General features: G+C 66.1%; 55 protein-coding genes and 1 pseudogene (2 of these 56 cut by a window edge). 22 read left to right on the plus strand and 34 right to left on the minus strand.

From position 1 onward, the window contains the following. A protein-coding gene (gene glpD / locus J5M67_RS10365; protein WP_207885215.1) for a glycerol-3-phosphate dehydrogenase crosses the window boundary here: on the plus strand, positions 1 to 218 show its final stretch. Its footprint begins 1,324 nt before the window's first position; the window shows 218 of its 1,542 coding nt (coding positions 1,325-1,542); its start codon lies off the left edge, out of view; the stop codon is at positions 216 to 218. Positions 219 to 230: 12 nt separating this feature from the next. Here the strand turns inward: glpD and J5M67_RS10370 are convergent, their stop codons facing one another. From J5M67_RS10370 to glnH, 5 genes are read right to left on the minus strand one after another with little or no spacing between them, the layout of a single operon-like run. Next, positions 231 to 1,133, minus strand: coding sequence for a MurR/RpiR family transcriptional regulator (locus J5M67_RS10370; RefSeq protein ID WP_207885216.1), 903 nt, complete (start codon positions 1,131 to 1,133; stop codon positions 231 to 233). After that, complete coding sequence (locus tag J5M67_RS10375; RefSeq protein ID WP_207885217.1) at positions 1,130 to 2,188, minus strand: C45 family peptidase; 1,059 nt, start codon at positions 2,186 to 2,188, stop codon at positions 1,130 to 1,132. Before J5M67_RS10375 ends, J5M67_RS10370 begins: the two co-directional genes overlap by 4 nt. A gap of 9 nt (positions 2,189 to 2,197) precedes the next feature. Further along, the gene (glnQ, locus tag J5M67_RS10380; protein WP_207885218.1) at positions 2,198 to 2,920 is read right to left on the minus strand and encodes a glutamine ABC transporter ATP-binding protein GlnQ; all 723 of its coding nucleotides are present in this window, start codon (positions 2,918 to 2,920) and stop codon (positions 2,198 to 2,200) included. Next, positions 2,917 to 3,573 (minus strand): glutamine ABC transporter permease GlnP, encoded by a 657-nt coding sequence (glnP, locus tag J5M67_RS10385; protein WP_207885219.1) that lies wholly within the window; start codon positions 3,571 to 3,573, stop codon positions 2,917 to 2,919. Before glnP ends, glnQ begins: the two co-directional genes overlap by 4 nt. A gap of 16 nt (positions 3,574 to 3,589) precedes the next feature. Beyond that, positions 3,590 to 4,333: a glutamine ABC transporter substrate-binding protein GlnH gene (glnH, locus tag J5M67_RS10390; RefSeq protein ID WP_207885220.1), complete on the minus strand. Its 744-nt coding sequence runs from the start codon at positions 4,331 to 4,333 to the stop codon at positions 3,590 to 3,592. Positions 4,334 to 4,688: 355 nt separating this feature from the next. Here glnH and J5M67_RS10395 point away from each other — a divergent pair, with 355 nt between their 5' ends. Together J5M67_RS10395 and J5M67_RS10400 are read left to right on the plus strand one after the other, a co-directional pair. Then, positions 4,689 to 6,017 (plus strand): aspartate aminotransferase family protein, encoded by a 1,329-nt coding sequence (locus J5M67_RS10395; protein WP_207885221.1) that lies wholly within the window; start codon positions 4,689 to 4,691, stop codon positions 6,015 to 6,017. Positions 6,018 to 6,027: 10 nt separating this feature from the next. Further along, positions 6,028 to 6,591, plus strand: a complete 564-nt coding sequence (locus J5M67_RS10400; protein ID WP_207885222.1) for a carboxymuconolactone decarboxylase family protein — start codon at positions 6,028 to 6,030, stop codon at positions 6,589 to 6,591. A 6-nt stretch (positions 6,592 to 6,597) separates the two neighbouring features. Here the strand turns inward: J5M67_RS10400 and J5M67_RS10405 are convergent, their stop codons facing one another. The 6 genes from J5M67_RS10405 to J5M67_RS10430 all read right to left on the minus strand — a co-directional run bounded on the left by J5M67_RS10405 (position 6,598) and on the right by J5M67_RS10430 (position 14,787). Beyond that, complete coding sequence (locus J5M67_RS10405; protein ID WP_207885223.1) at positions 6,598 to 7,683, minus strand: helix-turn-helix transcriptional regulator; 1,086 nt, start codon at positions 7,681 to 7,683, stop codon at positions 6,598 to 6,600. Between the two features lie 382 nt (positions 7,684 to 8,065). Then, positions 8,066 to 9,025: a PDR/VanB family oxidoreductase gene (locus J5M67_RS10410; protein WP_207885224.1), complete on the minus strand. Its 960-nt coding sequence runs from the start codon at positions 9,023 to 9,025 to the stop codon at positions 8,066 to 8,068. Positions 9,026 to 9,087: 62 nt separating this feature from the next. Then, on the minus strand, positions 9,088 to 10,536 hold the full coding sequence (gene gabD, locus J5M67_RS10415) for an NADP-dependent succinate-semialdehyde dehydrogenase (RefSeq protein ID WP_368735926.1): 1,449 nt from the start codon (positions 10,534 to 10,536) through the stop codon (positions 9,088 to 9,090). Positions 10,537 to 10,588: 52 nt separating this feature from the next. After that, positions 10,589 to 11,710 (minus strand): aromatic ring-hydroxylating dioxygenase subunit alpha, encoded by a 1,122-nt coding sequence (locus J5M67_RS10420; protein ID WP_207885225.1) that lies wholly within the window; start codon positions 11,708 to 11,710, stop codon positions 10,589 to 10,591. A gap of 140 nt (positions 11,711 to 11,850) precedes the next feature. After that, positions 11,851 to 13,470: a BCCT family transporter gene (locus tag J5M67_RS10425; RefSeq protein ID WP_207885226.1), complete on the minus strand. Its 1,620-nt coding sequence runs from the start codon at positions 13,468 to 13,470 to the stop codon at positions 11,851 to 11,853. 231 nt (positions 13,471 to 13,701) lie between these two features. Further along, positions 13,702 to 14,787 (minus strand): tartrate dehydrogenase, encoded by a 1,086-nt coding sequence (locus J5M67_RS10430; protein WP_207885227.1) that lies wholly within the window; start codon positions 14,785 to 14,787, stop codon positions 13,702 to 13,704. Between the two features lie 102 nt (positions 14,788 to 14,889). Here J5M67_RS10430 and J5M67_RS10435 point away from each other — a divergent pair, with 102 nt between their 5' ends. Then, positions 14,890 to 15,804: a LysR substrate-binding domain-containing protein gene (locus tag J5M67_RS10435; RefSeq protein WP_207885228.1), complete on the plus strand. Its 915-nt coding sequence runs from the start codon at positions 14,890 to 14,892 to the stop codon at positions 15,802 to 15,804. 151 nt (positions 15,805 to 15,955) lie between these two features. On the opposite strand, the gene J5M67_RS10440 is transcribed toward J5M67_RS10435, so the two are convergent. Then, entirely contained in the window at positions 15,956 to 16,951 is a 996-nt protein-coding gene (locus J5M67_RS10440; RefSeq protein ID WP_207885229.1) for an alpha/beta fold hydrolase, read from the minus strand. 201 nt (positions 16,952 to 17,152) lie between these two features. Here J5M67_RS10440 and J5M67_RS10445 point away from each other — a divergent pair, with 201 nt between their 5' ends. Then, the gene (locus J5M67_RS10445) at positions 17,153 to 17,590 is read left to right on the plus strand and encodes a CopD family copper resistance protein (RefSeq protein WP_207885230.1); all 438 of its coding nucleotides are present in this window, start codon (positions 17,153 to 17,155) and stop codon (positions 17,588 to 17,590) included. A 39-nt stretch (positions 17,591 to 17,629) separates the two neighbouring features. Here the strand turns inward: J5M67_RS10445 and J5M67_RS10450 are convergent. Continuing rightward, positions 17,630 to 18,697 (minus strand): annotated as a pseudogene (locus J5M67_RS10450) (5-methyltetrahydropteroyltriglutamate--homocysteine S-methyltransferase); the annotation flags it as partial. Positions 18,698 to 18,821: 124 nt separating this feature from the next. On the opposite strand from J5M67_RS10450, the gene metR reads away from it, so the two are divergent. After that, positions 18,822 to 19,742: a transcriptional regulator MetR gene (gene metR, locus J5M67_RS10455; RefSeq protein WP_207885231.1), complete on the plus strand. Its 921-nt coding sequence runs from the start codon at positions 18,822 to 18,824 to the stop codon at positions 19,740 to 19,742. A 329-nt stretch (positions 19,743 to 20,071) separates the two neighbouring features. Here the strand turns inward: metR and J5M67_RS10460 are convergent, their stop codons facing one another. From J5M67_RS10460 to J5M67_RS10470, 3 genes are all read right to left on the minus strand, one after another. Continuing rightward, the gene (locus tag J5M67_RS10460; protein ID WP_207885232.1) at positions 20,072 to 20,716 is read right to left on the minus strand and encodes a glutathione S-transferase family protein; all 645 of its coding nucleotides are present in this window, start codon (positions 20,714 to 20,716) and stop codon (positions 20,072 to 20,074) included. Positions 20,717 to 20,775: 59 nt separating this feature from the next. After that, complete coding sequence (locus tag J5M67_RS10465) at positions 20,776 to 22,098, minus strand: APC family permease (protein WP_207885233.1); 1,323 nt, start codon at positions 22,096 to 22,098, stop codon at positions 20,776 to 20,778. A gap of 163 nt (positions 22,099 to 22,261) precedes the next feature. Beyond that, the gene (locus J5M67_RS10470) at positions 22,262 to 23,083 is read right to left on the minus strand and encodes a carbon-nitrogen hydrolase family protein (RefSeq protein WP_207885234.1); all 822 of its coding nucleotides are present in this window, start codon (positions 23,081 to 23,083) and stop codon (positions 22,262 to 22,264) included. A 149-nt stretch (positions 23,084 to 23,232) separates the two neighbouring features. Here J5M67_RS10470 and J5M67_RS10475 point away from each other — a divergent pair, with 149 nt between their 5' ends. The 5 genes from J5M67_RS10475 to J5M67_RS10495 all read left to right on the plus strand — a co-directional run bounded on the left by J5M67_RS10475 (position 23,233) and on the right by J5M67_RS10495 (position 29,665). Next, the gene (locus tag J5M67_RS10475) at positions 23,233 to 24,012 is read left to right on the plus strand and encodes a helix-turn-helix transcriptional regulator (protein ID WP_207885235.1); all 780 of its coding nucleotides are present in this window, start codon (positions 23,233 to 23,235) and stop codon (positions 24,010 to 24,012) included. Positions 24,013 to 24,764: 752 nt separating this feature from the next. Continuing rightward, positions 24,765 to 26,144 carry an L-serine ammonia-lyase gene (locus J5M67_RS10480; RefSeq protein ID WP_207885236.1) on the plus strand — a complete coding sequence of 460 codons (1,380 nt, stop codon included), beginning with the start codon at positions 24,765 to 24,767 and terminating at the stop codon, positions 26,142 to 26,144. 309 nt (positions 26,145 to 26,453) lie between these two features. Continuing rightward, a complete protein-coding gene (locus tag J5M67_RS10485; RefSeq protein ID WP_207885237.1) occupies positions 26,454 to 28,058 on the plus strand; it encodes an FMN-binding glutamate synthase family protein in 1,605 nt (534 codons plus the stop codon). Positions 28,059 to 28,166: 108 nt separating this feature from the next. Further along, the gene (locus J5M67_RS10490; protein ID WP_207885238.1) at positions 28,167 to 29,003 is read left to right on the plus strand and encodes an AraC family transcriptional regulator; all 837 of its coding nucleotides are present in this window, start codon (positions 28,167 to 28,169) and stop codon (positions 29,001 to 29,003) included. Between the two features lie 53 nt (positions 29,004 to 29,056). Next, positions 29,057 to 29,665, plus strand: a complete 609-nt coding sequence (locus J5M67_RS10495) for a LysE family translocator (RefSeq protein WP_207885239.1) — start codon at positions 29,057 to 29,059, stop codon at positions 29,663 to 29,665. 5 nt (positions 29,666 to 29,670) lie between these two features. Here J5M67_RS10495 and J5M67_RS10500 read toward each other — a convergent pair whose 3' ends face one another. Next, on the minus strand, positions 29,671 to 30,579 hold the full coding sequence (locus tag J5M67_RS10500; RefSeq protein ID WP_207885240.1) for a LysR substrate-binding domain-containing protein: 909 nt from the start codon (positions 30,577 to 30,579) through the stop codon (positions 29,671 to 29,673). 114 nt (positions 30,580 to 30,693) lie between these two features. Between J5M67_RS10500 and J5M67_RS10505 the strand changes: the two genes are divergently transcribed. Both J5M67_RS10505 and J5M67_RS10510 read left to right on the plus strand, forming a co-directional pair. Beyond that, positions 30,694 to 32,451, plus strand: a complete 1,758-nt coding sequence (locus tag J5M67_RS10505) for an amidohydrolase (protein ID WP_207885241.1) — start codon at positions 30,694 to 30,696, stop codon at positions 32,449 to 32,451. Positions 32,452 to 32,606: 155 nt separating this feature from the next. Further along, on the plus strand, positions 32,607 to 33,350 hold the full coding sequence (locus J5M67_RS10510; RefSeq protein WP_207885242.1) for a TorF family putative porin: 744 nt from the start codon (positions 32,607 to 32,609) through the stop codon (positions 33,348 to 33,350). Here the strand turns inward: J5M67_RS10510 and J5M67_RS10515 are convergent. From J5M67_RS10515 to J5M67_RS10550, 8 genes are all read right to left on the minus strand, one after another. Next, complete coding sequence (locus tag J5M67_RS10515) at positions 33,347 to 33,739, minus strand: DoxX-like family protein (protein WP_207885243.1); 393 nt, start codon at positions 33,737 to 33,739, stop codon at positions 33,347 to 33,349. The genes J5M67_RS10510 and J5M67_RS10515 overlap by 4 nt on opposite strands. Continuing rightward, positions 33,732 to 34,160, minus strand: a complete 429-nt coding sequence (locus tag J5M67_RS10520) for a thiol-disulfide oxidoreductase DCC family protein (protein WP_207885244.1) — start codon at positions 34,158 to 34,160, stop codon at positions 33,732 to 33,734. The genes J5M67_RS10515 and J5M67_RS10520 overlap by 8 nt, the downstream gene beginning before the upstream one ends. Positions 34,161 to 34,229: 69 nt before the next feature. Continuing rightward, positions 34,230 to 34,685 carry a DUF3237 domain-containing protein gene (locus J5M67_RS10525; RefSeq protein WP_207885245.1) on the minus strand — a complete coding sequence of 152 codons (456 nt, stop codon included), beginning with the start codon at positions 34,683 to 34,685 and terminating at the stop codon, positions 34,230 to 34,232. 79 nt (positions 34,686 to 34,764) lie between these two features. Further along, a complete protein-coding gene (locus J5M67_RS10530; protein WP_207885246.1) occupies positions 34,765 to 35,577 on the minus strand; it encodes a class I SAM-dependent methyltransferase in 813 nt (270 codons plus the stop codon). A 1-nt stretch (position 35,578) separates the two neighbouring features. Next, positions 35,579 to 35,950, minus strand: coding sequence for a nuclear transport factor 2 family protein (locus J5M67_RS10535; RefSeq protein WP_207885247.1), 372 nt, complete (start codon positions 35,948 to 35,950; stop codon positions 35,579 to 35,581). A 92-nt stretch (positions 35,951 to 36,042) separates the two neighbouring features. After that, a complete protein-coding gene (locus J5M67_RS10540; RefSeq protein ID WP_207885248.1) occupies positions 36,043 to 36,516 on the minus strand; it encodes an SRPBCC family protein in 474 nt (157 codons plus the stop codon). Positions 36,517 to 36,520: 4 nt separating this feature from the next. After that, the gene (locus J5M67_RS10545; protein ID WP_207885249.1) at positions 36,521 to 37,345 is read right to left on the minus strand and encodes an aldo/keto reductase; all 825 of its coding nucleotides are present in this window, start codon (positions 37,343 to 37,345) and stop codon (positions 36,521 to 36,523) included. A gap of 301 nt (positions 37,346 to 37,646) precedes the next feature. Next, a complete protein-coding gene (locus tag J5M67_RS10550) occupies positions 37,647 to 38,075 on the minus strand; it encodes a VOC family protein (RefSeq protein ID WP_207885250.1) in 429 nt (142 codons plus the stop codon). A gap of 180 nt (positions 38,076 to 38,255) precedes the next feature. Between J5M67_RS10550 and J5M67_RS10555 the strand changes: the two genes are divergently transcribed. Continuing rightward, on the plus strand, positions 38,256 to 38,624 hold the full coding sequence (locus J5M67_RS10555; RefSeq protein WP_207885251.1) for a cupin domain-containing protein: 369 nt from the start codon (positions 38,256 to 38,258) through the stop codon (positions 38,622 to 38,624). Between the two features lie 11 nt (positions 38,625 to 38,635). Here the strand turns inward: J5M67_RS10555 and J5M67_RS10560 are convergent, their stop codons facing one another. Both J5M67_RS10560 and J5M67_RS10565 read right to left on the minus strand, forming a co-directional pair. Beyond that, positions 38,636 to 38,962 carry a helix-turn-helix domain-containing protein gene (locus tag J5M67_RS10560; RefSeq protein ID WP_207885252.1) on the minus strand — a complete coding sequence of 109 codons (327 nt, stop codon included), beginning with the start codon at positions 38,960 to 38,962 and terminating at the stop codon, positions 38,636 to 38,638. Next, positions 38,946 to 39,200: a type II toxin-antitoxin system RelE/ParE family toxin gene (locus tag J5M67_RS10565; protein WP_207885253.1), complete on the minus strand. Its 255-nt coding sequence runs from the start codon at positions 39,198 to 39,200 to the stop codon at positions 38,946 to 38,948. The genes J5M67_RS10560 and J5M67_RS10565 overlap by 17 nt, the downstream gene beginning before the upstream one ends. 270 nt (positions 39,201 to 39,470) lie before the next feature. Here J5M67_RS10565 and J5M67_RS10570 point away from each other — a divergent pair, with 270 nt between their 5' ends. Continuing rightward, entirely contained in the window at positions 39,471 to 39,767 is a 297-nt protein-coding gene (locus tag J5M67_RS10570; protein WP_207885254.1) for a DUF3303 domain-containing protein, read from the plus strand. On the opposite strand, the gene J5M67_RS10575 is transcribed toward J5M67_RS10570, so the two are convergent. Beyond that, positions 39,757 to 40,755, minus strand: coding sequence for a GlxA family transcriptional regulator (locus J5M67_RS10575; protein WP_207885255.1), 999 nt, complete (start codon positions 40,753 to 40,755; stop codon positions 39,757 to 39,759). The genes J5M67_RS10570 and J5M67_RS10575 overlap by 11 nt on opposite strands. Before the next feature lie 102 nt (positions 40,756 to 40,857). Between J5M67_RS10575 and J5M67_RS10580 the strand changes: the two genes are divergently transcribed. From J5M67_RS10580 to J5M67_RS10595, 4 genes are all read left to right on the plus strand, one after another. Continuing rightward, positions 40,858 to 41,406: a cysteine hydrolase family protein gene (locus tag J5M67_RS10580; RefSeq protein ID WP_207885256.1), complete on the plus strand. Its 549-nt coding sequence runs from the start codon at positions 40,858 to 40,860 to the stop codon at positions 41,404 to 41,406. A 340-nt stretch (positions 41,407 to 41,746) separates the two neighbouring features. Then, positions 41,747 to 42,343, plus strand: coding sequence for a LemA family protein (locus J5M67_RS10585; protein WP_207885257.1), 597 nt, complete (start codon positions 41,747 to 41,749; stop codon positions 42,341 to 42,343). Between the two features lie 21 nt (positions 42,344 to 42,364). Continuing rightward, positions 42,365 to 44,275: a M48 family metallopeptidase gene (locus tag J5M67_RS10590; protein WP_207885258.1), complete on the plus strand. Its 1,911-nt coding sequence runs from the start codon at positions 42,365 to 42,367 to the stop codon at positions 44,273 to 44,275. A 640-nt stretch (positions 44,276 to 44,915) separates the two neighbouring features. Beyond that, positions 44,916 to 45,290 (plus strand): 5-carboxymethyl-2-hydroxymuconate Delta-isomerase, encoded by a 375-nt coding sequence (locus J5M67_RS10595; RefSeq protein ID WP_207885259.1) that lies wholly within the window; start codon positions 44,916 to 44,918, stop codon positions 45,288 to 45,290. A gap of 69 nt (positions 45,291 to 45,359) precedes the next feature. Here J5M67_RS10595 and J5M67_RS10600 read toward each other — a convergent pair whose 3' ends face one another. From J5M67_RS10600 to J5M67_RS10610, 3 genes are all read right to left on the minus strand, one after another. Continuing rightward, entirely contained in the window at positions 45,360 to 46,742 is a 1,383-nt protein-coding gene (locus tag J5M67_RS10600) for an amino acid permease (protein ID WP_207885260.1), read from the minus strand. Positions 46,743 to 47,055: 313 nt separating this feature from the next. After that, complete coding sequence (locus tag J5M67_RS10605) at positions 47,056 to 47,733, minus strand: class I SAM-dependent methyltransferase (protein WP_207885261.1); 678 nt, start codon at positions 47,731 to 47,733, stop codon at positions 47,056 to 47,058. A 131-nt stretch (positions 47,734 to 47,864) separates the two neighbouring features. Beyond that, on the minus strand, positions 47,865 to 48,110 hold the full coding sequence (locus tag J5M67_RS10610; protein ID WP_207885262.1) for a hypothetical protein: 246 nt from the start codon (positions 48,108 to 48,110) through the stop codon (positions 47,865 to 47,867). A 377-nt stretch (positions 48,111 to 48,487) separates the two neighbouring features. Here J5M67_RS10610 and J5M67_RS10615 point away from each other — a divergent pair, with 377 nt between their 5' ends. Beyond that, positions 48,488 to 51,505 (plus strand): transglycosylase domain-containing protein, encoded by a 3,018-nt coding sequence (locus tag J5M67_RS10615; protein ID WP_243434619.1) that lies wholly within the window; start codon positions 48,488 to 48,490, stop codon positions 51,503 to 51,505. Between the two features lie 315 nt (positions 51,506 to 51,820). On the opposite strand, the gene J5M67_RS10620 is transcribed toward J5M67_RS10615, so the two are convergent. From J5M67_RS10620 to J5M67_RS10630, 3 genes are read right to left on the minus strand one after another with little or no spacing between them, the layout of a single operon-like run. Further along, positions 51,821 to 52,042: a VF530 family DNA-binding protein gene (locus J5M67_RS10620; protein ID WP_207885264.1), complete on the minus strand. Its 222-nt coding sequence runs from the start codon at positions 52,040 to 52,042 to the stop codon at positions 51,821 to 51,823. Positions 52,043 to 52,089: 47 nt separating this feature from the next. Then, on the minus strand, positions 52,090 to 52,398 hold the full coding sequence (locus tag J5M67_RS10625; protein ID WP_207885265.1) for a multidrug efflux SMR transporter: 309 nt from the start codon (positions 52,396 to 52,398) through the stop codon (positions 52,090 to 52,092). Next, positions 52,398 to 53,036 (minus strand): FMN-dependent NADH-azoreductase, encoded by a 639-nt coding sequence (locus J5M67_RS10630; protein WP_207885266.1) that lies wholly within the window; start codon positions 53,034 to 53,036, stop codon positions 52,398 to 52,400. Before J5M67_RS10630 ends, J5M67_RS10625 begins: the two co-directional genes overlap by 1 nt. A gap of 140 nt (positions 53,037 to 53,176) precedes the next feature. Between J5M67_RS10630 and J5M67_RS10635 the strand changes: the two genes are divergently transcribed. Then, positions 53,177 to 54,091 carry a LysR substrate-binding domain-containing protein gene (locus J5M67_RS10635; RefSeq protein WP_207885267.1) on the plus strand — a complete coding sequence of 305 codons (915 nt, stop codon included), beginning with the start codon at positions 53,177 to 53,179 and terminating at the stop codon, positions 54,089 to 54,091. Positions 54,092 to 54,297: 206 nt separating this feature from the next. Further along, positions 54,298 to 54,844, plus strand: partial view of a sugar transporter gene (locus J5M67_RS10640; RefSeq protein WP_207885268.1) — the start only. It continues 650 nt past the right edge of the window; 547 of the gene's 1,197 nt are visible here — the first part of the coding sequence; its start codon is at positions 54,298 to 54,300; its stop codon lies beyond the right edge, outside the window.

Consider the following 54,844-nt stretch of genomic DNA (forward strand, 5'->3'; position numbering starts at 1 on the left):
GCGCCGCCAACCTCAGCGAACTGGGCGAACACCTGGGCGGCGGGCTCTACGCCCGCGAAGTGGAATACCTGTGCCGCGAAGAGTGGGCGCGCGACGCCGAAGACATCCTCTGGCGGCGCACCAAGCTCGGCCTGTTCCTCACGGCCCGGCAGCAGGAGCGGCTGGAGCAGTTCCTGCACAGCGAAAGCCCGCTGGAACCGAGCACGCAGGTGGCCTGATAGCCCGTCGCCTCAGAGCGACGCGTTCAGCTCGCTGATCAGCTCTTCGCGCTGGCGCAGCGACTCCAGCGCGCTTTCCCCCAACCGCCCCGCCACTTCGCTGAGCAGCCCCTGCGCCAGCAGCATGAAGGCGCACATGCTGTTGCTGTAGAACAGGCTGTGGTTCGGCACGTAGAAACTATGGCGCGCCACCTTCGCCAGCGGTGAGCTGGACGAATCGGTCAGGGCCACCACTTCGATGCCATGGCGCGCGGCGACTTCCGCCGTGGCCAGCACACTGGGCGTATAGGGGAAGCAACTGGCGACCACCAGCACATCGCCGGCATCCAGTTGCGCCAGGGCATCGGCCACACCCTGGCGACTTGCGTCCAGCGCGGCCACGTCCTGGCGCAACATGCCCAGGCCGTAGGACATGAACAGCGCCAGCGAGGTGAACTGGCGCATGCCGTGGATGCGAACGCGGCGGGCGCTGGCCAGCAGTTCCACCACGCGGGCGAAGACTTCCGGCTCGACCTGCTCGATCATCCCGGCGATGTTGGTGCTTTCCTGCCGGCCCAGGCGGGTCAGGCGCGACAGCGTGGTGTCCGCCGGGGTCAGCAGCAGGCGCGAAGCCTGGTCGCTGTAGAAGCTCTTGCCTTCGGTCAGCTCGCGGCGGAACACGTCCTGGAACTTGCTGAAGCCGCCGTAGCCCAGGCGCTGGGCCAGGCGCGACAGCGTCGAGGCATTCACCCCGAGCTGTTCGGCCAGTTCGCTGATGGAGGACACCGCGGTACGCTGCGGCGCCTCGATCAGCGCCGCCAGCACCCGCCGCGAGCTGCCGCCCAGGGAGATGTCCGTCTCGCCTCGCTCGATAGCCTCCAGCAGCTGCTTGAGGGCTCCCAGGTTATCGGGCAGTGCGGCGGGCGCTTGGGTCATCGGGCAGGTCCGTTGGCGGATGAAGGGCGGATACTGCCGGCGGCCTCGACGTGCTGGACGTCCGGCTGGCAGTAGACGCGCCATTCTACCGAGTTCGCCCCGATGCGAAATACGGCGGTGGCCAGGGTATTTTCCTCGTCCGGATCGTCCGCCGCGCGACGGTAGATCGGCAGCTCGGCATCGGCACCGTCGCGCAAGATCGACAGCGCACGCGCCTCGTCGAGCGTCCCGCCCGCATCGCCGAGCAACACATCGACGCGTCGCTGGCGACTGTCGGAGCTGCCGGTGATGCGCTGGCCGAAGGCGTCCAGGCCGGCATCCAGCAGATGGTTGGAGTGCCCGCTGGGGCGCCTGACCTTGCGCACCATGACGCCGGATGAACAGGCTTCGACGCTCAGCAGATGACCTGAGCCGACCTGCCCGAGGGCATGGTGGAAGGCTCCGGCGCGACCTGCGCGGGACAACACTTCGACGGCCTCGTCCAGGCTGGCGCAATCCAGCACCGCACGGGCCAGCACCTGACGCGGCAGGCCGGTCGGGATGCTGCTCGGGCGGATATTGTTCACCGTGCTGACCAGCCCGGCGGCATTCACCGCGAAGGTGTGGCCGGGAATGGAGCCCGGATAGACGAAGCTGGTGAAGGCCATGCCCTGCTCGGGCGTTGCCTGCAGCACGCCACAGGCGCCATCGAGGGACGGCAGGCCGTCCTCGTTGTGGGCGATCAGCCAGCCGTCGGCGGTAGGACCGAACACCGTGGTGCAGCCATCCACGCTTTGCGGGCGGACGAAATCGCCCCGGCAGTTCCACAGGAAGACTTCCTCGACCGGCAATTCCAGGCCGTCGGCCAGACCACGGATTTCCTCCCAGATGCGCGGGAAGTCCGCCTCAACCTGCGCCTGCATGGCCTGCGCCACATCGGAGCCGGCCAGGGCCGCCAGGCTCTGCCACAAGGGCAGCGGGCGCAGGCGCTGCTGCACCGCGTCGCGGCCGAAGCGGCCCAGGCCCAGGCCGATGTCGTAGGGGCTGCCGCCCAGATTCAGGGGTTGAAGGATCATCGGCGCACCTCAGGCGACATGTTGCAGGAACTCGCGCAGGCGCGGGCTGGTGGGATTGCCGATCAGGCTGGCGGGGTCGCCGTCCTCGGTGATCCGCCCCTTGTCGATGAAGATCAGCCGCGAGGCGACCTTGCGGGCGAAGTCGATCTCGTGGGTGACGATGACCATGGTCATGCCCTCCTCCGCCAAGTCCTTCATCACCTGCAGCACTTCGTGGCGCAGCTCCGGATCGAGCGCCGAGGTGGGCTCGTCGAACAGCATCAGCTTGGGCTTTACCGCCAGGGCGCGGGCAATGGCCACGCGCTGCTGCTGACCGCCGGAGAGCTCCGACGGGTAATGCCCGGCGCGCTCCGACAGGCCGACCTTGGCCAGCAGCGTGCGCGCCAGCGCCTCGGCGTCGGCCTTCTTCGCCCCGCGTACGCGGACCGGCCCGAAGGCAACGTTTTCCAGCGCGGTCATCTGCGGGAACAGGTGGAACTGCTGGAACACCATCCCCGCCTCCTGGCGGATCAGGCGTTCGTCCACCTTCGGATCATTGACCTCCATGCCGTCGACGAACAGTTCGCCGCCGGTGATCACTTCCAGCTTGTTGATGCAGCGCAGCAAGGTGGACTTGCCGGACCCGGACGGACCGATGATGACCACCACTTCGCCGCTGCCGATCTTCAGGTTGATGTCGTGGAGCACTTCGGTCTGGCCGAAATGCTTGGAGACCTGCTTGAACTCGATCATAGGATCTTCAGCCTCGATTCCATGCGCCGCAGCACGTAGCTCAATACCAGGGTGATGATCAGGTAGATCACCGCCACCGCCGACCAGATTTCCATCGCGCGGAAGTTGCCGGCGATCACCTCCTGGCCCTGGCGGGTCAGTTCGGCGACGCCGATGACGATGAACAGCGAGGTGTCCTTGATGCTGACGATCCACTGGTTGCCCAGCGCCGGAATCATCCGACGGAAGGCCAGCGGCGCGATCACGTAGCGCAGCGTGTCGCGCCCGGACAGCCCCAGCGCCAGCCCCGCCTCGCGGAAGCCCTTGTTCACCGAGAGCAGCGCGCCGCGGGTGATCTCGGCGATGTAGGCCCCGGAGTTGATCATGATGGTGACCACCGCCGCACTGAACGGATCGATGCGCACCGGGATCATCAGCGGCAAGGCGAAGTAGATGAACATCACCTGGACCATGATCGGCGTGCCACGGATCAGCTCGACGAACAGCAGCGCCAGGCGGCTGCCGATGAAGCCGCCGTAGGCGCGGCCGACACCGGCCACCAGGCCGATCACCGCGCCGCCGATCAGGCCGAGGATGGATATCCACAGGGTCAGCCGGGCGCCCTCGAGCAGCACCGGCAACGCGTCCCAGATGGCGGACCATTGGAAATGCATGGATGCCTACCTCGTCTTATTTCGGGTCGGTGCCGAACCACTTGCGGTAGATCTGCGCATAGGTGCCGTTCTCGCGCAGCTTCTTCAGCGCGGCGTTCACCGGCTCACGCAGTTCGCTGCCCTTGGGGAAACCGATGCCGTACTGCTGGGCCATCATCTGCTCGCCCACGGCCTTCACCTGGCCGTCGCCGGCGGTCTTGATGTAGTAGAGGACGTTGGGGGTGTCGTGCATGGCGGCATCGACGCGGCCGGTGCGCAGCTCCAGGTAGGCGTTGTCGACGTTGGGGAACTGGCGCAGGTCGCCGGCCTTCAGATTGGCCTTGGCGTAGTCCGCCGCCGAGGTGCCGCTCTTCACCGCCAGGCTCTTGCCGGCGATGTCCGCGGAGCTCTTGATGCTGTCGTTGTCGGCCTTGACCATCAGCAGGAAGCCGCTGTCGTAGTAGCCGTCGGAGAAATCGATGACCTGCTTGCGGTCTTCCTTGATGGTGATGCCGGCCAGGGCGGCATCGACGTTGCGGGTCTGCAGCGCGGGGATGATGCCGTTGAAGTCCATCGGCTTGAGCTGGTAGGTCACGCCCATTTCCTTGGCGATGGCTTCCCAGAGGTCGATGTCGAAGCCGACGTACTTGTCGCCCTGCTTGAACTCGAAGGGAACGAAGGCGGTGTCGGTGGCGATCAGCAGTTCCTTGTCGGCGGCCATCGAATGAGTGGCGGCGAGCAGGGACAGCGCGGCGAACGAGGCTTGAAGCAGCTTTTTCATGCAGGACTTCCTCTTGCGGGACGGCGGGATGCGCCAGCCCTGAGGCCGGCGCGCATTAGCGGCAGTTCGATGCAACGGGCCAGGGCCCGGACTTTATTGTTTTAAGCGGCTAACCCAGATTCGGGGCTGCATGCACTTGAGTGCTTTCGTGCAAAATAAACATGCAAATAAAATCATTGCAAGCATTTTTCGCTGACGTGCAAATCCGCCGAAACGACTTCAACTGCCCATTTCATGCGGATTAACGCTGAAACAGCGGGCCCCAGCGAACCAACCCCACCTTCCAGGTGCGCAAGAAAAATTTGCCAAGCGCAAAAATGCATTTAATATTTGCGCAAACTCCCTGGAGGTCACCATGAGCCACGTCCTGCACCGCAGCCTCACCCAGTCCTACCCCACGGCCGTTCGCGGCGATGGCGCCTACCTGATCGACAGCGAGGGCCGCCGCTACCTCGACGCCAGCGGTGGCGCGGCGGTGTCCTGCCTGGGGCACAGCGATGCCGAGGTGATCGAGGCGGTGCGCCGGCAGATCGGCACCCTGGCCTATGCCCACACCTCCTTCTTCACCAGCCAGCCGATGGAAGAGCTGGCCGACTTCCTGATCGCCCGCGCCCCCGCCGGGATGCGCTCGGTGTACTTCGTCTCCGGTGGTTCGGAAGCGGTGGAGGCAGCACTCAAGCTGGCCCGCCAGTACTTCGTGGAGATCGGCCAGCCGCAGCGCACGCACCTGATCGCACGGCGCCAGAGCTACCACGGCAACACCCTCGGCGCCCTGGCCACCGGCGGCAACGCCTGGCGGCGCCAGCAGTTCCAGCCGCTGTTGATCGACGTCAGCCACGTCAGCCCCTGCTACGCCTATCGCGGCCAGGCCGAGGGCGAAACACCGGAAGCCTACGGCGAACGCCTGGCCCGTGAACTGGAGACGGAAATCCTCAACCTGGGCGCGGACAAGGTCATGGCCTTCGTCGCCGAACCGGTGGTGGGCGCCACCCTCGGCGCGGTGACCGCCGTGCCGGGCTACTTCAAGCGCGTGCGGGAAATCTGCGACCGCTACGGCGTGCTGCTGATCCTCGATGAAGTGATGTGCGGGATGGGCCGCACCGGCACGCTGTTCGCCGCCGAACAGGAAGGTATCAGCGCCGACCTCATCACCATCGCCAAGGGCCTGGGCGCCGGCTACCAGCCGATTGGCGCGACCCTGGTCAGCCAGCGTATCCACGACGCCATTGCCCAAGGCTCGGGCTTCTTCCAGCACGGCCACACCTACATCGGCCATGCCACGGCCTGCGCGGCCGCCCTGGCGGTGCAGAAGACCATCGAACAACGCGACCTCCTGCCGCGTGTGCGCGATCTCGGCGAGAAACTGCAGCAACGCTTGCGCAGCGTGCTGGGCGAGCATCCGAACATCGGCGATATCCGTGGTCGTGGGTTGTTCCAGGGCCTGGAGCTGGTGGCCGACCGCGCCAGCAAAGCCCCCTTCCCCGCCGAGGCGAAACTGCACGCGCGGATCAAGAAGGCCGCCATGCAGGAGGGTTTGATGTGCTACCCCATGGGCGGCACCCTGGATGGCCGCAGCGGCGACCATATCCTCCTGGCCCCGCCCTTCATCCTCGAAGAGGCGCAGCTGGACGAACTGGTCGAGAAGCTGCAGCGCGCCATCGTAAAAGCCGTCGGCAGCCTCTGAGGGACTGAACATGAAGATCGATTCGCGCCTCACCCCGCTCACCGACGCGAACATGGACGATGAACAACGCCGCGTGCTCCAGGACATTCTCAGCGGCCCACGCGGCAACCTCGACGGCCCGTTCCTGGCCTGGGTGCACAGCCCCGGCCTTGCGGACAACGCGCAGAAACTCGGCGCCTTCTGTCGCTACGGCACACGCCTGGAGCTACGCCTGAGCGAACTGGCGATCCTGGTCACCGCCGCCTGGTGGCAATCCCAGGCGGAATGGCAGATCCACGAACCCATCGCGCGCCAGGCGGGCATCAGCGACGAGGTGATCGAAGCCCTGCGCACCAACCGGACGCCGGATTTCGAACGGGACGACGAACGCCTGATCCATCGCCTGGGCCGCTCGCTGTACGAGACTCGACGTATCGACCCAAGCTTGTACGAGGAGGCGACGGCCTGCTTCGGCGAGGCAGGCCTGGTGGAGCTGGTGGGGATTTTCGGCTACTACGCGCTGGTCGCCATGACGCTCAATGCTTTTGCCGTACGGCGCGGCACCGAGACACCGCTGCCATTCAGCGAGCCCTGAGGTTCTTCAGGCACGTTCGGCCAGAAGGGCCTCCAGCTCCGCGATGCGCGCCTGCAGGCGCTCGCGTTCGGCGCGCTCGGCGCTGATGTCTTCGAACACGCTGATCAGGTGGTCGGGCATGCCGTCCTGGCGGCGGCGTTGCAGCGAGGTGCGCACGCGCACCCAGACGTACTCGCCGTCGCGCCGACGCACACGTTTTTCCACCACGTAGCGGTCGAAACGGCCGGCCAGCAACTGGCGCAGCAGTTCGAGATTCTTGCCCAGGTCATCCGGGTGGGTGAGCTCCTGGAAGGTCATGGCGTACAGCTCCAGCGGGCTGTAGCCGAGCAGTTCGCAGAGGCTGCCGTTGACCCGCTGCCAGCCGCCGTCCAGGCCGATGTAGGCCAGCGCACCCCAGGTCAGTTCGAAGATCGCGCGGAAGCGTTCCTCGCTGTTGCGCAGCGCTTCCTCGGTGATCATCCGCGCGGTGTTGTCCATGCTGATGCCGACCATCTTCACCGGCCGCCCCACGGCGTCCTGCACCACGGTGGCGCGGGAGGCGATCCAGCGCAGCGAGCCGTCGGGCTGGAAGATGCGGAAGTCGCACTCGCAGGTGCCGCCCTCGGCGATGCCGCGGTCGTACATGGCCTGCATCGCAGCGACGTCCTCCGGCGGCAGGTGGCGCCAGAAGTCCTTGTTGGAGGTGACCGGCCAGCCGTAGACCGCCTCGACGTTCGGCGAGTAGGTCACTTCGTCGGTGATCAGGTTCCATTCCCAGGTGACGATGCGCGCCCCTTCCTGGGCCAGCTTCATGCGCGCTTCGCTTTCCATGATCTCGGCGGTGTAGCGGCGGCGCAGGTCGGTCATCGGCAGTTCGATGGGCTCGGCCTGCTGCACGTCGCGCAGGGCTTCCTCGCCGTAGCGCAGCCAGATCCAGTTGACCTTGAGGAAGTCCGCCAGCTTGCGCAGGTTGTCGTAATCGATCTCGCCGCCCTTGGTCCACTTGTGCACCGCGGTACGCGAGATGCCCAGGGCCGTGCCCACTGCCTGCAGGGTCAGCTTGTGGAGTTCGAGCAATTCCTTGAGACGGAAGGCGAAGCTGTTTTCCTGCATGGAAGGCGTGGTCCCTGAAGGTCGTCGAGGACCGCAGTATACACAGCTGTAAACTGATGGATAACAGAGGCGTGATGGTTGCGGATGGATAGGGCGTAGCCCGGTCGGGCGCTCTTTCTCAGCACCGTGCCGGAGCATCCCCCTCTCCCCCAGCCCTATCCCTCCGGGAGAGGGTTAGGGTGAGGGGCTCTCGTAGGAGCGGACTCCGTCCGCGATCAGCCGGCAAGGCCAGTGTTGGGCGGGTTCGCGAGCAAGCTCGCTCCTACAGGTCTACGCCAGCGCTCTTCGTAGGAGCGAGCTTGCTCGCGAACCGCACGGCACGAGGCCAATCGGGGACAAGGAACAAGGGCGTATGACGCTCGAGGTCATACGCCCTCACAGGTCAGAGATCGATCACCAGGCGCTCGCCACGCGCCCGCGAGACGCACAGCATCATGGTCTGCTGCGAGGCCTTTTCGTCGTCGGAGAGGTACTGGTCGAAGTGCTCGACCTCACCTTCGAGGATGGCCGTTTCGCAGGTGCCGCAAACGCCTTCGCGGCACAGGCATTCCACCTTGGCGGCCTTCACGTTCTCGATGGCCTGGATGATGCTCATGCCCTCTTCCACCCGCAGCTCGCGGCCGGAGCGGCCCAGCACCAGGGTGAAGGCACCACCGCTGGCCGGAGCCGCGGCGAACTGTTCGAAGTGCACGCGGGACTCGGCGATGCCGGCCTTTTTCGCACCCTCGATCACCGCGTCGATCAGCGGCTTGGGACCGCAGACGTAGACGTGGGCATCGTCGGCCAGCGAGGCGAACAGCCCGGCGAGGTCCAGGCGGCGCTCCAGGCTGTCGATGTAGAAGCGCACATTTTCAGCATGCGGACCGTCGGCCAGCTCGCCCTGGAAGGCGCCGTGTTCCGGGCTGCGGAAGGCGTAGTGCAGTTCATAGGGCACCGCGCCGCCTTCCAGCTCATGCAACTGGGAGAGGAACGGGGTGATGCCGATGCCGCCGGCGATCAGCACATGGCGTCCGGCCTTGGGGTCCAGGCCGAACAGGTTGTTCGGGGTGGAAATGGTCAGCTCGCTGCCGACTTCCACCTGCTGGTGCATGAAGGCCGAGCCACCCTTGGACTGTTCTTCCAGGCGCACGCCGATCTGGTAGTGGCTCAGGTCGCGCGGGTCGCTCATCAGCGAGTAGGCGTTGCTCAGGCCGTCGGTCATTTTCACGATCACGTGGCTGCCGCCGGTGAAGGCCGGCATCGGCTGGCCATCGGCGCGCGCCAGGGTGAAGCGCTTGATCTGCGGGGTCGCCTGTTCCACCGCGGTCACCCGCACGCTGAACATCTCGTATGTGTTGGCCATCATTCACCTCAATTGCGACACGGGGCGGCGGCCTCGCCGCCCCGGCTATTCCTCGGCCCGGCTCACACCGCCAGGCAGAGGTACTTGATTTCCAGGTAGTCCTCGATGCCGTACTTGGAGCCTTCGCGCCCCAGGCCGGACTGCTTCACCCCACCGAACGGCGCGACCTCGTTGGAGATCAGCCCGGTGTTGACCCCGACCATGCCGTACTCCAGGCGCTCGGCGACCCTGAACACGCGGGCCAGGTCGCGGCTGTAGAAGTACGCGGCCAGGCCGTAGAGGGTGTCGTTGGCCAGCTCGATCACTTCGGCGTCGGAGGAGAAGCGCACCAGCGCCGCCACCGGGCCGAAGATTTCGTCCTGCAGCAGGTCCATGCCAGGGCGGATGCCACCGAGCACGGTGGGCTCGAAGAAGTTGCCGCCGCGCGCATGGGGCTTGCCGCCCAGCACCAGCTTGGCGCCCTTGGCGGTGGCGTCGTCGACCAGGCTCTGCACCTTGGCCACGGCCTTGTCGGTGATCAGCGGACCGATCTGGGTGCCCGGCTCGGCGCCATGGCCGACCGCCAGTTCGCGCACGCGCTCGACGAAGCGTGCGGAGAAGCGCTCGTACACCGCGTCATGCACGTAGAAGCGGTTGACGCACACGCAGGTCTGCCCGGCGTTGCGGTACTTGGCGATCAGCGCGCCCTCCACCGCCGCCTCGATGTCGGCGTCCTCGAAGACGATGAACGGCGCGTTGCCACCCAGCTCCAGGGAGACTTTCTTGATGGTCTCGGCGCACTGCCCCATGAGCAGACGGCCGACCGGGGTGGAGCCGGTGAAGCTGAGCTTGCGCACCAGCGGATGGCCGGTGAGCTGGGCACCGATGGCCGGCGCATCGCCGGTGACTACGCTGAGCACGCCCGCCGGGATGCCGGCGCGTTCGGCCAGTTCCACCAGCGCCAGCGCGGAGAACGGGGTTTCGTTGGCTGGCTTGATCACCATGGTGCAGCCGGCGGCCAGGGCCGGCGCGGCCTTGCGGGTGATCATCGCCGCCGGGAAGTTCCACGGGGTGATGGCCGCGCAGACGCCGATGCCCTGCTTGATCACCAGCAGGCGCTTGTCCGCCGCCGGGCTGGGAATCACGTCGCCGTAGATGCGCTTGCCTTCTTCGGCGAACCACTCGATGAAGGACGCCGCGTAGCGGATTTCGCCAAGAGCTTCGTGCAGCGGCTTGCCCTGCTCGAAGGTCATCAGCCGGGCCAGGTCCTCTTCGTGTTCGAGCAGCAGTTCGAACCAGCGGCGCAGGATCTGCGCGCGCTCCTTGGCGGTCTTCGCCCGCCAGCCCTCCAGCGCGGCGTTGGCGGCTTCGATGGCGCGCACGGCTTCGGCGCCGCCCATCAGCGGCACGCTGCCCAGGCGCTCGCCGGTGGCCGGGTCATGCACGTCCAGGCTGCGGCCGTCGTCGGCGTCGCACCAGCGCCCATCGACGTAGGCTTGCTGGCGGAACAGGTTGGAATCGTTGAGTTTCACGCAAGGTACTCCGCGAGAGGCCGCCGGCCGTGAGGGCCGGCGGCGAGCTGGATCAGTCGAGGTGGGCGACGGCGATCAGGTTGTGGAAGTGGGCGATGCCGTGCTCGCTGATGCCGGAGCGCTCCTTGTCCACCATGATCCGGCCCTGGCCGCGGTAGCCACGGGACTTCAGGCCCTTCTGCACGCTCTCGACCAGGCGCAGGTCTTCCGGACGGAAGACTTCGCGGTACCAGTCGATCAGCTTCTGCTGCTCTTCGGTGATGTCCTTGTTGAGGAAGTAGATGTCGTAGTGCTGCAGGGTGGTTTCGGCGTCGACCGGGAACTCGTAGATCACGGTCATGAAGTTGGCGCCCGGCGGCACGTTGAACATGGTGCACGGCCAGGCCCAGAAGCCGGCGAAGGACGGATCGGAAACGCCCTCGTCGACCTTGAACGACTGCTCGGAGGACTTGGCGATGCCGTACTGCAGCGACCAGTTGCCGTGCAGGGTGTGGGTGTACTGGCCGACGTCCACGGAGTCGGCGAAGCTCGGGTGGGCCGGGCCGCAGTGGTAGCACTCCATGTAGTTGTCGACGATGGACTTCCAGTTGGCCGGGGTGTTGCTGACGAAGCGGGCGGCCAGGTGCAGGTCGTCGATCACGCCGCACGCCTGGCGCATACGCGCTTCCAGGCCCGGCAGCTGCTCTTCGACGCTGCCGGCATCGAGGTCCATGTTGATGAAGATGAAGCCTGCGTACTCTTCGACCTTCACCGGCACCAGGCTGTAGTCGCCCTTGTCGAAGGCTTCCACCTGGTCGCAGTTGCGCACGTGGGTCAGTTCGCCATCGAGCTTGAAGGTCCAGGCGTGGTACGGGCAGGCGATGACGTTCTTGGCGATGCCGCCGGTGCCTTCCAGCAACTGGTGGCCACGGTGCGGGCAGACGTTGTAGAAGGCGCGCAGCACGTCGTCGCGGCCACGGACGACGATGATGCTCTCGCCGATCACTTCACGGACGATGTAGGCGTTCTTCTGCGCCACTTCGCTGCGGTGACCCATGCAGATCCAGCTGTGGGCGAAGATCTTTTCCTTCTCGTGCTCGAAGACGGCATCGCTGGTGTAGAACTTCGCCGGGATGGTGTAGGCGTGGTTCGGGTTGTTGCAGAAATCGGCGGGCAGGCGTTCGAAATCGGTCATCTTGCTATCTCCAGGCTTCATCGACTCGCGGCGAGGCGGTCGATTTACTTATTGGTTAACTGCAACCTATTGGTTAACAAAACAGGCAAAAAAAAGCCTGCGGGTGGCGCCGCCCATAGGCGGACGGCGCCACGCAGGAGTTACTGGGCCATTGCCTCGGCCAGCGGCTTGCGCACCGGCGCGGGCCCGATGCTTTCCGGCAGCGCCTCATCGGCCATGGCGGCGGCCTCTTCCTCGATGCGGTAGGCCGGCACCTTGGAATAGTCCTCCAGCATCCACTTGAGGAAGCCGTACACCTTCACCAGCAGGATCAGGGTGAACGGGATCGCGGTGAGCACCACGGCGGTCTTCATGGTCGACAGCGAGGCCTTGGCGAACAGCATGGCCAGCGGCACCAGGGTCAGGGTGACGGCCCAGAACAGACGGTGGGTCGGGGTCGGGTCGTCGCCCTCTTCCAGGTTGCGGGTGCTGGTGGCGGCCACGGCGTAGGCGGCGGCGTCCATGTGCGAGGCGCAGAACACGGCCATGATGAACAGGTACACGGCGAGGAACACCTTGCCCCACGGCAGGCCGATCAGCAGCGCTTCCACCGCGCTCTCGCCACCGTGCTCGGTGAGGATCTTCGGTACGTCGATGGCGCCGGTGATGAACTGGTGCATGCTGTAGCTTTCCAGCGCGCCGAAGAAGAACCAGCAGCCGAAGCTACCGCCCATCAGCAGGGCGAACACCACTTCCTTGATCTGCCGGCCACGGGATACGCGGGTCACGAACATCGCCACGCCCGGTGCGTAGGACACCCACCAGAGCCAGTAGAAGACGGTCCAGTTGCGGGTGAACGCGCCGTCGCCCGCCGGGTCGGTGAACAGGCTCATGTGCACGTAGTTCTGGATCATCAGGCCGATGCCATTGGCGGTGTTGTTGATGGTGAACTGGGTCGGGCCGACCAGCAGCACCACCGCGGCGAACACCAGGGCGCCGTAGCAGACGATCTTGCTCAGCTTCTGCAGACCGCCGTCGATGCCGATGTAGGAACTCAGGGAGAACAGCACGGCGATCATGCCGATCACCATGACCTGCACGGTGAAGGTGTCCGGGGTGCCGACCAGGCCGGACAGGCCGCGGGTCAGGGTCGAGGCAGTGAGCGCCAGGGACACGGTGAGCGCGCCCATCATGGTCAGCAGGAACACCAGGTCGACCAGGCGGCCGACGGGGCCGGTGGCCTTGAAGCCGGTGACGGCCTCGACGATGGAAGCCAGGTTCAGGCCGCTCTTCTTGCGCACGTGGAAGTGGTAGGCCATGGCCAGCGAGGCCAGGGCGTAGATCGACCAGGCGCTGATGCCCCAATGGAAGAAGGAATAGCTGACGCTGTATTCCAGGGCTTCACGGGATTGCGGAACGATGTTCAGGCCGGGCGACTGGTAGTAGTAGGCCCACTCCATCACGCCCCAGTAGAGGGTCGAGGAGCCCATGCCGGCGCAGATGAACATGAATACCCAGGTGGCGGTAGAGTATTCCGGCTTGCCGCTGCCCAGACGGATGTTTCCGTACTTGCTGAAGGCGATGTACAGCACCACCAGCGAACTGCCGAAGATCAGCAGTTGGACCGCGGTACCGAAGGAACGGGTGGAGAACTCGAACAGCTGATTGGCCGCGTGTTCCGCCTCCGCCGGGAAGGCAGCCAGGCCGATCACGGTGAGCAGGACGGCAACCAGGCTCATGGTGATCAGGAATACATCGACCTTTTTATTCTTGTGGGACATCAGGCGTCTCCTGGGACGATTTTTTTATGCTTCACATCCGTCGCAGGCAGGCGGGACATGAAGTGCAGCGCTAGGTCAGGTTGATGTTTCTCCTATCAATCAACCATTGGTTAACACAAATCTATTGGTTAACAGTGTGCGGTGGTTTGTCGCGTAACGCAAGAGCTGTCCATCGCCTCGCGGTGACACCACGCCCCGTCCAGGACGGGCGTCACCGCGAGCCGACCGGGCTTAGCCGGCGACGATTTCGGCAATCGCCTGGCCGACCGCCTGGGTCGACAGCTGACCGCCCATGTCGCGGGTGACCTGGCCGTTGGCGATGACCTGCTCGATGGCGCTGAGGATGTCGTCGTGGGCGGCGCGGTAGCGCGCGTCGTCCTGGCCGAGGAATTCCAGCATCAGCGCGCCGGACCAGATCATGGCGATCGGGTTGGCGATGTTCTTGCCGAAGATGTCCGGCGCCGAACCGTGGACCGGCTCGAACAGCGAGGGGAACTTGCGCTCGGGGTTGAGGTTGGCCGACGGCGCGATGCCGATGGTGCCGGCGCAGGCCGGGCCGAGGTCGGAGAGGATGTCGCCGAACAGGTTGGAAGCCACCACCACGTCGAAGCGCTCCGGCTGCAGCACGAAGCGTGCGCAGAGGATGTCGATGTGCTGCTTGTCCCAGCTGATCTCCGGGTAGTTGGCGGCCATCGCGGCGGTGCGCTCGTCCCAGTAGGGCATGCTCACGGCCATGCCGTTGGACTTGGTCGCCGAGGTGACGTGCTTGCGCTCGCGGGTCTGGGCTACGTCGAAGGCGTACTTGAGGATGCGGTCGACGCCACGACGGGTGAACACCGACTCCTGCAGCACGAACTCGTTCTCGGTGCCTTCGAACATGCGGCCGCCCAAGGACGAGTACTCGCCCTCGGTGTTCTCGCGGATCACCACGAAGTCGATGTCGCCGGGCTTCTTGTTGGCCAGCGGGCACGGCACGCCGGGGAACAGGCGCACCGGGCGGATATTCACGTACTGGTCGAACTCGCGGCGGAACTTCAGCAGCGAGCCCCACAGGGAGATGTGGTCGGGCACCTTGTCCGGCCAGCCGACGGCGCCGAAGTACAGGGCGTCGAACTGCTGCAGCTGCTCGAACCAGTCATCCGGCATCATCTTGCCGTGTTCGAGGTAGTAGTCGCAGCTGGCCCACTCGAAGTGTTCGATCTCCAGATTCAGGCCGTGCTTGCGCGCCGCCGCCTGAACCACGCGCAGGCCCTCGGGAAGGACTTCGTGGCCGATACCGTCACCGGGAATGGCAGCGATTCTGTATGTCTTGCTCATGAGGGCACCCTTGCAGATGGGATGGGGGAGTAGTGCCCCTCATGCTATAAGCCGCAAAATCAAACATAATCACCACTTCTGTGGATTCTTGAATCACGAATCGTGAACAATCTACCCAGCCTCGAAGACCTGCGGGTCTTCATCCAGGTCGCCCGCCGTTCCAGCTTCGCCAGCACCGCCGCCGAGCTGGGCATGTCCACCGCCTTCGTCAGCAAGCGCATCCGCCTGCTGGAGGAGGACCTGGGCGTGCGCCTGCTGCACCGCACCACTCGTCGGGTGTCGGTGAGCGAGGACGGCGAGCGTGTCTACCAGTGGGCGCTGCGCATCCTCGATGCGGTACAGCGCATGGGCGACGACGTCTCCGCCCTGCACCGCGAGCCCAGCGGCCAGCTGCGCATCGCCAGCAGCCTCGGGCTGGGCCGGCGCTTTGTCGCCCCTGCCCTGTCGGAACTGGCGGTGCGCCATCCGCAGCTGGATATCCGCCTGGATGTGCAGGACCACCTGGTGGACCTGATCGACGAAGGCTTCGACCTCGATGTGCGGGTGGGCAACGAGATCGACCCGCACCTGATCGCCAAGCCGCTGGCGCGCAACCGCCGGGTGCTCTGCGCCGCCCCCGCGTACTTGGAACGGCGCGGCACGCCGCGCACCCTGGCGGATCTGGCCGGGCACGACTGCCTGGTGATCAAGGAGCGCGACCACCCCTTCGGTATCTGGCACCTGCAGGGGCCCGGCGGCGAGGAGAACGTGAAGGTGACGGGGCCACTGTCGTCCAACCATGGCGAGGTGGTGCACCAGTGGTGCCTCGACGGACGCGGCATCCTGTTGCGCTCCTGGTGGGACGTGCACGACAGCCTGGCCGACGGGCGACTGGTACGGGTGCTGCCGGAGTACCAGCAGCCGGCGGATATCTGGGCGGTGTACACCGCGCCGCTGGCCAGCTCGGCCAAGGTACGGGTGGCGGTGGAGTTTCTCCGCCAGTACTTCGCCGAGCGCTACAGCTTGCCGGAGACGTAATGGTCGTGGATTCCGCCCTACGCCGCTGGAAACCCGTTGCGCAGAACCCTCTTTTCGTAGGAGCGAGCTTGCTCGCGAACCGCCTGACGCCAGAACTCGCCGGATAATCTGGTTCGCGAGCAAGCTCGCTCCTACCAAGAGCCATGCGGCGCTATAGCTGCGCCACGTGTCCACTGCCCTGATGCGCCCGCAGGTACGGCAGCACCGCACCGAGCAGCGGCTCCTTGAAATCTTCCTGGAAGCGATGCGCCATGCCGGGGATCAGCTTCAGCTCCGAACCCCGGATATGCGCCGCCACATGCACGCCGTGCATCACCGGCAGCAACGGATCGGCGGTGCCATGGACCACCAGGGTCGGCACGTCCAGCCGGTTGAGCAATTCCACCCGGCTCGGCTCGGCGAGGATCGCCAGCAACTGTCGCTGCACGCCCTCGGGATTGAAGGCGCGGTCGTAGGAGCGGGCCGCCTGTTCCAGCAGTTGCTGGCGATCGTCACGCACTTCGGGACTGCCGAGCGCGGCCAGCAGGTCGGCCTGCTGCTCGATGGCCTGCTCGCGGCTCGCCGCCTCGCGCCGGGCGAGCAGACGCAGCAGCGACTCGCTGGGCGCCGGCAGGCCCTCGGCGCCGGAGCTGGTCATCACCAGGGTCAGGCTGATCACCCGGTCCGGGGCAATATCGGCGACATGCTGGGCGATCATTCCGCCCATGCTCGCCCCCAGCACGTGGGCGCGCTGGATGTGCAGGGCATCGAGCAGGCGCAGCGAATCCCCCGCCATGTCGGTCAGGCTGTAGGGCGCGCTCACCGGCAGGCCCAGGCGGTAGCGGATCACTTCGTAGGTCAGGTTGCCGGTGGGCGTGGGAATGCGCCAGGCGGACAGGCCGACGTCGCGGTTGTCGTAGCGGATCACCCGGAAACCCTGCTGGCAGAGCGCCTCGACTACTTCGTCGGGCCAGTGGATCAGCTGGCCACCCAGGCCCATGATCAGCAGCAGCGCCGGGTCCTGCGGACGGCCGATGCTCTGGTAGGCCAGGCGCACGTCGCCGAGGTCGACCATCTCGGTCGGCACCCTGGCATCGCAACGATCGCCGGCAAAAGAAAGAGGGGGCAGTCCGCACAACAGGGCGACCGCCAGCAGCAAAGCACGCATCATGAAAATCCGGAACGCAAAACCCCAGTGGAGCGGGATTCTGATGAATTTCCGTCATTCGCTCTGCCACAGGACCGTGACAGTTTGATGAAAGGCGCTGAGCGGTCATGCGGCTGTCATCAACACGGGCATGACGCGGATCATGGGCGAGCCCTGGGCCACTGGCGAAGATAGCGCTCCCACTCTCCGGAATCCGCCGCCATGGCCTACCCGCTCCTGCTCACCCTGCACCTGCTGGCCGCGATCCTGTTCGTCGGCACGGTGTTCTTCGAAGTGCTGATCCTGGAGGGCGTCCGCCAGCACGTGCCGGCACGGGCCATGCGCGCAGTGGAAGCCGCCGTCGGGCGGCGTGCCCGGCGCCTGATGCCGTGGGCGATTCTCGTCCTGTTCGGCTGCGGCCTGGGCATGTTGTTCCTGCGCTACCTGCCGCTGCTGGCCGATCCGCTGGCATCCACCTTCGCCACCCTGCTCAGCCTCAAGCTGCTGCTGGCCGCCAGCGTGCTCGGGCATTTCGCCTTCGCCATGCACTCCTTCCGCACTGGCCGTATGACCGGCCAGCGCTCGCGGCGCATCCACTACAGCGTGTTCGTACATGTGCTGGCCATCGTGGTGCTGGCCAAGGGCATGTTCTACCTCTGACTCACTCCCTCAGGCACACGCGCGGCGCTCGATCCCGGCCAGCGCGGCGAGCACGTCCGGCGCGTCGGGCTGGTTGATCGCCCGCGCCAACAAGGCCACCTCGACGCACTTCTGCGCGGCGGCGGCCTGGGAACCGTCCGGCGCATCCTCCAAACCCTGCAACGACGAACAGGACGACGCCACCCACAGCCGCTCACCCAAGCGCTCATGGGCATGGCGCAGCACATCCAGCGCCGACTGGAGATCGTAGTCCCAGCCGTTGCCGCCACTCACCAGGCCCAGGGACAGCACCTTGTAGGACGGCAAGCGGTCGAGGACAGACTGGTACTGCCGCGGCGCGCTCACCAGGTCGACGTGCAGGCCGTCCAGCGGCAGGCTGGCGGCCAGGCCGAGGTTGTCCTCAAGGCCGCCGAAGTAGGTGGCGATCAGCTTCTTCAGCGGCTCGCGCTGGAGCAGGTTGTAGGCACGCTCGAAGGCGTTCTTCCAGGCCTGCGGCAGGTCGAGCACCAGGATCGGTTCGTCGATCTGCACCCATTCCACGCCCTGCGCCGCCAGACGCTGGAAAATCTGGCCATAGACCGGCAGCAGGCGCTCCAGCAGGTCGAGCTTGTCGAAGCCGGCATGTTCGCCCTTGAGCTTGCCCAGCCAGAGGTAGGTCAGCGGGCCGATCAGCACCGGCTTGACCGGGTGCCCGAGCGCCAGCGCCTCGTCCACCTCTTCGAACAGCTGCTCCCAGCTCAGCTCGAACTGCTGGTCGACGCTGAATTCCGGGACCAGGTAGTGGTGTTCAGTGTCGAACCACTGTGCAGCACTCCCCTCCTGAGCCATGGCGAACAGGGTCTGCAGCGTCGGCTTGCCGCCCTGTGCGGGAATCACGCCGAAGGTCAGCGAGTGAGTCAGCACCGCGTCCTGCCAGGCGAAATCCCCCACCGGCAGCAGCTCGATGCCGGCCTCCGTCTGTGCTTGCCAGTGCGCGGCGCGCAACTCGCGTCCCACGTTGCGCAGTCCGGCCTCGTCCAGCTCGCCGTCGCGGAAGGCTGCCAGCGCGGCCTTCAGTTCAGTTGCGCGACCGATGCGGGGGAAGCCGAGGGTGTGGGCCAATGCCATGGCGAAAATCTCCAAACCAATACGTCAGATGCAGGCATTGTCGACAGCCGGCCACCCATGAGACAAACTCAATTCATTCGCGTTGAAATCAAGTTTTCCTCATATTGAGGTCGAGGCCGGCATCATGCTTGAACTCCGTCACCTGAAAACCCTCCACGCCCTGCGCGAGGCCGACAGCCTCGTGGAGGCCGCCGAGCGCCTGCACCTCACCCAATCCGCCCTCTCCCACCAGTTCAAGGAACTGGAAGACCGCCTCGGCCTGTCGCTGTTCATCCGCAAGACCAAGCCAGTGCGCTTCACCAGCGCCGGCCTGCGCCTGCTGCAACTGGCCGACAGCGTGCTGCCGCAACTGCGCGGCGCCGAACGCGACCTGGCGCGCCTGGCCGGTGGCACCGCCGGCCGCCTGCACATGGCCATCGAATGCCACAGCTGCTTCCAGTGGCTGATGCCGACCATCGACCAGTTCCGCGATGCCTGGCCGGAGGTGGAGCTGGACCTCGCCTCGGGCTTCTCCTTCGCCCCACTGCCGGCGCTGGCCCGCGGCGACCTCGACCTGGTGGTGACTTCCGACCCGGTGGATCTCGCCGGCATTACCTATGTGCCGCTGTTCACCTACGAGGCACTGCTGGCGGTGGACAATCACCACGCGCTGGCCGGCAAGTCCTGTATCGTCCCGGACGACCTCGCCAGCCAGACGCTGATCACCTATCCGGTGGAGCGCGACCGCCTGGACATCTTCACCCGCTTCCTCGAACCCGCCGATGTCGAGCCCGCGCAGATTCGCACCTCGGAGCTGACGGTAATGATGATGCAGCTGGTGGCCTCCGGCCGCGGCGTGTGCTGCCTGCCGAACTGGGCGCTGCACGAATACAGCTCGCGCGGCTACGTCACCGCCAAGCGCCTGGGCGAGAAAGGGTTGTACTGCACGCTGTTCGCGGCGATCCGCGCTGACATGCTGGACGCGCCGTTCATGCGCGACTTCCTGCTGACCGCAAAGGACACCTCCTTCGCCACCCTGGAAGGCGTCAGCGCGGCGAAGGGCTGACACTGGAGTCTCACGCAAGACTTTTCATACTTCATTCGATGAATGAAGGGAGATTGAAGCGCCCCGAACAGCGAACGAAAAAAAGCCCATCCATGAAGGATGGGCTTCGGGACCTAACGGATGCACAGCTTGATAGTCGTTATGGTTGGTGTAGACGCCGCGAGATGGGGAACGACGCGGCGTTGGGGCAATCATTGATCAGCCCTGCCAACCGGAAAAGAAAGCTACAGGCAAAAAAGAAACTTCCCACGCCACCTGAGACCGTATTCGCAAAATACACGGCGGCCCTCCACAACTCCTCACCTGCGGCTACCCCCTGCTCTCCGGCGTCACGGCGACTTCGCCTCGGCCGCCCGTGCATGTTCCGCCGCCCACTGCACGTCGCGCTCCCAGACCCGGGTGAAAGCCGGGCGCGAGGTGACCAACTCCACGTAGCGCTCGAACACCGGCAGCTTCGGCACCACACCGAAGCCGATGGTCCAGCGCAGGGCCGCGCCCCACAGCACGTCGGCAGCCGTCATGCGGCTGCCGAGCAGGTAGGGACCGTTTTCCAGCTGTTCGGCGATGGCGCGCATCACACTGTCGTAGTCGCCGTATGGGCTCATGGCCGACGGCGCCGGGTCGCGCTTGAGGGCCCGGTCGACGATGGCCGGCTCGAAGCTGGAGCCGTAGAACACCAGCCAGCGCAGGTAGGGGCCGCGCAGCGGGTCATCCAGGGCGGGCGCCAGCCCCGCGCGGGGGAAGAGGTCGGCCAGGTAGAGGAAGATGGCGCCCTGCTCGGTGACCAGCGCCTCGCCGTGGCGAATCGCCGGGACCTTGCCCAACGGGTTGATCGCCAGGTAGGCCGGCTGGCGTTGCTCGCCGGCCTTCATGTTGATCAGCTCGAGATCGTACTCGGCGCCCAGCTCCTCCAGCAGCACCAGGGTGCCGCTGGAACGTGTCTGGGGCGAGTGATACAGGGTGATGCGGGACATGGCGGGTTCTCCTGTGGCACGCCACTGCATGGAGCCCCCAGCATAGCCCCCTCAGGCCGTCACGCCTCGTCGAAGCTCATTTCCGGCGGTTGCTCGCGGAAGCCGGCGGTGATCACGGCGAGGTAGATCACGCCCAGCACCAGCCAGGTGGCGCCGAGCCAGATCGCCAGGTGGTCGAGGCTGACCATCAGCCACAGATCGGCGATGAGCCCGATCAGCGGGAACAGCAGGAACAGCACCAGCTCGCGCGGACCGCGGCGCTCGGCGTTCAGGTAGTAGTGGAAGATCACCGAGAGATTCACCAGGCTGAAGGCCAGGAAGGCGCCGAAGTTGATGAACGAGGTGGAGGTAGTGACATCCATGCGCAGCGCCAGCAGGGCCACCACGCCGCACAGCACGATGCTGTTCACTGGCGTCTCGAAGCGCTTGCTGATGCGACCGAAGAACGGACGCGGCAGCACGCCGTCGCGGCCCATCGCGAACAACAGGCGCGAGGCACTGGCCTGGGCCGACAGCCCGGAGGTGAACTGGCCGACGATCAGGCCGATGAGGAAGAAGCTGACGAACAGATCGCCGCCGATGTTGCGGGCAATTTCGTAGGCGGCGGAATCGGCGTTCTGGAATTCCACGGACGGGTGTGCAAGCTGTACGAAATAGCTGGCGGCGATGAAGATGCCACCACCGATCAGGGTGATCAGCAGGATCGCTCGCGGAATGGTCTTGCGCGGCTCGTGGGTTTCTTCGGTCAGGGTGCTGACGGCGTCGAAGCCCAGGAATGAATAGCAGGCGATGGCCGCGCCGCCCATGATCAGCGGCAGTTGGGTGCCTTCCTTGAGGAAGGGTTCCAGGGTCCACAGCGGACGGCTGGCGTCGCCCAGCACATAGTGGATCGCCAGGCCGACGAAGGCCAGCAGGACGAGGAACTGCACCAGCATCAGCACGCCGTTGATGTTCTTCGCCAGGCGCAGGCCGACCACGTTGATCGCGGTGGTGACGCCGATGAACGCCAGTACCCACAGGGCCTGCGGCACGGCGGGGAACGCGGAATGCAGGTAGGCCGCGCCGATCAGCCAGATGGCCATGGGCAGGAACAGGTAATCCAGCAGCACCGCCCAGCCGGCGAGGAAGCCCAGCTTCGGGCTGATCGACTTGCGTACGTAGGTGTAGGCGGAACCGGCCACCGGGAAGGCGGCGGCCATGCGCCCGTAGCTGAGCGCGGTGAAGAGCATGGCTACGGAGGCGACAAGGTAGGCTGACGGCACTACGCCACGGGTGACGTCGGCAAGGATGCCGAAGGTACCGAGGACGATGATCGGGGTCATGTAGGCGATGCCGAACAGCACCACCGAACCCAGCGACAGGGTTCGTTTCAGTTGAGCCATTACTGCTTACTCCACATTGTGTTTGTTATGGGCAGTGCAAATGTCTGGCTTGCGCTCACCCGCAAGCCGCGCGGGCGCTCGGGGCGCACGTCGGTGTTGGAGAATCGCTGTGGCGGCGCGGCCCTGCGCCCCGGCCCGAACAGAGTCGGGCCGGAAGGAAACGTCAGGCCGGAATGATCAGCTCGCGCAGGCCGTCTGCGTGCTCGCGCATTTCGCCCGGCAGCACGAAGCGGCGCTCGGCCAGGTAGCTGTAGTCGCGGCGCGCCTGCGCCAGGCGCTCGAAGTCCAGTTCGACGATCTGCCGGCACTCTTCGCGGCCAGCCTCGCAGAGCAGCTGCCCGAAGGGATCGACCACGGCGCTGCCGCCGGCGAACACCAGGCCGTCGTCGCCCTCGCCAACACGGTTGACCATCACCGCGTAGGCCTGGTTTTCCATGGCGCGGCCCATGATCGCGGTGCGGTGGGTCGGGCCATAGGGGTCCATGTTGCCGTTGGTCACGATGACCAGTTCGGCGCCGAGCTGGCCGAGGGCGCGGACGGACTCCGGGAACTCGATGTCGAAGCAGATCACGATGCCCACGCGCACGCCGTTCCACAGGCAGGTGGCGTAGCGGTCGCCGGGGGTGAAGACGCCGCGGTCCGACGCCCACAGGTGCGTCTTGCGGTACTGCAGGGCGATGCCTTCGGGGGTGATCAGCAGCGTGGTGTTGTAGAAGCGACCGTCGGCGGCGGCCTCGGCGAAGCCCACGGCAACGCTGATGTTCTTCTCCCGCGCGGCGCGCTGCACGGCCTGTACGCTGGGGCCGTCGACCGGTTCGGCGATGGCGGCGATGTTCTGCTCGGTGGGGAAGCCGGTCAGCTGGGTCTCGGGGAACACCACAAGCTGGGTGTCCGCTGCGCAGGCGTGGATGGCCTCCAGGGTACGGGCCAGGTTCCAGGCCACATCGCCATCACGGCCGGCCAGTTGCACAAGTTCGACTTTCATGGGCTTCCTCTGATTCTTGTCTTCCAGTGACCGCACGCTGCAAAAGGATCAAACTGCACGCCGCGCCGGCTCAGGCTACGGACCGAGTATGCCGGTGGCGCCCTCACCGGGTAATTACGCCCGCGTGGTAACCCAACGGGGGTAGAGTCATGGGCCTTTCCCTTCAGGACATCGCCTGGCACCGCTCGGTCGGGCAACTGATCGAGGCATTGGACAAGCCGAACTTCTGGACCTTGCTGGTACGCCTGCTGGGCCAGTATGTGCCCTTCGACAGCTGGGTCGTGCTGCTTTTCAGCGATGGCAGGCCGCAGGTGTTCGCCGAATGCCCGGGCGAGGACGGCGGCCCCGACCCGCTGTTCCAGGACTACCTCAAGGGCCTCTACCTGCTCGACCCCTTCTACATCGCCAGCCGCGAAGCGCCGGGCGGCGGGCTGTTCCGCCTGGACGACGTGGCGCCGGAGATGTTCGAGCAGACCGACTACTACCAGCGCTACTTCCGCCTCAACGTGGTGGCCGACGAGGTGCAGATCAACGTGCAGCTCGACGGCGAACGTACCCTGTGCTGCTCGGTGGGCAGCAAGGGCCGTTTCACCCCCGAGCAGATCGCCCTGCTGGGGCTGGTGCAGCCCTGGGTGGCAGGGCTGATGCGCCAGCGCATGACCTTCGAATGCGAAATCCAGGAAGCGCCCCCGCCGCCGCGCTGGCAGAACCGCCTGGAAGCCACTGCCCAGCAGGTGGAAACCCCGCTCACCGCCCGCGAGCTGGAAGTCGGCCGGCTGATGCTCAGCGGCTGCTCCAGCAAGGAAATCGCCCGCAAGCTGGCGATCTCCGCCGAGACGGTGAAGGTCCACCGCAAGCACATGTATGCGAAGCTGGGGATCAAGTCGCAGTCGGAGTTGTTCTCGTTGTTTCTGCAGGCGCAGGGGTGAGGCCGGCAACGCGCCCGTAGGATGGCGTGGAGCGCAGCGATACCCATCGCGGCGGATAACGCTGCGCGTTATTCGCCCTACGGGTGTTCCTCCTGCAACGTGGGTGCATGTGGTTAGCCTTCGCGGACAAGGTCCGCTCCTACGAGAACCAGCACAGCGTTCTGGCTTTGGCTGTTGTCCTTGCTCTTAATGTCTTCCAGAACAATATCCGCACGCACCGGAGCGCCCCTTCAGGAGGCCGAGTGGAATCGGAGTTTCAGGGGTTGAGCGGCATGGATGCCGCGAGAGCGTCGTCGGGCCATGGATGGCCCGTCGACGCGGGCCCCTGAAACTCCGATGGAGCGAGGGCACCCCGGCGAAGCCGGGGCCGGATGCAGGGGCAAGCCTTTTGGTTACTTTTCGGCGTTTGGAAAAGTAACTCGCCCGAGGGGGCGAAACAATATCTCCCAACACACGCCGAAGCGGCGCAGAAACACCCAACCCCAGCAACAGCTGCTTCTGCTCCCGTAGGAGCGGAGCTTCTCCGCGATCACTGCGATAGCGGTGCAATCCCCGACCACCGACCTGCCGGCCGGATCGCGGACAAGGTCCGCTCCTACGCGAGCCGAGCCTCAACCAGCACCGTAGGAGCGGGCCATGCCCGCGATTGGCGCCCACAGGGCGCTCCCGCACAAAGTCCCCACCAGCCGTCGAGCGGCCGGTGAGCATCCGCGCCAATGCGGGTCCATGCTTGAGGACAGGAGGAATTCCCCATGAGCCTCAGCGTTTTCGACATGTTCAAGCCCGGCGTCGGGCCGTCCAGCTCCCACACCGTGGGGCCGATGCGCGCCACCCGCGAGTTCGTCGACCGCCTGCGGGCGGAGGGCCTGCTGGAACAGGTGACAGCGATCGAGGTGCACCTCTACGGCTCCCTCAGCGCCACCGGCAAGGGTCACGCCACCGACCGCGCCTGCCTGATCGGACTGCTCGGCATCGACCCGGCGGAAGCCGACCCGGCCGCGCTGGCGCCACAGGTGGACGACATCCTGCTGCGCCATCGCCTGCGCCTGGGCGGCGTGCGGGAAATCGACTTCGACCCGGCGCAGCAACTGGTCTTCCACGACGACAGCCTGCCCGCCCACCCCAACGGCCTGCACCTGCGGGCGCTGGCAGGCAATGGCGAGCTGCTGGCCGAGCGCATCTGCTATTCCGTGGGCGGTGGTTTCGTGGTCGACCAGGCCGACTTCAACACCGACCGTGCCCTGCCCGACAGCCCCATGCCCTACCCCTTCCACAGCGCCGAGGAATTGCTGCGCCTGTGCCACCAGCAGGGATTCAAACGCATCAGCGACCTGATGTGGGCCAATGAGCTCGCCGTGCGCAGCGAGGCGGAAATCCACGCCGGCCTTGCGCATATCTGGGAGGAAATGCAGGCCTGCGTACGCCGTGGCCTGGAAACCGAAGGCACCCTGCCCGGCGGACTCAAGGTGCGCCGCCGCGCGCCCATGCTCTACCGCCGGCTGAACGAAGCCGACAGCGGCAACCTGATCGCCAGCACCCTGGGCGCCATGGACTGGGTGGACCTCTGGGCGCTGGCGGTGAACGAGGAGAACGCCGCCGGCGGGCGGGTGGTGACCGCCCCCACCAACGGCGCCGCCGGCATCGTTCCGGCGGTGCTGCACTACTACGCCCGCTACGACACCCAGGCCAACGCGGACGCCATCGAACGCTACCTGCTCACCGCCGCCGCCATCGGCATCCTGTGCAAGCTCAACGCCTCGATCTCCGGCGCCGAAGTGGGCTGCCAGGGCGAAGTGGGCTCGGCCTGCGCCATGGCCGCCGGCGGCCTGGCGGAAGTCCTCGGCGGCAGCCTGGAACAGGTGGAGAACGCCGCCGAGATCGGCCTGGAGCACAACCTCGGGCTGACCTGCGACCCGGTGGCCGGGCTGGTGCAGGTGCCCTGCATCGAACGCAATGCCATGGCCTCGCTCAAGGCCATCAACGCCGCCCAGCTGGCCCTGCGCGGCGATGGCCAGCATCTGGTCAGCCTGGACAAGGCCATCGACACCCTGCGCGATACCGGGCGCGACATGATGGACAAGTACAAGGAGACCTCGAAGGGCGGGCTGGCGGTGAATGTGATTGCCTGTTGAGTGGTGCCACTGCGGCAGGCGTAGGAGCGAGCTATGCGCGCGATCGCGGGCATGGCCCGCTCCTACAAGGAACCGCTCGGCCATTTCTTGCACCGCCCGAGACAAACCTTCTCACCCCCGGAGAAAATCGTTAGCTAGCTTTCTTTTTTCCCCTCTTCGAGCTAACGTCGCATCCGCAGAACAATCGAAAACCTTCCAAAGGCCCGCCACGTAGACTGTCGCGCAGGCGCGTTCGCGCAATGCCTGCCATGCTCTTCTGCGGTCCTTTCGACCCCCTCCCCCGTGATATCCCCGACGACTGGAGACTCCATGAACCTGTCGCTCCTGAGCCGTTATGCCTTCTTCGCCGCCTGTGTCCTGTTCACCCTGATCAGCCTGCCGTTCCTTGGCGACGTCTGGCCGCTGACCCTGCTGACCTTCGCCCTCAGCGTGCTGGGCGTGATCGACCTGTGCCAGCACCGCCACGCGGTGCGGCGTAACTACCCGATCCTCGGCAACATCCGCTACCTGGTCGAAGCCATCCGCCCGGAAATCCGCCAGTACCTGCTCGAAGGCGACCAGGAGGCACTGCCCTTCTCCCGCGCCCAGCGCGCCCTGGTGTACTCGCGGGCGAAGAACGAGACCGCCGACAAGCCATTCGGCACCCTGATCGACGTCTACCAGTCGGGCTTCGAATTCATTGCCCACTCCATCCGCCCGGCGCCGGTCTCCGATCCGCGCACCTTCCGCGTCGACGTCGGCGGGCCGGAGTGCAAGCAGCCCTACTCCATCTCGGTGTTCAACATCTCGGCGATGAGCTTCGGCTCCCTCAGCGCCAACGCCATCCGCGCGCTGAACAAGGGCGCCAAGATGGGCGGCTTCATCCATGACACCGGCGAGGGCAGCATCAGCCCCTACCACCGCGAATACGGCGGCGACCTGACCTGGGAACTGGGCAGCGGCTACTTCGGCTGCCGCAACGACGACGGCACCTTCAGCCCCGAGCGCTTCGCCAAACAGGCGGTCGACCCGCAGGTGAAGATGATCGAGATCAAGCTCAGCCAGGGCGCCAAGCCCGGCCACGGCGGCATCCTGCCCAAGCACAAGGTGACCCAGGAAATCGCCTCCACCCGTGGCGTGCCCATGGGCCAGGACTGCATCTCGCCCTCTTCCCACAGCGCCTTCAGCACCCCCAAGGAACTGCTCGACTTCATCGTCAGGCTGCGTGAACTCTCCGGCGGCAAGCCGGTGGGCTTCAAGCTGTGCATCGGCCACCCGTGGGAGTTCATGGGCATCGCCAAGGCCATGCACGAGACCGGCATCCTCCCCGACTTCATCGTGGTCGACGGCAAGGAAGGCGGCACCGGCGCGGCGCCCCTGGAATTCACCGACCACATGGGCCTGCCGATGCGCGAAGGCCTGCTGTTCGTGCACAACACCCTGGTCGGCCTGGGCCTGCGCGACAAGATCCGCATCGGCGCCAGCGGCAAGATCGTCAGCGCCTTCGACATCGCCAGTGTGCTGGCCATGGGCGCCGACTGGGCCAACTCGGCACGCGGCTTCATGTTCGCCATCGGCTGCATCCAGTCGCAGAGCTGCCATACCAACAAATGCCCGACCGGCGTGGCCACCCAGGACCCGCTGCGCCAGCGCGCGCTGGTGGTGCCGGACAAGGCCGAGCGGGTGTTCAACTTCCATCACAACACCCTCAAGGGTCTGGCCGAAATGATCGCCGCCGCCGGCATCCAGCATCCCTCGCAACTGGAAGCCAAGCACCTGGTGCGCCGCGTCTCGGCCACCGAGATCCGCCTGTTCTCGCACCTGCACTACTTCCTCAAGCCCGGCGAGCTGCTCTCGGGTGACATCGAGGGTGAGTTCTACGAGCGCATCTGGCGCATGGCGCGCAGCGACAGCTTCGAAGCGGCGGCCGGCTGATCCTCCCCTGATCGTGCGGCCATCGGATCGATGGCTGCACGAATCTTCCAGACAGCCTCCCCTCGCGCGTTATGCTGGCCAACCGGGCAAGCGAGGCGAGAACGGCCCATGCACAAGGACAACTGGATCGACCTGCTGCAGGATGCCGACACCGGCATCCAGAGCCTGCGCGCGCACTTCAAGGGTCACGCCTATGACCCGCACTGGCACGACAGCTACCTGATCGGCTTCACCGAATCCGGCGTGCAGCAGTTCCGCTGCCGGGGTGAACGGCACATCAGCACCGCCGGCAAGGTGTTCTTCCTCGAACCCGGCGACATCCACGACGGCGACGCGCCCACCGAAGGCGGCTTCACCTACCGCATGCTCTACCTCGACGCTCCCTGGCTGGAGCGGGAAATCGGCAACCTGTTCGAACAGGCCCCGGCCAACTGCCAGCTCGGCGTCCCTGAACTGCTGTTCGACGACCCGCAGCTGGTGCCACGAATCGATAACGCCTTCCAGGCGGTGCACGGCAACGACCTGAAGATCGTCCGCCAGGCCGCCATCGACGACCTGCTCGACGGCCTCACCCGCCGCCTGCAATGGCGCCAGCGCAGCGTGGCGCAACCGCACCTGCCGCTGGTGGCGCAGCGGGCGCGGGACTACCTGCACGCCAACCTGATGCAGGATATCGGCCTGGATGACCTCGCCCGTGCCTGCGGCTGCGACCGTTTCCGCCTGACCCGCGCCTTCAAGCAGGCCTTCGGCCTGCCGCCGCACGCCTACCTGATCCAGTTGCGCCTGGCCCGCGCGCGCCAGCTGCTCGGCCGTGGCCTCGCACCGGCGGAGGTGGCCGCGGACCTCGGCTTTGCCGACCAGAGCCACCTCGGCCGCTGGTTCCGCCGCGCCTACGGGGTGACGCCGGCCTACTACCGCAAACGCTGCTCAAAGCTTCCAGACTGAGCCGCAAGCGCTGGCGAAGATAAGGCTCCCACTGATTCAGCGGAGCCCTCGCCATGACCCTCGCGCAGACCAGCCAATGGCTGCCCTTCCTGCTTTTCGCCTTCGTCTCCGCCATCACCCCCGGCCCGACCAACCTGCTGGTGTTCAGCAACAGCGCCCGCTTCGGCTGGGGCGCGGCGCTGCCGATCATCCTCGGCGGCTGCGGCGCGGCGGCCGCGCTGGTGCTGGCGGTGGGCAGCGGCCTGGGCGAGGCGCTGGCGCGCCTGCCCGGTGTGCAACAGGCCATGAGCGCGGTCGGGGTGCTGTGGCTGAGCTGGCTGGCCTGGCAGATCTTCCGCAGTCCGCCGGCCAGCCTGGAACGGGATAGCGACGTGGCGCGGCTGGGCCTGGTCGGCGCCGCCGCGCTGCAACTGGTGAACCCCAAGACCTGGATGATGGCCCTGGCCGTGGTCAGCGTGTACGCCGGCCACGGTGCCGACCGCCTGGACCGGGTGCAGTTGCTGTCGCTGCTGTTCTTCCTGGTGTCGATCCCCTGCATGAGCGTCTGGGCCAGCCTCGGCATCGGCAGCCAGCGCCTGCTCTCCCCCCGGCAGTTGCAGCGGCTGAACCAGCTGATGGCGATCCTGCTGCTGATCTCGGCCTGGGCCGGCGCGCTGCTCTGAGTGGCTCAGGCGATGCCGTTCCGCTGCAGCGCGGCGCGCAGATGTTCGATGAAGGCGTGAATCTTGCGCGTGGCCCGGCGGTTGCTCGGGTACACCGCAAGAATCTGCGCGCCGAAGGTGTCCGGCTCGAAATAGAACGGATCCAGCACCGTGACCAGCCGCCCGGAGCGCAGATGCTCCAGCACGCTCCAGCGCGGGCACGGCAGCAGGCCGTGTCCATCCAGGCAGGCCCGGAGCAGCACTTCCTGGTTGTCGCTGCTCAGGCGCCCATGGCGCGGCGTCGAATAGCGCTCGCCGCCCAGGTCGAACCACCAGCGGTCCTCCAGCGCCGGATGGCGGTAGATCAGGCACTCGTGCTCGATGACCTCGTGCGGGTGCGTGGGCGTGCCACGCCGCGCGAGATAGGCCGGGCTCGCGCAGACCACCAGGCGGCTGCCGGCCAGCGGCTGGGCGATCAGCCCCGGCAGGTCGCTGTTGCCCATGCGCAGGGCGAGGTCGTAGCGTCCATCGAGCAGGTCGAGGTAGCTGTCGGAGAGGTCCACCTGCAAGCGCACGTCCGGGTGCTGGGAGAGAAAGTCCGCACAGGCCTGGTCGAGGAAGGCCGGGCCGAACACCAGCGGCGCCGTGACCCGCAATACGCCGCGCAGGCTGTGGTGCAACTGGGCGATCTCCTCGGTGGTCTCGCGCATGCGCTCCAGCACTTCGCGGGCGCCTTCCAGGTAAAGCTGGCCCGCCTCGGTCAGCGACATGCTGCGCGTGGTGCGCTCGAACAGCCGCGCCCCCAGCTCGCTTTCCAGCAGGCCGATGGCCTTGGTCACGGCGGAGGGCGTCTTGCCCAGACGCTCGGCGGCGCGGCTGAAACTGCCGGTTTCGGCACTGGCGACGAACATCTCCAGACTGCTGAACTTGTCCATATTCGTTCCAAACGTTCACAAGTGTTATGAGCGATAGCGCCTTTCTGGCCGTTAGCCACCCCGATAGCCTCTTGCGCAGACCAATAAAAATCAACCGGCACACAAGGGTAACTCATGCACACGTGGCTCAAAGGCGCGCTGGCAGTAGCGATCGCACTCAGCACTTTGGAAGCACAGGCACAGAACGCGGACCTGATTCTGCTTAACGGCAAGGTCTTCACCGCCGAACCCGGCCAGGCGCTGCAACAGGCCGTCGCGGTGGCGGACGGCAAAGTGCTGAAAGTCGGCTCCAACGACGAAATCCGCGCCCTGGGCGATGCCAAGAGCAAGGTCGTCGACCTTGGCGGCAAGGTCCTGATGCCGGGCTTCATCGACAGCCACTCGCACGCCGTGTTCGGCGGCCTGGAGCTGATCTCCGCCAGCCTGGAAGATGAGCAGATGGACCTCGACGCCTTCATCAAGCGCCTGAAGCAGGACCGCGACAGCGGCAAGGCGCGCAAGGGCGACATCGTGGTGATGAACGGTATGCACTCCAGCTACTGGTCCCAGGCCGACGGACTGGCCAAGCACCTGAACCACGGCGAGTGGGCAAAGGTGCCGGTGGTGCTGATCGGCAGCGACCACCACACCGCCTGGGCCAACGCCGCCATGCTCAAGCGTGCAGGCCTCGACGCCAAGCGCGTGCGCGGCCTGAGCGAGCTGGAACAGAAGAACGTCGCCCACGACAAGAACTTCAACCCCACCGGCTTCGTCGTCGACTCCGGCTTCGACCTGGTTGCCGCCGCCATGCCGGCCGCTGACGAGAAGACCCTGGATCGCGCCGGCCTCGCCGCGGTGCAATACAACAACAGCCTCGGCATCACCGCCTGGATGGACCCGGCCGCCAACGGCGCCCCGGGTGAGGCGGTGTTCAACATCAAGCCCACCGAGAAGAGCGTCGGCATCCTGCCGGCCTACCGCGACCTGGCTCGCGACGGCAAGCTCACCGCCCACGTCGCGGCGCTGCAGGTGGTCAATCCGAAGAGCACCCCGGCCGACCTGGACGTGATCGAGAAGGTTCGCCAGCAGTTCCAGGGCATCCCCAACCTGACCCTGCCGGGCATCAAGGTCTTCGCCGACGGCGTGATCGAATTCCCGGCCCAGTCCGCCGCACTGCTGGAGGAATACAAGAACAGCCACAAGCCCGGCGAACTACTGATCGATCCGAAGCATTTCGGCGAGCTGGTCAGTGCCGCCGACAAGCGTGGCTGGCTGGTGCACATCCACGCCATCGGCGACCGCGCGGTGCGCGAATCGCTCAACGGCATCGAGCAGGCGCGCAAGGATCGCCAGAGCGGCGTCGCCCATTCGATCACCCACCTGCAACTGGTCACTCCGCAGGACTACCCGCGCTTCAAGCAGCTGGGCGTGATCGCCTCGATGCAGCTGGACTGGGCCGCTGCGGAAAGTTACACCGAAGAGCTGGTAAAGCCCTACATCGGCGATGACGAATACCGCGGCATGTACCCGGCCAAGTCCCTGCTGGACAACGGCGCCGAAATCGCCGGCGCCAGCGACTGGCCGGTGTCCACCCCGGACCCGATGAAAGCCATCTACCAGGCCGTTACCCGCAAGGGAGAACTGGGCGTGCTGGGCGCCGACCAGCGCGTCGACCGCGAAACCATGTTCTACGCCTACACCCGCAACGCCGCGCAGGCCATCGGCCTGGACAAGCAGATCGGCACCCTCGCTCCAGGCAAGCAGGCCGACATGGTCGTCCTCGACCGTGACGTGTTCACCGTGCCCGACGAGCAACTGGGCGAAGCCCGCGTGCTGCACACCCTGTTCGAAGGTCGCGAGGTCTACCGCGCCGACGACGCTCCGGCTCTCTGACCGAGTCGGGCTCCTGCGCCGGGGTCTGAACACCCCTGGCGCCCTGCCCGCCAGCCCAGCCCTCTCTTCAAGTCCCTCGGCGACGTCGAGCGGGCTGGCGCTGCGCGGGCCTTTTCACACTGCCCCACAGACAATCACAACAAAGGGACATCCGCATGAACCGCCCGCAATGGCTCCTCGGTGCGCTGCTCGCCTGCGCACCGCTCACCCACACCCAGGCCGTGGAACTCAACGAAGACTTCATGCTGCAGATCGACGCCGCGCTGGTCAGCGACTATCGCACCCGCGGCATCTCGCAGACCAAGGGCGACCCGGCCGCCCAGTTCGGCCTCACCCTGCAGCACGTCAGCGGTCTGTACGCAGGCGCCTGGACCTCCAACGTCGATTACGGCTACGGCTACGACACCCGCCAGGAAGTGGACTACTACGCCGGCTGGTACTGGCAGGCCAACGAGGACGTGGCCCTGGACCTGGGCTACGTCAAATACACCTATCCCAAGTCGAGCCAGTTCAACCAGAGCGACACCTACGCCATCCTCCACGCCTACGGCTTCGAGGCGGGGGTCTACTACGGCAACGACTACCCCAACTACTTCGGCGACAAGAACAGCAACCTCTACAGCTACCTGGCCTACAACGCCGATCTGCCGGCCGAGTTCAAGCTGCGTACGCGCTTCGGCCACAACGACGCCAAGGACCCGCTCTACCTCTCCGGCAGCGGCGACACCCGCGACGGCTACAACGAGTGGGAGGTCAAGCTGAGCCACGAACTGGTGGGGCTGGACTGGTCGCTGAGCTATATCGACACCGATCTTTCGCAGAACGAGTGCTTCAACAACAACGGCTACAAGGACGTCTGCACCGCCACCGTGGTGGCCGGTGTGTCGAAGAGCTTCTAACGCAGGGCATTCGGGCGGGGCAGCCGCGCGCCCCGCTCGCCCTGCAGGGCGATCAGGCACAGCGCCAGCGCGGCGATATTGGTGGTGACCGGGTTGAAGGCGCCCAGCAGCAGCGCCGGCGAGAACAGCGCCACGTCCGCCAGCAAGGCCACCAGGGCCACGGCGGCAATCCACAGTGGCCAGCGGCTGCGACGCAGCAGGAGGATGGCGAGCCCCAGGACCATCTCCGCGGCACCCGCGGCCTGGGCAACGCGCAGGGTCGACAGCGGCCAGTCATGGGCCTCGATCATGCGCACTTCGTCGGGACTCAGGAACAACAGCTTCGGCACCAGCCCGTGGTAGAGGAACACCACGCCCAGTACCAGACGCGCGATGGCGGCGCTAGCCATTGCCCAGGAAGCGCCCTCGGAATTCCGGCGAGGGCACCAGGCAGCGCTCCTCACGGCCGAACAGGCGATAGCGGTTGAGGGCGATACGGTCATAGAACGCATCACGCCAGGACATGGGCACCAGCCACAGGATACGCAGCCAGCTCCACGGCGCCGGCAACTGGCCGATCACGCGGAGGAAGGCTTCGCTGCGGTCGTAGCCGCAGTGACCGTCGATGTACAGCATGGTGTCGAAGTAGTCGGTCGGCAGCCCGAACCAGTCGAGGATCATCTGGCCCTCCTTCGACTGCACACTGCACAGCTTCATGCGCTGCTGGCGGTCATGGCGCAGGAGGAAGCGGCTCCAGCCGTTGCACAGGCGGCATGCGCCGTCGAACAGCACGACTTTGTCACCGGGAAGCATGTTGGGGGGCAGCGGCATGGCCTGGTCTCCAGAAACCTGGTCCGCACACTTTGCCCGGAGTATGTGACAACTACGGGATCTCATCGCTCACCCATTGGCCAATGAATACAACCGATACTCCACCCAGCCCGGCCCCAGCCGCCCCTCGCCCACCGCGAGCAGATGGTTCAGCCAGCGGTAGCGCTCATCCCCGACTTCGAAACGCGGCTGGATCATGAAGTAGGTGTCGCCGTATTCCGTGCTCTCCCCCCGGGATACCGCCGTGATGATCTTCGGATTGGCCACCAGCAGCCCGTTGTGCTGCATCAGTATCCGCGCGCCATCGTCGGTGCGCAGCACCAGGCGCACCTCCAGGTGCCAGCCGCCGTCGCTGTCCACCAGGATCCAGTCGCCACCGCCGGGCAACACCTCGCCGTTCAGGCGCTGGCCCTGGAAGGTGCCGCCGCCAGCCGCCGAGATCAGGCGCTGGCCGTGGGGCACCCGGCCGATCTCCAGCGGCACGCTTGCCTTCACGCTCATGTTCATCAGCGGCTCGAGTTTCATCGACAGCTCCTATCGCCATGCACCCTTGAGTAAAGCAGCCGGCTCCGGCGCCGGCCATGCTCAGCCGAAGCGCCCCTCTTCAACCGAACCGGTAACGCAACAGCCGGCCCATGCGCCGCAACGGCGGAATCGCCAGGGTGATCCGGTAGAGCAGGCGCACGCCCGGGGACATCCGGGCGATCTGCGCTTCGTCATAAGGCTCGACCGCGTCGACGAAGCGCAGTCCGGGCACCTGCGCCTCCAGCTCGGCGTTGTCGTCGATGCCCCAGTGCAGGATCGCGCCGGTCTTGCGGATCATCGGGTGGTATTGCATCCAGCGGATGCCCTGCCGTGTGTAGCCGTCGAAGATCAGCTCGCCGCTGCGGCAATGGGCGACCAGCGCGCGCAGCAGCCAGGGCACCGCCTCGCTCTCCACATAGGGCAGCACGCCCTCGGCGACGATCAGCACGGGCCGGTCGACCGGCACCCCACGCCACCAGTCCGGCGCGGTCAGCGCGGAAGCGACCAGATGGCAATTTTCCCGCGGCGGATACAGACGCTCGCGCAGGGCGATCACTTCGGGGAAATCCACCTCGACCCACTGCACGGTGGACGGTGGATCGATGCGCCAGACGCGGCTGTCGAGCCCGCAGCCCAGCTGCAGCACCGTCGCCTGCGGATGACGGGCGAGGAAGTCGCGCACCCAGTCGTCGAACAGCTTGGCCCGCAGCGCCACGCCGATCCATCCGGAGCGACCGAGATGCAGGCGGCCGAAGTCGTAGTCGACCCGCTCCAGCGCGCGCCGGGCGACATGGTCGTGCAACAGGCTGTCCGCCAGCTCGCTCTCCTTAGCCTTGGCATAGAAGGTGATCAGCAGCGTTTCCGGCGTACCGCGCAGGCCGATACGTTCCACGTCACGGGTGCAGGTAGTAGAGCTTGTTGATGATCGACCACTGCGAGCCGATGCGCAGCAGCGACAGGTAATCGGTGAAATGCATGCCGAGGAAATCATCGGTCACCTTCGCCACCGCGCTGTCGCCGGTGATGTCCAGCGACTTCAGCTCCCACACCGGCGGCTCGCCCGAGGAGGGCGGCGACTCCGCCTTGATCGCACCGATGAAGTCGTCCAGCGAGGCCCATTCCAGCTCGCCGTGGTAATTGCCGATGATCTTGCAGGACGGATGGAACGCCTGGCGCAACCTCGCCTCGTCGGCGAAGGTCATGCCCTCCACGTAATCCGTGAGAACGCGGTTGATGGCGGCGCTTTCCGCCGTGTAGTTGCTCATCTGTGCAGCCCTCCCTGTCGGTGCGTCGGGTATCGGGGAAGGCTAGCACCGCACCCCGGCCACGCCGTTTGCGGCGACGACCGGGGCGATGGTCAACCAAGCGCAGGATCAGGCCGCGACCGCAGATAACTTGCCAAAGCGGCAAAGCGCCGACGGATGGCCCGCTCGAAGAATGCCGCCACCCAGGCATCCATCCAACGTCCCAGCCAGCGCGGGCGTATAGCCAGGTCGAAGCTATACAGCAACTCGGACTGGCCCGCCTCGATATCACGATGCTGCAAGGTGGCCGCCCAGTGCCGGAACAGGCCGCTGGGCTCCACCAGCACGGCAGCGGCGCGCCTGGGCGGATCGAAGTTGACAAAGCGCGTGCGCAACATGAAGCAGCGCCGCAAGCCCCGTCCGCGATTCACCGATATCGCTCCGATTGAAGGGTAAGCGGCCCCACCCTCCACATACGCCTCGGACAACAGCGTGTCCCAGCGCAGACGTTGGCGATGATCATGGAAGGCGTCGAACGCCGCCTCGGCGGACGCCGGCATGATGAATCGCAGACGGCGCACGGCCACGACTTCAGACCACCGCCAGATGCCGCTTGCGCGTCGGCGGCGGGAAGGCGGCGTCCAGCGCTTCGAGGTCCTCGGCGCTCAGGCGCAGCGTGAGCGCGGCGGCGTTGTCGCACACGTGCAGCGACTCCACCGCCTTGGGAATGGCGATCACCCCCGGCTGGTGGATCAGCCAGGCCAGGGCCACGCGGGCCGGGGTGGCGTCGTGGCGGCCGGCGATTTCCGCCAGTACCCGGTTGCGCAGCAGGCTGCCGCCCTGTCCGACCGGGCAGTAGGCCATCAGCGGCATGCGCTGCTCCTGGCACCAGGGCAGCAGGTCCCATTCGATGCCGCGTTCCTCCAGGCTGTACTGCACCTGGTTGGTGGCGCAGGCCGGCTCGCTCAACTCCTGCATGTCATCCAGATCGAAGTTGGAAACGCCCCAGCGCTTGATCTTGCCTTGCTCGCGCAGGCGCTCGAAGGCCTCGACGGTTTCTTCCAGCGGATACTGTCCGCGCCAGTGCAGCAGGTAGAGGTCCAGGCAGTCGGTGCGCAGGCGCTTCAGGCTGCGCTCGCAGGCTTCGGGGATGCCGCGCCGGCTGGCATTGTGCGGATAGACCTTGCTGACCAGGAAGATCTGGTCGCGCAGCCCGGCGATGGCCTCGCCGACCACCTCTTCCGAGCCGCCTTCGCCGTACATTTCGGCGGTGTCGATCAGGGTCAGGCCGCGCTCGATGCCTTCGCGCAGCGCCGCCACTTCGCGCGAGCGTTCGGAACGGTTCTCGCCCAGGCGCCAGGTACCCTGGCCGATGGCGGGAACGGCGGCGCCGTCGGCGAATACCACTGTGTTCATCACGTGCTCCTTGTCGTTGGGTTGGGGATCACGGGGCCGGCCGCCCGTCGGGGCAGCGGGCTGGACAGGGTAGCGCAGCCGGCGGGATTTCGCGTGGGTTCTCAGAACCTATTTACGATCTCGCGAGCTAGAGCAGAACAAGGCGCAACGACCAACCGGAGTAACAGCCGCAGGCTGGCCCGAAGGGTGAGCGCCAGCGAATCAAACAGGCGAGGACGCGGAGTTTACGAGCTGTAAATGAGCAGTCCTCGCCTGTTTTTAACGCAGTTATGCCGACGCGCAGCAGATCGTAAACAGGTTCTCAGTGCCAGGGATCGTAGGTGCCAAAGCTCCAGATATGGCCCTCCGGATCGCGGCAGGTGAAGCCCTGGCCGCCGTAATCCTCGTCCTTGATGTCGATGACGATCTGCGCGCCGCCGTCCACCGCCGCGCGGTACAGCGCCTCGGCGTCCTTCACCACGACGTAGATGCTCTGGGTGCAGCCGCCGACCTCGTCGGGCTGGCGCATCAACCGGCCGTACTCGTTGTCGTGCAGCGAACCGAGCATCAGCAGTCCGCTGCCATCGGCCAGTGCCAGCTGAGCGTGGGCGATGCCACCGTGGTCATCGGCCACCACCAGCTGGCGCCGGAAGCCGAAGGTGGCGCACAGCCAGTCGATGGCGCGGGGCGCATCGCGGTAGCGCAGGCAGGGAATGACGCTGGGGCGAACGGCGGGAGTGGACGTGGACATGACGATCTCCGGCGCAGGACGGGCGCAATGCATCCAGCATAGTCGCCCGCTCCTTTCACCCGGCAAGGTCGCCCCTGCGAAGCGATGAAGTCAATGCAGAGGCCATCGAAGCGCAATTTCCTGCAAGACCGATTCCGGAGAGGCCCGTAGTGTCGGACGACTCAATCGAAGGAGAACCCCATGACCACGCGCCAACCGATCAACCTGCAGGACAAGCTCGCGCGCATCCACGAGACCTGGCAGCCTCGGGTGATCGCCGAGATGAACGACTACCAGTTCAAGGTGGTGAAGCTGCACGGCGATTTCGTCTGGCACAGCCACGCCGACACCGACGAGACCTTCATCGTGCTCGACGGCGAGCTGCGCATCGACTTCCGCGACGGCCCGCTGACCTTGCGTGCCGGCGAGCTGTACGTGGTGCCGCGTGGCGTCGAGCACAAGCCCTACGCCGAGCATGAGGTGCAGGTGATGCTCATCGAGCCGCGCGGGGTGCTGAACACCGGCGATACCGGCGGCGAGCGCACGGCGGAGAATGATCGCTGGGTGTAAGCGTCCCGCGCTCAGAGGTCCAGCAGGTCGGCATGAATACCCAGCGCCTTCGCGACCTTTTCCCGCGTCGGTCTGCGCGGCCGGGTCGCGGCTTCCTGCTGAGCATAGGCGGACTGGCTGATGCCGATGCGCTCGGCCACTTCCGCCTGGGTCAGCCCCAGGTGCCTGCGCCAGGCGCCAATGACGCTCAGCCCTTCCCTGACCATGAAGCCCACCACCTCGTTGGGCACCAGGTCCTCCTTCGGGTGGCTGGCGATGTACTCCGCATAGGGAATGACCACGAAGGCCGGCATACCGTCCGGTCCGTTGATGATCTGCACATTAGTACGTGTGCTCATCGCGCTTCCTGACCTCTTCGACATTCACGATCCTGATTCCATCATCCCAGTCGAACAGCACCCGGTAATGGCCTACCCGCAGGCGGTAGCCATAGGCGTGGTTGACCAGCTTTTTCACATTCTGGACGTTCGGCATCCACGCCAGCTCCTGCACGGCATCGTAGATCGTCGGCTGATCAGCCTTGCTGAGCCTGCCAAGCTGCTTTACAGCCTTCCTTGTCCAGTTGATCCGGTTCATGACTGCCTCGCTGGGGAGGCAGTAAATATAAGTATTTCGATAAGTATATTATCGCAATTGAAGTCGTTTGAAACTCCGTTATCAGCAGAGTGCCGAGCGCACCGCCGATCAGCGGCCCCGCCCGGCAGCGGGCCGGCTGCTATGTCTGTGAAGAGGAAACCGCTCCCAGCCATGGGCTGTAACGCCTGGGATACACGGGCGCGACCCTGGCAGCGGTGCCGATTCGGGTCCGCGAATCTTGCCTGCCCGGACCCGGGCCGGAGGTGTGACATGCTCTATCTGGTGCACTGGACCATTCCGATGGAAAACCGCGACAAGGTCATCCAGCGGTTCATGCAGACCGGCGGCCAGCCGCCGGCCAACGTCAAGCTGGTCGGCCGCTGGCACGCCATGGGCCACATGCTGGGCTTTGGCCTGGCGGAAGCCGAAAATCCGCTCGACCTGCAGCGCTGGCTGCTGCAATGGACGGACCTGATGAATCTTCAGGTGCATCCCGCCATGACCGACGCCGAATACGCCCCCTTGCTGGTGCAATACCTGGAGGCAACGTCGTCGGTCAGTCCCTGATGGCAGCCTCGACCGACTTGGCGCCGAAGCGCTTGCGGTAGTCGCTGGGCGACATCCCGGTGATCTTGCGGAAGGTACTGCGGAACGAGCCGGGGTCGAGGTAACCCACCGTATAGGCGATGTGATCCACCGTGCCATTGGTGAACTCCAGCAGTTCCCGCGCCTTGCCGACCCGCAGGTGCTGGCAGTATTCGGTGGGCTTGAGCCCCGTGGCCGCCCGGAAGCGGCGGAGGAAGGTACGCTCCTCCAGCCCGGCCCGGGCGGCCATCGCGGGCAGACTCACGTCCACCGCGCCGTTGCCCTGCAACCAGTGCTGCACCTTGAGGATCGCCGCGTCGCCATGGCCGAGCAGCGGCGCGAAGTTGCTGCCGCACTGCTGGGCGCTGTCGCTGTGCTCGACCACCAGGAAGCGCGCGGTGCGCGAGGCAATGCTGGGCCCCAGCAGGCGGTCGACCACCCGCAGGCCGACTTCCGACCAGGCCATCAGTCCGGCGGAGGTGATCAGGTCGCCGTCGTCGACGATAGGCTTGTGCGCCTCCAGGTTCACCTTGGGGAAGCGCCGGCCGAAGGCCTCGGCGCCGCTCCAGTGGGCGGTGGCGCAGCGCCCGTCGAGCAGTCCGGCCTCGGCCACCAGCAGGCCGCCGATACACACGGAGCCAACGATGGCGCCATCGCCGTGCCGCGCGGCCAGCCAGTCGGTGAGATGACGCAGAGGAGCCGCATCTGGCAGGCCGAACAACGAGGGCGGCACCAGCACCGCGACCAGCCTGCTCTCAGCTCCGGGATGCGTATCGAAGACGCGCCGAGGCTCGCCACCGTCCTCGCCGGACCAGTGGCTGACGCGCAGCACCGGCAGTTGATCGCCGGCCTCTTGCGCGGCGATCCGCTCGGCCACCGCGAACAGGTCGGTCAAGCCGTGCAGCGCCGCCGTCTGTACACCGGGATAGAGCAGCAACCCGATCTCGACGACGCTCCGTTCCACAACCATTGTCAGTTTTCCCCCGGTTATTGTCGTTCTGCCTGATCCCCCGCCTGCGCGCGGCGAACCATACTGGCCCCACTTCCTCACCACTCAGCAAGGACTTCGAAAATGGCCAAGCAAGCGCTCATCCTAGTGGATATCCAGAACGACTACTTCCCCGCCGGCAAATGGCCGCTGGTCGGCATCGAGCCCGCCGCCGGCCAGGCCGCCAAGGTACTGGCCGCCTTCCGTGAGCGCGGCGACCTGGTGGTACATGTCCGCCATGAGTTCGAAAGCGCCGACGCGCCCTTCTTCGCCCCCGGCAGCGAAGGCGCGCAGATCCACCCGAAGGTCGCCAATCTGCCCGGCGAAGCCGTGGTGCTCAAGCACTTCGTCAACTCGTTCCATGGCACCGACCTGAAAGCCATCCTCGACCAGCACGGCATCGAGTCCGTGGTGGTGGTCGGCCACATGAGCCACATGTGCGTGGATGGCGCGGTGCGCGCCGCCGCCGACTTCGGCTACACGGTGACCGTGCTGCACGACGCCTGCGCCACCCACGACCTGGAATTCAACGGCGTGAAGGTGCCGGCTGCCCAGGTGCACGCCGCCTACATGGCATCGTTCGCCTTCGCCTATGCCGAGGTGATCTCCACTGCCGAGTACCTCGACCGCTGATCGACAGCGCTCGGGAAAAGGCCCTCCCTTTAAGGCACTGGAACGCACCTGTAGGAGCGCGCCATGCGCGCGATCGCGGGCATGGCCCGCTCCTACATTGTTTTTTGGATCCCCGCGTTCGCGGGGATGACGTATGCGGGGGGCGATACCTTGCACCGTCACTCCCGCGAACGCGGGAGCCCAAAAGACAGTTGCTCCTAAAGGAGCACCGAGCCGGCAGGGTTCGCGAGCAGGCTCTCCCGCAGCCGCGGTCAATGCTGCATATCCGGGGATGAGGAGACCCGTTTCATTGGCTTTCCGCTATCATCGGGCCACATTCGCCTGCCGATAAGGACATCCCATGAGCGTTTCGTCGATCGTCACCCTGGCCATCATCGCCGGCGTGCTCTTCCTGCTGATCAGCGTCTTCAACCGCCTGGTGGCGCTGCGCAACCGCTACCAGAACGCCTTCGCCCAGATCGAAGTGCAGCTCAAGCGCCGCCACGACCTGATCCCCAACCTGGTGGAAACCGCCAAGGCCTACCTCAAGCACGAGCGCGAGACCCTGGAAGCCGTGATCGCCGCACGCAATGCCGCCGTGGCCGGGCTCAAGGCTGCCTCCGAACAACCCGGCGACGCCGGCCGCATGGCGCAGCTGGCCGCCGCCGAGAACGCCCTGGGCGGCGCCATGGGCCGCCTCAACGTGACCCTGGAAGCCTACCCGGACCTCAAGGCCTCGCAGAACCTGCAGCAGGTCAGCGAAGAGCTGTCGAGCACCGAGAACAAGGTCGCCTTCGCCCGCCAGGCCTACAACGACTCGGTGATGGCGTACAACACCTACCGCCAGTCCTTCCCCGCCAACGTCCTGGCCACCACCTACGGCCACAGCAAGGACGCCAGCCTGCTGGAGTTCGAGGACAGCAAGGCAATCCAGGCCGCACCGAAAGTCGCCTTCTAAAATCCCGGCGCAGGACGCGCGATGAACTTCTTCGAACACCAGGACCGCGCCCGTCGGCAGACCGGGCGCCTGGTCCTGCTGCTGGCCGTCGCGGTGGTCAGCCTGGTGACCATCACCAGCCTGGCGCTGGGCTGGCTCTGGCGTCACCTGGGCGAGCCCGCGATGCACCTCACCTCGCGCAGTTCGCTGCCCGATCCCGAGCTGTACCTGTCGGTGGCCGGCGTCATCATTGCCGTGGTCATCGCCGGCGCGCTGTTCAAGCAGGTGCAACTGAGCGCCGGCGGCAAAGTCGTGGCGGAAAGCCTGGGTGGCCGGCTGCTCAATCTCAGCGCCAGCAATGCCGACGAGCGCCGCCTGCTCAACGTCGTCGAGGAAATGGCCCTGGCCTCAGGCTCGCCGGTGCCGCCGGTCTACGTGCTGGAAGATGCCTCGATCAACGCCTTCGCCGCCGGCCTGAGCCCGCGCGATGCGGTGATCGGTATCACCCGCGGCGCCATCGAACAGCTAGAACGCCATGAACTGCAGGGCGTGATCGCCCACGAATTCAGCCATATCCACCATGGCGACATGCTGCTCAACACGCGCCTGACCGCACTGTTGCACGGCATCCTCCTGCTCGGTCTGATCGGCGGCATGCTGCTGCGCGGCTGGAGCGAAACCAGCACTGGCGTCCGCGTCAGCAGCCGGAGCAGCAGCAACGACAAGAACAGCGGCGGCAGCGCGGTGCTGCTGGTGATCGGCGCCGGCGTGGTGCTCTACGTGCTGGGCTATGTCGGGACCTTCTTCGGCCAGCTGATCAAGGCCTCGGTCAGCCGCCAGCGCGAGTACCTGGCCGACGCCTCGGCGGTGCAGTTCACCCGCGATCCGTCCACCATCGCCGGCGCTCTCAAGAAGATCGGCAGCAATCCCTTCGGCGCCCTGCTCAGCGCCCCGCGCGCGGCGGAGTTCAGCCATATGTACTTCGGCGACGGCGTGGGCAGCAGCTGGTTCGACACCCACCCGCCGCTGAAAGACCGCATCCGCCGCGTCGAACCGGGCTGGGACGGTCGCTACCCGAAATTCGAGCCGCGCCTGGACGTTGCGCTGATGAACAAGGATGCCTGGACCGCCGCCGTGACGGGCCAGCCGTATCAGCCCAGCGCGGTCGATGTGGCGGTCGCCGCAGTCGGCGCTCCCACCGCCGCACATCTGCAGGAGGCCCGCAGTACCTTGCTGCGCCTGGACGAGCGCCTGCAGCGCGCCGCCCACGACACCGAGGGCGCCCAGGCGCTGGTCTACGGCCTGCTGCTGGACAGCGAGCCCGGCCTGCGGGCGCGCCAGCTGGAAACGATCAAGCAGCGCCTGAACCTGAGTCTGGCGCTGCAACTGGACCTGCTGGAAGAATCGCTGCTCCGGCTCGACCCCGGCCAGCGCCTGCCGCTGCTGGACCTCGCGATGCCGGCGCTCAAGCAGCTGGATACCAAGGCCTTCCATACCCTGCGCGAGAACATGGCGCTGCTGATCAAACTGGACGGCAAGGTGAAGCTGCTGGAGTGGACCCTGCTGCGCATCATCGAGCGCCATCTTCAGCCCGGCAGAGGGAAAATCGGCAGTGTGGCGCTGGCGGCGCTGGCCGAGGAATGCGCGACCCTGCTGGCCTTCCTCGCCCGTGTCGGCGAAACCGGCCCGGTGGAGACCGGGCAGGCCTTCGCCGATGCCTGGGGCACCCTGCCCTTCGCGCCCCGGCCCGTGCCGGCGGAAGGCAGCCTGCGCGACCTGGAAAGCGCCCTGAAGAAACTGGAGCAATTGCGCCCGCTGCAGAAGCCGCAGTTGCTCAAGGCGTTGGCGCGCTGCATCGAGCACGACGGACGCATCAGCACCGGCGAGGCCGAACTGATGCGCGCAGTGGCCGATATCCTGGACTGCCCGATGCCACCGTTGCTGGCGTGCTGACGCTCCAGCACGCAGGGCGCATCACCCGGAACGGGTTATCCGCCGATGCCACCGCGGCGGATAACGCTGGCGCGTTATGCGCCCTACGAGTGTCATAGGCCTGAGACAAAGGTGCCATGCGGTTCTACAGGGACATTCCGTGCCATGCGCTTCGCGAGCAAGCTCGCTCCTACAACTGCGCTCTGCTCTTCGCTTTTCGCTCCCCGAAGACTTCCAGTGAAATATCCGCGCACTCCGACTGCCCCGTTCAGGAGGCCTCGTTGAAGCGGAGTTTCAGGGGTTGAGCGACATGGATGTCGCGAGAGCTGCGATGGGCCAGGGACGGCCCTTCGCAGCGGGCCCCTGAAACTTCGCTTCAACGAGGGTATTTTTCGCCCCAAGCGAAAAACCGGATGATTGGGGCAAGACCTTTGCCTACTTAGGGGCGTTTGCCAAAGTAGGTCGCCCGAGGGGGCGAAACCACAGAGTACGCGCGCACGCCAAAGCGGCGCTGAAACACCCAAGCTGAAGCAGCACGACCAACAGCGACCGCCGGTCCTTTCGGGCCCGGCTGGCTCCATCGCATACGTAGTCACCCGCATATCCCCAGCGAGCCCATCGCCCTAGGATGGCCGTCACCACTGACGCCGGACTGCGCCCCATGCCCCACATCGCAATAGACTACACCGCCAACCTTGCCAACGACCTCCAGCCCCTCGACCTGCCCCGGAAACTCCACAAGGCCGCGCAAGCCATGGGTGTGTTCCCCATCAACGGCCTCCGCACCTTCGCCCGCGCCATCGGGGAATACCGGGTAGGCGCCAATACGACGAACGAAGCCTTCATCAACATCCAGGTCCGCATCGCCCCCGGCCGTCCGGAGGAACTGCGCCAGCGCATCGTCGACACCCTGTTCGCCACTGCCGAGCAAACCCTCGCCGAGCTGATCGCCAGGCGTCCGGTGGGCCTGCAACTGGAGATCACCGAGTTCGACCGCAGCCTGACCCGCATGGCCGGCAGCCTGCCCACCGCCTGACCGCCAGCTGAAAGGCGCGCAAAAGAAAAGGGCCTCCGAAGAGGCCCTTTCCATTCACCCGACCGTCACTCAGGCACGGCTGGCGGCACCGCCCTGCTCCGTCTTGGGAGCAAGGTTCAGCGCGTAGTACAGCACCGTCAGCAGCACCAGGAAGGCCGGGCCGATGTACAGCGCGATGCGGGTGTCCTCGAAGAACGCCATCAGCACCACCACCAGCACCAGGAAGGCCATGGCGAGGTAGGAGCTGACCGGGTACAGCCACATCTTGAACTGCAGCTTGCCGGCTTCGGCGGCGGAGAGGCCGCGGCGGAACTTCAGCTGGGCCAGCAGGATCATCGCCCAGGTCCAGATCGCACCGAAGGTGGCGATGGAGGTCACCCAGGTGAATACCTTCTCCGGTACCAGGTAGTTCAGCAGCACGCCCAGCAGCAGCGCGCCGATGGACAGCAGCAGCGCATTACGCGGCACGCCGCCCTTGGAGGTCTTGGCGAACACGGCCGGGGCCTGGCCATGCTGGGCGAGGCTGTAGAGCATGCGGCCGGTGCTGAAGATGCCGCCGTTGCAGGACGACAGCGCGGCGGTGATCACCACGAAGTTGATGATGCCGGCGGCGGTCTTGATGCCCATGCGCTCGAAGGTCATCACGAAGGGGCTGCCCTGGGTGCCGATCTCGTTCCACGGGTAGATCGACATGATCACGAACAGCGCGCCCACGTAGAACAGTAGGATGCGCCAGAACACCGAGTTGATCGCACCCGGAATGGTCTTCTGCGGGTTCTTCGCCTCACCGGCGGTGAGGCCGATCATCTCCACGCCCAGGTAGGCGAACATCACCATCTGCAGCGACATCAGCACGCCGGTGATGCCGTGGGGCATGAAGCCGCCATTGCTCCAGAGGTTGGAGATGCCGGTGGCGATACCGCCGTTGCCGAAACCGAAGAAGATCATGCCGCCGCCGACCAGGATCATGGCGACGATGGTGATGATCTTGATCAGGGCGAACCAGAACTCGAACTCACCGAAGGCGCGCACGGCGATCAGGTTGATGGTGCCCATGCTCGCCAGTGCGGCCAGCGCCCAGATCCAGCGCGGCACGTCGGGGAACCAGATGCCCATGTAGATGGCCACTGCAGTGATTTCCGCAACGCAGGTCACCAGCCAGAGGAACCAGTAGTTCCAGCCGGTCAGGTAGCCGGCCAGTGGGCCGAGGTAGTCCTGGGCGTAGCGGGCGAAGGAGCCGGCCACGGGATTGTGCACGGCCATCTCGCCGAGGGCGCGCATGATCACGAGGATGGCGAGACCGCCGATGATGTAGGAGAGCATGATGGCCGGGCCGGCCATCTGGATGGCCTTGGCGGAGCCGAGGAACAGGCCGACGCCGATGCAGGCGCCGAGGGCCATGAGACGGATGTGCCGCTCATTGAGATCCCGCTGGAGATCGTGGGACGACATGGTGCAACCTCATTTTGTTCTTGGGAAATATCAGCTGCGGACTCGAAGTGCAGTCGGGATGCGAAAGCGCCGGAAAAAAGCTTCGCCACCGCGCCGGTTGGCACGGAGGGCGGAGGTTTCTGGCGATTCCAGGACGGCACGCCGCAAGAGGCTGCCCGCTCTTGTGGAGCAGACGTCGGCATTGCGGGAGTGGACCACGGCTGAGGTCGCTGCCGAATTTACACAAGTCCGCAGGGGACGTCTGCCTCAATCGGGTGCCTTTTGACCAAAGGTGTAGAGACGATTCGTCGCGCCAGGTGCAACCCGGTTCTACTCAGTCGACCAGCGGTTGCAACTCCAGCAGCAGCGAGCAGGGCTTGCCGCTCTCGGGATGGCGCGGCTCGCGCAGCTGCCGCACACGCCAGCCGCTGCCGGCGAGCAGCGTCAGCCAGGACTCCAGGGTGCGGAAGTACCAGGGCATCGGCGCGCGGAAGGCCTCGCCGAAGGCGGCGAAGGTCTCCAGCCGCCAGCCATCGGCATAAGGCTCGTCGCCACTGGCGGACCAGGGATGCACGGTCTGGATCAGCAGGCGACCGCCGGGTTCGAGACGCTCGCGCAGCGCCAGGAGCAGCGGCGCGATGGATTCGTCGAGCAGGGCGAAGTTGCAGACCAGCGCATCGAAGCGCCCCAGGGATTTCCCCTCGGTGATCAGTCCGGCGTAGTCCATCACCTCGAAGCGGCCGCCACCCGCCTGGCGCGCGGCCTCGATCAGCGGCGCGGAAGCATCCACCCCCACGCACTGGCTGCCCCGCTCCGCCAGGGCGCGGCACAGCCAGCCTTCGCCGCAGCCGATGTCCAGCACGCGGCGCGCGGGCCCGGCGGCGACAGCGCCGAGGATCGCCGCGTCGGTCACCAGGCGCCGGCTCTCGATGCGCTGCTCGCGCACCGCGCGGGTCCAGGCGTCGGCGTTGGCCTGCCAGCTGTGGCGGATTCGAGCTTGCGGGTCGGTCATGGCGAACTCCGTGCGTGAGTCGAGCTGATCGCGGATAAATCCGCTCCTACAAAAAGCAGCAATCTGCGTTCCCGTAGGAGCGGGCCATGCCCGCGATTCGCGCCCATGGGGCGCGCCTACAGAATATCGTTCTACTGCGACTTCCACGCCTTGGGCACCGCCAGCCCCTTGGTCGATGGCCCCTGCGGCAGCATCTCGCGGCAGCCGGCGTCGCGGAACGGTCCGCCGATCTTCTGCCAGCCATCTCCCGGCGAGGTCTGCTGGCAGGCATAGCGGCCGTCCAGCGTGCTCTGCCACTTGTAGAACGGCATCGGCGCGGCGATGGCGCTCAGCGAAACCAGCAGCAGGGACGCAACGGGCAGAAATAACGAACGCATGGCCGGAAAGTCCTGTCGGAGGAAATAGGGTCTGCTGACGCTTGAGCAGAGTGCGGCAAACGTGGCAGACCCGACTATTGCACCTGCTGGCCGTCGGCAAATCAATCCGACGGGGGTGGGAGAGTGCTCCACGGCGCGCAGATTTTTCGCCGCCGACTACGCTGGAAATTAGGAAAGCCGCTATCTCAGGGCTTTCGCGGCGTCGGGAGGGGCGCCGGTCGTCACGTGGGCGGAGTCCGCTTACCTAGGCTGTTGTCTGAGCATGGGCAGGTCGTGAAATGGATAGCTCGAAGCATTCCGGTACGCCAAGTGCAGCACAACCGGGTCGCTCGGAGCCCGGTCTTTCCCCAACGAAAGTGCACCACCATCGTTTCTTGCTGCTGTTCCTCTTCCTCCTGCCGCTGCTCGCCGCCATCGGCGCCGCGCTGCTGTATGAGGCGAGCACCTCCAAGCTGCAGGCGCGCGAGCTGGCGCGCTATGCCAGCGAGCTGACCTGGCAACTGGCGCAAGGCCCCAGCAGCGCGGTGGTCTACCCGCAGAGCGGCCCCTTCGACCGCCGGCTGGGCTACCTGCAACTGCCGACCTTCCTCGACCGCCTGCACCAGCGCAACTTCATTACCCTGAGCCAGACGCGCTTCTCCGAACCGCTGATGCAGTACGCCGGCCACGGCCTGTTCCCGCCCTATCCCGAGAAGTCCCAGGCCGGGGTGGACATCGCCGACTGCCGCGGCCTGCCGATCTACAACTTCCGCTACCCGCAGAAGCTGTATGCCAACTTCGAGAGCATTTCCCCGCTGATCGTGCAGAGCCTGCTGTTCATCGAGAACCGCGACCTGCTGGACACCCAGCGCCCCTACCTGAACCCGGCCATCGACTGGAGCCGCTTCACCCAGGCCTCGCTGGCGCAGGTCGGCAAGCTGGTCGGCATGGGCAACCACGCCCCCGGCGGCAGCACCCTGGCCACGCAGATCGAGAAATACCGGCACTCCGAGGACGGCCGCACCAACTCCATCACCGACAAGCTGCGGCAGATGGCGTCGGCCAGCGTGCGCACCTACCAGGGCGGCGCCGAGAACCTGGCGGCGCGGCGCAACGTGGTGCTCACCTACCTCAACTCGGTGCCGCTTTCGGCGCAGCCGGGCTACGGCGAAGTCAGCGGCCTGCCGGACGGCCTGTGGATCTGGTACGGCGCCGACTACCAGCAGGTGAACCAGTTGCTCAACGCCCCGCCGGCCAGCGGTGTCTCGCTGGCCGAGCAGGGCAAGGCGCTGCGCCAGGTCGTCTCGCTGATGATCGCCCACCGCCGGCCGTCCTGGTACCTGGCGCGCGGCCGCGACCAGTTGTCCGGGCTGACCGACAGCTACCTGCGCCTGCTCGCCCAGTCCGGCGTCATCGCGCCCTCGCTGAGCGATGCGGCGCTGAAGCAGCAACTGGTGTTCCGCGACCCCCGCAACCAGCCCACAGTCACCCCGCTGGAGAACAACAAGGGCGTGACCCTGGCGCGTACCCGCCTGGCCGGGATGCTCGACGTGCCGTTGTACGACCTGGACCGCTTCGACCTCGCCTTCACCACCACCCTGCAGCATGAACTGCAAGAACAGGTCACCGCCTACCTGCGGCACCTTTCCGATCCGGAGTTCGCCGCGCAGGTCGGCCTGTTCGGCGAGCACCTGCTGTCCGAGGACAAGACCAAGGATGTGCGCTACAGCTTCACCCTGTTCGAGCGCACCCCCAGCGGCAACCGTGTGCGCGTGCAGACCGACAACACCGAGCAGCCGTTCGACATCAACGAAGGCAGCAAGCTGGAGCTGGGTTCCACCGCCAAGCTGCGGGTACTCTCCACCTACCTGGAAACCATCGCCGACCTGCACGACCAGTACGCGCCGATGAGCACCGCCGAGCTGAAGAAGGTGCAGGTGGAGCCGATCGACTTCCTCAGTCGCTGGGCCATCGACTACCTGATCGCCGCCAAGGACCGCAACCTGCCGGACATGCTCGCCGCGGCCATGCAGCGCAAGTATTCCGCCAGCCCCTACGAAGCCTTCTTCACCGGCGGCGGCATCCACACCTTCAACAACTTCCGCAAGGAGGACAACGGCCGCATCCCGACCGTCCAGGATGCCCTGCGCGAATCGATCAACCTGCCCTTCGTACGCCTGCTGCGCGACCTGGTGCGGCACGACATGTACGCCAACGAAGGCAGCAAGGTCGCCGTGCTGGCCGACGACAAGGACCCGCGCCGCCAGGACTACCTCAACCGCTTCGTCGACAAGGAAAGCCAGGTCTACCTGCTGCGCTTCTGGCAGAAGTACAAGGGCAAGACCACCGACGACCGCCTCGACACCTTCCTCGACGGCCTGCGCGCCTGGCCGGTGCGGCTGGCGGCGATCCACCGCTACCTGCAACCGCAGGCGGACCTGCCGACCTTCACCGCCTTCCTCCAGGACCGCCTGAAGAAAGGCAAGTACGTCGGCGAGAAGCTGACCGACAAGCGCATCGCCGATCTCTACACCCACTATGGGCCGGGCGCCTTCGACCTCAATGACCAGGGCTACGTCGCCCGCGTGCACCCGCTGGAACTCTGGCTGCTGGGCTATCTGCAGCGGCAGCCGGCGGCCACCTTCAACGACGCGGTGGCGGCCAGCGTGGCGGAGCGCAAGCAGGTCTACGGCTGGCTGTTCAAGTCGCGGCACAAGTACGCGCGGGACAAGCGCATCCGCATCATGCTGGAGGTGGAGGCCTTCCTCGACCTGCATGAGCAGTGGAAGCGCCTGGGCTATCCGTTCGACCACCTGGTGCCGTCGCTGGCCACCGCGCTGGGCAGCTCCGGCGACCGCCCGGCGGCCCTGGCCGAGCTGATGGGGATCATCCTCAACGATGGCGTGCGCCTGCCGACCCTGCGCATCGACAGCCTGCGCTTCGCCGCCGACACGCCGTACGAAGCCAGCCTCGGCCCGCAATCGAACACCGGCCGCCAGGTGATGCGCTCGGAAGTCGCCCAGGCCCTGCGCACCGCGCTGTCCCAGGTGGTGGACGCCGGTACCGCGCGGCGCCTGTCCGGCAGCTTCAAGCTGGCCGACGGCAGCCCGCTGGTGATGGGCGGCAAGACCGGCACCGGCGACAACCGCATCGAGAGCGTGACCCGCAGCGGTTGGGTGAAGAGCTCGAAGGCGATGAACCGCACCGCGACCTTCGTGTTCTACCTTGGCCCGCGGCACTTCGGCACCCTCACCGCCTACGTGGCTGGCAGCGAGTCGGACGGGTTCAAGTTCACCTCGGCGCTGCCGGTGCAGGTACTCAAGGGCATGGCGCCGATGCTGACGAGCTATCTGGAACCGGGGATCAGCACCGGGTGCCAGCAACCGATCGATAACCTGCGGGTGAGTTGGCGGTAGGGCGTACAACCGTTCGCGGTTGTACGCCGATACACCTCAACTCATCGACGTCGCCCGGGCCGAACCCGGAGTGCCCCGGGACCACGGCCAAACGGCGTATAACGTCGAACGTTATACGCCCTACGCTCCCGCCGTCCTCACAACTGACGCGGCGATCTCCCTACACGCCGATCGGCCCCCTCTCCCTCCGGGAGAGGGCTGGGGTGAGGGGAAAGTCCGAGCGCTGATCTATCCCTGAACCGTAGGAGCGGACTCAGTCCGCGATGAACCCGGCGCAGGGCAAATCGCGGACGGAGTCCGCTCCTACGAAAGCCCTTACTTCCCCTGGACGGTCTTCACGTACAACGTCTCCACCTGCTCCCGCGCCCAGGGCGTGCGGCGCAGGAAGGTCAGGCTGGACTTGATGCTCGGATCGTTCTTGAAGCAACGGATATCGATGCGCTTGGCCAGCCCGTCCCAGCCGTACTGCTCGACCAGGCGGTTGAGGATGGCTTCCAGGGTCACGCCGTGCAGCGGGTTCTTCGGTTTGTCGGTCATGTCGGTGTCGTCACGCGGAGAATGCGCGGCACCTTAACACCAAGCCGTCAGGCCCGCAGCCCGGCCACCCCGGCGATGATCAGCGCCACCGACACCAGCTTGGTCAGGGTCAACGCCTCACCCAGCAACAGGAAGCCGAAGAACACCGTGCCCAGGGTGCCGATCGCGGTCCAGATCGGGTAGGCGATGCTCACCGGCAACTGACGCATCGCCAGGGTCAGGAAGAAGATCCCGCCGAACACCGCAACCACCGTCACGGCGGTGGGCAACGGCCGGGTGAAGCCCTCGGCGTACTTCATCGACACCGCGAACATCACCTCGAACACTGCCGCCACCATCAGCATCGCCCAGGCCATCACGCCCTCACCCACTCGCTCTCGGCGAGATCGGCCAGTTCCCGCTCGGCCTGCCGGTAGGACGCCTGGAAGGCATCGGGATTGCCCTCCTCGCCTTCGGCGGCGATAACCTTCACGTCCTCGATACCGAGGAAGCCCAGCGCCACGCGCAGCCAGGCGTCGGCATGATTCATCCACTCCAGTTCGCCGCCCGGGCCCATGCCGGCGCCGCCACGGCTGGTGACGATCAGCGCCTTGCGCCCCTTGAGCAACGGCTCGTATTCGGCCTCGCCGTCGTTCAGGTGCAGGTCGAAGGTGCGGCCGAGCCGGACGACCTGGTCGACCCAGGCCTTCAGGCCGCTGGGCACGCTGAAGTTGTACATGGGCGTGGAGATCACCAGCAGGTCATGGGCGAACAACTCGTCCACCAGTTCATCGCTGAGCGCCAGATCGGCCTGCATGGTCAACGGACGATTCTCCGGCTCCGGGTAGAACGCCGCAGCGATGAAGGCTTCGTTCACGTGGGGCAGATCGGCGCGGCCAACTTCGCGACGGGTGACCTCGGCCTGCGGCAGCGCGGCGAGAAAACTCTCCGCCAGGCGCCGGGAATGAGAACGCTCGGCACGCGGGCTGGCATGAATGGCAAGAATCCTGCTCATCTGTAACTCCTCAAGTGGGTATACACTGCAGAGGTCTCGAATCCACCTCTGCCTTGCCGCTAAAGCTATTTTCCGACGGCCTTGCGGACAACTGAGGGAAACTCCACCGAGATGAATCCAGCTCACCCATGGAGAGCATCATGTTCGCCAACCTGCCCCTTCCCGCCCTGCGCACCTTCGAATCCGCCGCGCGCCAGTTGAGTTTCAAGGCCGCCGCCCAGGAGCTGGCGGTGACACCCACGGCGGTGTCCCACCAGGTCCGCGCACTGGAGGACTGGCTGGGCCTGCCGCTGTTCGAGCGCCTGCCGCGCCAGGTGCGCCTGACCGAAGCCGGAGAACGGCTGTTCCGCAGCCTGCACGGCGCTCTGCTGGAGGTGTCGCAATCGGTGGACAGCCTGCGTCCGCAACGCAACGCCAGCAGCCTGACGATCTCCACCACGCCGGCCTTCGCCGCGCTCTGGCTGGTGCCGCGCCTGGGGCGCTTCTATGCCCGCCATCCGCACATTCGCCTGCGCCTGGACAGCCAGTGCGAACTGCTCGACCTGCAGCAGGACGCCAGCGTCGACCTGGCGATCCGCTACGGCTTCGGCGACTACCCGCGCATGCACAGCCAGTTCCTGCTGGACGAACGCTTCGCCGTGTACGGTGCGCCGGCCCTGGTCGCCACGGCAGACGTGGAGGTGCCGGAGATGATCAGCGTGCGCTGGCACAACTCCGAGCTCTACGAACGCGGCTGGAAGGCCTGGTGCAAGGTAGCCGGCGAGGAATGCCTGCTGGCCGACGCAGTGCAACGCGAGTACGACGAGGAGTTCTACGCCCTGCAGGCAGCCATCGCCGGCCAGGGGCTGGTGCTGGCCAGCTCGCTGCTGGTGTCCGAATGCGTGGAGAAGGGATTGCTGGCGCCCTACCGCCCCGAGATCAACGTGCCCGGCGCCCGCTATACCGCGCTCTGTGTACCGGGCCGCGAGCGCCACCCACCGGTCCGCGCCTTCCTCGACTGGCTGGCCGAGGAAGCGGCCCAGGCCGCCGATCCGCTGATCGACAACGCCGCCTGAGGCGGGTCGAGGCGTTTGCCGCTGCGCCCGCACAGGTGGGCGTTCGCCGTGCACGGTGCGGCGGCCGTGGGTAGAATCACACCCGCCGCATCCCCCATACCTATAACGATTCCTCTTTGCCCGCCCGCACTCCGCCCCATCGGCTCCGGAGCGCACCGCGCATGGCCGGGGACTCGGCCTGAGCCCCACTTCACCTCAGGATTCCCATGAGCACCACGCAACCCGCCCACACCGGCAGCTGGCTGAGCGTCATCGCCCTGGCCCTTGCCGCCTTCATCTTCAACACCACCGAGTTCGTCCCGGTGGGCCTGCTCAGCGACATCGGCACAAGCTTCGACATGCGCCCGGAACAGACCGGACTGATGCTCACCCTCTACGCCTGGGTGGTCTCCCTCACCTCGCTGCCGCTGATGCTGCTCACCCGCAATATGGAGCGGCGCCGCCTGCTGGTGGTGATCTTCTGCCTGTTCATCGGCAGCCACCTGCTCTCGGGTGTCGCCTGGAGCTTCAGCGTGCTGATGATCAGCCGCTTCGGCATCGCCTTCGCCCACGCGGTGTTCTGGTCGATCACCGCCTCGCTGGCAGTGCGCGTGGCGCCGCCCGGGCAGCAGGCGAAAGCCCTCGGCCTGCTCGCCACCGGCACCATCCTGGCCATGGTGCTGGGCATTCCGCTGGGCCGCGTACTGGGCGAAGCCATGGGCTGGCGGGCGACCTTCCTGGCCATCGCCGGCGTCTCGCTGGTGGTGGTGCTCT

It is taken from the genome of Pseudomonas sp. 30_B, from assembly GCF_017491605.1.
In the GTDB taxonomy this organism is placed as follows: domain Bacteria; phylum Pseudomonadota; class Gammaproteobacteria; order Pseudomonadales; family Pseudomonadaceae; genus Pseudomonas.

Excerpts from the sequence above, each read along its gene's own strand:
- J5M67_RS10370 (WP_207885216.1), bottom strand. The coding sequence starts at position 1,133 with ATGACCCAAGCGCCCGCCGCACTGCCCGATAACCTGGGAGCCCTCAAG.
- J5M67_RS10375 (WP_207885217.1), bottom strand. The coding sequence starts at position 2,188 with ATGATCCTTCAACCCCTGAATCTGGGCGGCAGCCCCTACGACATCGGC.
- glnQ (WP_207885218.1), bottom strand. The coding sequence starts at position 2,920 with ATGATCGAGTTCAAGCAGGTCTCCAAGCATTTCGGCCAGACCGAAGTG.
- glnP (WP_207885219.1), bottom strand. The coding sequence starts at position 3,573 with ATGCATTTCCAATGGTCCGCCATCTGGGACGCGTTGCCGGTGCTGCTC.
- glnH (WP_207885220.1), bottom strand. The coding sequence starts at position 4,333 with ATGAAAAAGCTGCTTCAAGCCTCGTTCGCCGCGCTGTCCCTGCTCGCC.
- J5M67_RS10395 (WP_207885221.1), top strand. The coding sequence starts at position 4,689 with ATGAGCCACGTCCTGCACCGCAGCCTCACCCAGTCCTACCCCACGGCC.
- J5M67_RS10400 (WP_207885222.1), top strand. The coding sequence starts at position 6,028 with ATGAAGATCGATTCGCGCCTCACCCCGCTCACCGACGCGAACATGGAC.
- J5M67_RS10405 (WP_207885223.1), bottom strand. The coding sequence starts at position 7,683 with ATGCAGGAAAACAGCTTCGCCTTCCGTCTCAAGGAATTGCTCGAACTC.
- J5M67_RS10410 (WP_207885224.1), bottom strand. The coding sequence starts at position 9,025 with ATGGCCAACACATACGAGATGTTCAGCGTGCGGGTGACCGCGGTGGAA.
- J5M67_RS10420 (WP_207885225.1), bottom strand. The coding sequence starts at position 11,710 with ATGACCGATTTCGAACGCCTGCCCGCCGATTTCTGCAACAACCCGAAC.
- J5M67_RS10425 (WP_207885226.1), bottom strand. The coding sequence starts at position 13,470 with ATGTCCCACAAGAATAAAAAGGTCGATGTATTCCTGATCACCATGAGC.
- J5M67_RS10430 (WP_207885227.1), bottom strand. The coding sequence starts at position 14,787 with ATGAGCAAGACATACAGAATCGCTGCCATTCCCGGTGACGGTATCGGC.
- J5M67_RS10440 (WP_207885229.1), bottom strand. The coding sequence starts at position 16,951 with ATGCGTGCTTTGCTGCTGGCGGTCGCCCTGTTGTGCGGACTGCCCCCT.
- J5M67_RS10445 (WP_207885230.1), top strand. The coding sequence starts at position 17,153 with ATGGCCTACCCGCTCCTGCTCACCCTGCACCTGCTGGCCGCGATCCTG.
- metR (WP_207885231.1), top strand. The coding sequence starts at position 18,822 with ATGCTTGAACTCCGTCACCTGAAAACCCTCCACGCCCTGCGCGAGGCC.
- J5M67_RS10460 (WP_207885232.1), bottom strand. The coding sequence starts at position 20,716 with ATGTCCCGCATCACCCTGTATCACTCGCCCCAGACACGTTCCAGCGGC.
- J5M67_RS10465 (WP_207885233.1), bottom strand. The coding sequence starts at position 22,098 with ATGGCTCAACTGAAACGAACCCTGTCGCTGGGTTCGGTGGTGCTGTTC.
- J5M67_RS10470 (WP_207885234.1), bottom strand. The coding sequence starts at position 23,083 with ATGAAAGTCGAACTTGTGCAACTGGCCGGCCGTGATGGCGATGTGGCC.
- J5M67_RS10475 (WP_207885235.1), top strand. The coding sequence starts at position 23,233 with ATGGGCCTTTCCCTTCAGGACATCGCCTGGCACCGCTCGGTCGGGCAA.
- J5M67_RS10480 (WP_207885236.1), top strand. The coding sequence starts at position 24,765 with ATGAGCCTCAGCGTTTTCGACATGTTCAAGCCCGGCGTCGGGCCGTCC.
- J5M67_RS10485 (WP_207885237.1), top strand. The coding sequence starts at position 26,454 with ATGAACCTGTCGCTCCTGAGCCGTTATGCCTTCTTCGCCGCCTGTGTC.
- J5M67_RS10490 (WP_207885238.1), top strand. The coding sequence starts at position 28,167 with ATGCACAAGGACAACTGGATCGACCTGCTGCAGGATGCCGACACCGGC.
- J5M67_RS10495 (WP_207885239.1), top strand. The coding sequence starts at position 29,057 with ATGACCCTCGCGCAGACCAGCCAATGGCTGCCCTTCCTGCTTTTCGCC.
- J5M67_RS10500 (WP_207885240.1), bottom strand. The coding sequence starts at position 30,579 with ATGGACAAGTTCAGCAGTCTGGAGATGTTCGTCGCCAGTGCCGAAACC.
- J5M67_RS10505 (WP_207885241.1), top strand. The coding sequence starts at position 30,694 with ATGCACACGTGGCTCAAAGGCGCGCTGGCAGTAGCGATCGCACTCAGC.
- J5M67_RS10510 (WP_207885242.1), top strand. The coding sequence starts at position 32,607 with ATGAACCGCCCGCAATGGCTCCTCGGTGCGCTGCTCGCCTGCGCACCG.
- J5M67_RS10515 (WP_207885243.1), bottom strand. The coding sequence starts at position 33,739 with ATGGCTAGCGCCGCCATCGCGCGTCTGGTACTGGGCGTGGTGTTCCTC.
- J5M67_RS10520 (WP_207885244.1), bottom strand. The coding sequence starts at position 34,160 with ATGCCGCTGCCCCCCAACATGCTTCCCGGTGACAAAGTCGTGCTGTTC.
- J5M67_RS10525 (WP_207885245.1), bottom strand. The coding sequence starts at position 34,685 with ATGAAACTCGAGCCGCTGATGAACATGAGCGTGAAGGCAAGCGTGCCG.
- J5M67_RS10535 (WP_207885247.1), bottom strand. The coding sequence starts at position 35,950 with ATGAGCAACTACACGGCGGAAAGCGCCGCCATCAACCGCGTTCTCACG.
- J5M67_RS10545 (WP_207885249.1), bottom strand. The coding sequence starts at position 37,345 with ATGAACACAGTGGTATTCGCCGACGGCGCCGCCGTTCCCGCCATCGGC.
- J5M67_RS10550 (WP_207885250.1), bottom strand. The coding sequence starts at position 38,075 with ATGTCCACGTCCACTCCCGCCGTTCGCCCCAGCGTCATTCCCTGCCTG.
- J5M67_RS10555 (WP_207885251.1), top strand. The coding sequence starts at position 38,256 with ATGACCACGCGCCAACCGATCAACCTGCAGGACAAGCTCGCGCGCATC.
- J5M67_RS10560 (WP_207885252.1), bottom strand. The coding sequence starts at position 38,962 with ATGAGCACACGTACTAATGTGCAGATCATCAACGGACCGGACGGTATG.
- J5M67_RS10565 (WP_207885253.1), bottom strand. The coding sequence starts at position 39,200 with ATGAACCGGATCAACTGGACAAGGAAGGCTGTAAAGCAGCTTGGCAGG.
- J5M67_RS10570 (WP_207885254.1), top strand. The coding sequence starts at position 39,471 with ATGCTCTATCTGGTGCACTGGACCATTCCGATGGAAAACCGCGACAAG.
- J5M67_RS10575 (WP_207885255.1), bottom strand. The coding sequence starts at position 40,755 with ATGGTTGTGGAACGGAGCGTCGTCGAGATCGGGTTGCTGCTCTATCCC.
- J5M67_RS10580 (WP_207885256.1), top strand. The coding sequence starts at position 40,858 with ATGGCCAAGCAAGCGCTCATCCTAGTGGATATCCAGAACGACTACTTC.
- J5M67_RS10585 (WP_207885257.1), top strand. The coding sequence starts at position 41,747 with ATGAGCGTTTCGTCGATCGTCACCCTGGCCATCATCGCCGGCGTGCTC.
- J5M67_RS10590 (WP_207885258.1), top strand. The coding sequence starts at position 42,365 with ATGAACTTCTTCGAACACCAGGACCGCGCCCGTCGGCAGACCGGGCGC.
- J5M67_RS10595 (WP_207885259.1), top strand. The coding sequence starts at position 44,916 with ATGCCCCACATCGCAATAGACTACACCGCCAACCTTGCCAACGACCTC.
- J5M67_RS10600 (WP_207885260.1), bottom strand. The coding sequence starts at position 46,742 with ATGTCGTCCCACGATCTCCAGCGGGATCTCAATGAGCGGCACATCCGT.
- J5M67_RS10605 (WP_207885261.1), bottom strand. The coding sequence starts at position 47,733 with ATGACCGACCCGCAAGCTCGAATCCGCCACAGCTGGCAGGCCAACGCC.
- J5M67_RS10610 (WP_207885262.1), bottom strand. The coding sequence starts at position 48,110 with ATGCGTTCGTTATTTCTGCCCGTTGCGTCCCTGCTGCTGGTTTCGCTG.
- J5M67_RS10620 (WP_207885264.1), bottom strand. The coding sequence starts at position 52,042 with ATGACCGACAAACCGAAGAACCCGCTGCACGGCGTGACCCTGGAAGCC.
- J5M67_RS10625 (WP_207885265.1), bottom strand. The coding sequence starts at position 52,398 with ATGGCCTGGGCGATGCTGATGGTGGCGGCAGTGTTCGAGGTGATGTTC.
- J5M67_RS10630 (WP_207885266.1), bottom strand. The coding sequence starts at position 53,036 with ATGAGCAGGATTCTTGCCATTCATGCCAGCCCGCGTGCCGAGCGTTCT.
- J5M67_RS10635 (WP_207885267.1), top strand. The coding sequence starts at position 53,177 with ATGTTCGCCAACCTGCCCCTTCCCGCCCTGCGCACCTTCGAATCCGCC.